The organism is Paenibacillus cremeus, from assembly GCF_007786445.1.
In the GTDB taxonomy this organism is placed as follows: domain Bacteria; phylum Bacillota; class Bacilli; order Paenibacillales; family NBRC-103111; genus Paenibacillus_G; species Paenibacillus_G cremeus.
On the sequence record NZ_VNJI01000041.1, the window covers coordinates 1 to 57,671 of the forward strand.

A 57,671-nucleotide genomic window follows, 5' to 3' on the forward strand; every position below is an offset into this window, starting at 1 on the left:
ATAGGAATTCCGCCCCTCGTTTTGATGGTTTTTGTTGCCTCGACAACAACAACTTCCATCTGGAGGTTGCGAATTCCTTTTTTATTTCCTATAAAATCCCCCGATTTTTTCAGGGGTAACTAACTAAAAAAGAAAAACTGCATCATATTAAATTAATGTCCACAAATTGTGCCGTTGCGGTTTCAGCTCTGTTGTGCGACGTAACTGCGAGCCCCAATAAAATGGAGGGATTCATTGCGAGCTCCTTCTCCGTAAACAGCTTCCAATCGTCGCCTTCCGCACGATACCAAGCTTGAAATAGGCTTCCTCTACGCTCAAGCCGTAGCCATGTTTGCGGATATTGAACTGGGAATTTCGGGAGCATCGAGGTATAATCGGGAGGATAAATTGCCGCGCTGTCCCCGCCCTTCACCTCGCGATATTGATATTCGTACCCTCCGTTGTTTTTATTCCTCGGGCGATTATCCGGGAAGACCAAAAAGTACGCATGGGCGCTATCGGCTTCCAGTGACTCGCGGGCCATGATTCCCGCCTTCGTATACAAATTGGCACTGCTTAGTGCCTCAATGCGGACCGTAAGATCAAAGTCCCCGGTGTACTGCATATACGCAAAATGAAACTCATCTGACGTACCCCAAATATCGGCACCGCCTGCCGTAATCCGATAGCCGCTTGTAAGTTGCTCGATAACTCCCTGCAATGCCGGGCTTCCGATATCCGTACCTGTTAATAGAATGGAATTCAACTTTTTTCATCTCCCTCTATTGACTTCGTGCTTATCACTTGTTTCTCATTTCTCTCCGGACCGGCATGACACCATATTACTACCAAAGGATCCTCTTCGCTAGAAGTGAGATGATGATCTTCGCCCGGCTCGATGATTATTACATCTCCCGCGATTGTAGGGTGAAATTGCGTTTTATTAATTTCGACAAACCCTTTACCCTGAAGAATAACGAAAGCTTCACAATCTTCATGAACGTGGTAATCGGTACCACCGGGTCCATCGTTCGTATGTGCGCGAAAGCCAGCTTTTTCAAATACCAATCCTCCGTAAGCAAGATACTCTCCAGGCATGATGCCTGCAAGAATATGCTTTCCATCGCAGGAAATCGGCAGCTCGTTCAATCTGAATTGTTTCATTTCCGTTACACTCCTTTCGAAGCCGACAAATTAGGTAGAATGATATCAACACTCTGCCTTAAAGCACTTGAAGTCTTGGCAAAATAAATAATCGTCTCGTTATTCAAATAATCGGCTGCGCATGTTTCTGCTACACGTCGCTCGGCTAGTGCCGCCAAAAATTCGGTCAAACTATCCGTCGTTGCAACGTCAGAAAAATCCTCCCAGCGTTCCGCCTTCCCGCCCCTCGTCAAGCCAATCTTCTGGTCGATAAACTCGATTGCCCCCTCGGTCCCCTCGATCCGCCAGTTCCCTACCCATGGCGTCTGCGTCCCTCTCGAAGTAATAGAACCCGAATAGTTTACCCGGATGCCGCCGTCCATCTCAAGAAATAATTGCGCGTTCTGTACGGAGCCTTCTTCCTCCCAACCGCCGATGGGATTGTACAATTGCGCAAAGATACTTCGTCCTTCCTTCCCGGTCAAATAACGAACCATGTCCAGGTGATGAACGCCGATGTCCTCCAGCAGCCGTACCGTATAATTCCGCTTTACTTGGTGGTATCGGGCAAACAAGATATCGATCGTGGATATTCGCCCGATCAGACCTTGTTCCAAGAGCTGCTTCAGTTGGCGTACGGGGGCGGCACGCCTGTAATTTTCGGCAATCATGAATGGAATGTTCTTCCGAACAGCACGACTAACGATCTCTACGGACTGCTCCCAATCGAAGGAAATCGGCTTTTCGCAAAGCACGGGAAGGTTTCGGTCGAATGCAGAGTTGTTAATCTTCGAATGCACCATAGGCGGAGTAACATTGACCAGAAAATCCGCTTCTACGTTTGCGAATGCTTCCTCCAGCGAGTTGTAGAACGGAACAGCATCATTTCCCAGCTTGCTACGAAAAGCCGCATTTGTTTCCACTACAGCTGCAATCATATCCTGGTTCCGAAGCCGTTTATACCAAGAGAAGCCGGCCTCTCCGATTCCTACTAAAATCGCCTTCATCGTTTGACCTCCCAGACATGCCTTATCCTCGCACCGCACTATCAATGGCCGCCAGTTCTTCAGCAGTGAACTTCAAATTTTCAAGCGCTCCGACTGCATCCTCGATCTGGCTCACTTTGCTCGCACCAATTAAAGCCGAGCTTACTTGCGCTTTGCGAAGCACCCAAGAAATGGCCATCTGCGAAAGTTTCTGGCCGCGGCCGGCCGCTATTTCGTTAAGAACTCTTACTTTGTTCATAACTTCGTCCGTCAAGTCACTAGACTTCAGAAATACACTCTGGCCGGCAGCGCGCGAATCGCTTGGAATACCTTTTAGATAACGGTCTGTCAGTATTCCTCTGTGCAATGGAGAGTACGCAATGCAGCCGACTTTTTCCTCATCCAGCACATCAAGAAGTCCGTTCTCTGCCCAGCGGTTTAGAATCGAATAGCTAGGCTGATGGATCAAACAAGGAGTTCCGAGCCTTTTCAGGATGGATATCGCTTCCTTAGCCTCTTCCGCCTTATAATTTGAAATTCCGACATAAAGGGCTTTTCCTTGCCGCACAATCCAATCCAGTGCCGACATCGTTTCCTCTAGCGGAGTATCCGGGTCAGGACGGTGATGATAAAAAATGTCGACGTAATCAAGCCCCATACGTTTTAAGCTTTGATCGAGGCTAGATACCAGACTTTTCTTAGAGCCCCATTCTCCGTAGGGTCCGGGCCACATGTAGAAGCCTGCTTTTGTCGAAATGATCAATTCGTCTCGGTAGGCATGCAAATCGTCTTTCAGGATCTTTCCGAACGTTTCTTCCGCACTTCCGGCCGGCGGTCCATAATTATTCGCCAAGTCGAAATGGGTGATCCCCAGATCGAACGCTTTACGCACCATGGTCCGTCCATTCTCATATACATCCATTCCTCCGAAATTATGCCACAAGCCCAGAGAAACGGCCGGCAACCGAATGCCGCTTGCTCCGCAGCGGCGGTACTGCATGGATTGATATCGGTTAGCATCTGCTACATAGGTCATTTTTTACTGCCTCCCGTGAGCTTGGTTTATTTAACTGCGATGATATAGCCCTTTATCTTAGGAACCGGCGAAGCCTTCAGTTCCTCATTGACGCCGTACCATGCGAGACAAAACGTGAGCGGCAAATTGCACATATCCGTCGTCAACGACAGCCGGAATGTCCAGCAGTGTCCCTTGCGGTTAGCATTCCCTTCCCAGCCGTTGAACGGAAATGCGGGGCTAGCATCCGTGAGCGGCCACTTTCTCCCGTCCGTCGTTTGTATCCACGCCCCGGCTATTTCTTGCTTCAACCACACCTTGGTATCTTCGGGCAGTTCAACCAATACGGCGGCATACCGTCCTTCCCAAGCTTCATCAACGTTGAACGATTTCTTGAACATAGCAAGGGGCGGTTTAGATGTCAGGAGGTTATTTCCTTTCCAGCGATGTCGCGGAACGTCCAGCAATTCACCATTCTCCCGCGTCTGTACCCGGATATCCCCTATTAGCACGCCGTTCATGTGCATTCTTATAAACCGGATAGGAAGATCGACCTCAGCTAGGTCGGCAATTAGCTTATGTGCTATTGTTCTAGGTTCGATAGGCTGTCTACGATAATAGAGTACCGCTTCCACCGCATGCCATTCCCTTGCGTCTGCCGATACCTCGAACATGATGGTCCGCGGAATCACCCTTCCCTTCACCCAATCCAACACGGGGCCTGGTCCGATATTCGCCAGCATCACTTCCATACGTGCCGCCCGGTGATGCTCCCCTAGATCCAAACGCCATACGTTATCCGTTTCTCTCCAGTACAGGCTGTCGCCCCATGCCGTAGTCGGATCTCCATCCCATGCATTAGACGAGTTCCCATAGCATTCCTTTCGAAGCTTCTCCCGGAAAAATTGACGACTGCGGTTCACCTCGGAAAATTGAGAAGGTCGGGCACGATTCATAACCTGAACCTCAGTCGGATCGCTGCTCACGCTAAATCGTACCCATTCAGCCGCAGCGATATCATCCAGTTCAGGTTCCATTTGTTCGAACAGACCCAAATAGACAGAGGAACGATCAATCCGGTCTTCCGGCAAAGTTACGATTCGCACCTCATCCCGTGGCGTGACGCTCGTTTCTTTCGGCTTAATTTCGAGAACACAAACCTGAAACGGACTCATCTGAACCTGGAGCTTTCCATCCCATGCGGCGTAATTGTAGGAAGCCGTATCGCAGGACGGATAATGACGAATCACCTGATAAGCGTCGACTTCTCGCTGAAGTCCGAGCATCCCACCAACACGTATCTCTCTAGTAACTGTCTCCCAGCTGTCGTTGACTAAACAAAGCAGAGCTGACTTCCCGTCGGAATGATAAAAATCGCCCGTCGTCCTATCATATATGGTATGAGCCATCAAATCACGGAATTGCTCCGCCAGTTTCATCATTCTGGCAAGCTCCGGGTAATCCTCATCCGGGAGCAGAAACAAAGCGCCGTATATTTCCGGCGACAGCATCAGTGCGCGGCCGAACGTCTGCACGGCAAGCTCCTCCCGCCATCCTTCCAAAAACCCGTTAAAACAAACTCCATGGTCCTCAAGAAGCTCGCTGTAAGCTCCATAGTAAGTTGGTTCACCACGGCCGTATGAGCCGAACCTGGTAAACAAACGAGGCTTATCTTCGCTATATAGAAAATGATCGGGATAGCTCTCGGCCCCCATCCATAGCGTCGAATCCAGCAACGTTAGAATATATGGAGAGCTTGAAACTCTATGGTTAATAATAATGATATTTGGATTTGCAGTACGGCAGGCAGCCACCATTCGCTCCAGCTTGCGAAGATAACGTTCGTTATGATAGGGGTTATTTCCCAGCGGCACCGATACGCATACATCGAGCTTGATAATACCGATCCCGTGTTCCTTAATTATAGCCACTACCGTATCAATACGCTGCTGTTCGTCCTCCTTCGTTTCTCCGAAGCCATCGGGTCCGAGCCATGCTCCGCATTCCATACCCATGGATTTGATCCGTTCTGACATCTTTGCAAAGCCGTTTGGAAACAGCGATTCATGCTGCATTCGGTACAAGTCGAAGGTCGTTTCCCATCGCGTTTCAAAGATACCGTCATCGGCGCAAAAGAGATCAAAATGAATACCGAAAACTTCCCTTAAGAGCGCGAAATAATCGAGCAGCTGTTCAAATTCTTGCTCATGCAGCCCTTCGGAAGCATGAACGAGCCAGTCAAAATACAAGCTGGCCCGACGTGTTTTGCGCCCCCGAAGCTCTTTCAAATGACTAAGGAAAGTTTGCGGCAATACCCCAGGCAGACTGGCTCCGATCGACAAATGACGAAATTCAAAGCTTTCTCCAGGGGCCAGATCCTCACCGACAAATTGCATACATCGAAACATTCGGCCTTGAACGGAATTCTCCGCTACCGGCCAATCAATCCCGATAAATAAATGATCGTCAATAAATAATGGATGGGCGTCTACCCGCGTTAATAGTTCAGTGTCCAGCAAACCCGCATCTCCTCGGGACAAGTCATGGCTTGATGTTTGCCCCCGTATCTCTGACGGCGTATTCGCTTGGAGTAGGATTACTTCACGAATATGTACACGGCTTCCGCTTTCATTTCGCACAGTCATCGTTTGACGAATCCGATGCCCGGTAACCGAATAATTGAGAAGGAGCAATATTCCGAACTCGTCGCTTACCATGCCGATGCATATCGATTCTCCCGCCGTTTGATCAATGGACGTACAGCGCATGTCCCGGCTGCTGATTTGGATCAGGTTGTCTCCCTCCAAGAGCACGAGCGCAAATCCGGTATCCATAAGCTGGACTACAGTGCCTGCCAGTTTATTCGTAATGGCTACCGGCATCATCTGATGACTTTCCGAACCGAAGTCAAGCTCGATTGCATCGTTGCCGATTCTCTTACAAATACCTGGATCAATCTTACCCTCGATCATCTTCCTCACCTCTTCCCGTTTCGTTCCGTTTTAACTGTTCTCTTAGGCTGGCTATGACCCCAGGGTGAAATTTCCAGGCCGCATCACCCGTCAGCATTAATTCGGGGAAATGTTCCCGAAACAAGTCGCATGCTTCCTCTAATATATCTACATCGTTTTGCAACTGCTCTATGGTAATGGCTTGTTTGTCATTCTGATATAACCGAATGCCAAAGTAAGCTTTTTTATACAGTTGAAACAGTCTATCCCAGCTCTTAAGTGCATGTAAGCCGTCAAACCACAGAGGATAATTCGATAAATCAATTTGATTATCCTCAAGCAACCGTTCGATCTCGCCGACGTAAAAGCTTGTTTTTTCATTTTCTTGCAATAAAATTTGATACCATTCTTTGCTAGGCTTATCGCAATAAGCTTCAGCCATTTGATCTTTCGGAGACAACGTCCAGACTGGAAGACGATCCGCATTGCCACCCTTGATATGATCCCGAGCATACCCGAAACGGGGGAGATTGGAGTGGTCGGCTAACCATAGCTGCTCCGGGAATAGCATACGCCTTACGATTTCGGTGGCGATCCCAAGCACCTGCCATGCGCCGGGAAAATGTTCCTGTTCCCAATCCGAGACAATCTCTTGCAATGACATACTTGGATTCTGTGCACATTTCGAAAACACGAGCAGCTCAAGCTGCCCCCATGGCTGATAGATTGCGCTGTTTCCTTCTTTACCGTCATACCGATCCAATCTTAAACAGAACGTTTGAATTCCCAGAGCGTGTGCAGCTTGAATTCGTCGAAACAAAAGCTCCGGTTCCGCATAAGGGAGCACCGTCTGCATTTCATATTCATGACCCAAATCGAATTCTACCCACTGTTCTTTCTCCCCCACCTTACCAATAACCGGATTATCGGGATAGTAGGGATGCCAATCGTGGGGAACACATTTACTCATCACGGCTACCCTTTCGTCCACACCAACAATTGCGTCCAACATCTCCGTGATCTCATCGAAGCGATACACGAAATCACGAATGGCCAGCTTCGCGTTATTAACCTCGCATATCCCCTGCATCGCATCAACCAGCTGTTTTGTCCTTTGGGCAGCTGCGGATTCACCCGTAAAAGCTGAGATCACATTTGTCGGTTTGTACACTTCATACTGCGTTTCAGCGAACGTTAATACAAGCCCTTCCAGCCCAGGCAGAAGCTCTTGGAAAAAGGTTCGATACTTATTTTCTAAATGTTCCCGCAGTTCTGGATGATCGAGGTTTAATTTTCCGTTCACCAAGCAGTTTGACGGGGGGTTCAAATATTCATGCGTCCAGCTCCAAACAGCGAAGCCTTCGCTTTGCAGCAACCGGGTAACATCCCGTACTTTCTGCAGTCGAACGGAATCATGCATAATATCGTCGGCATCATGCACCAATCGGTGGCTTAGATGAAATGCCTCTATACCTCCGTATCGTTTTGCTAGTGCAATTGCATCCCGGATATAATCATCATCCAGAGTTAAAGGAAGCCAGTGGAGTTTCATCGAATTCTCCTTTACCATTAAAGAGAGCACCACTGTGCTCTCTTTTACGGTTCCTTTTCTATTGTTTATTTTAGATAACGGGCATAAGCGTCGTTGTAAATTTTGGTTACGTCATCCAATCCTGCTGTCTTTAATTTGTTAATAAAATCGTCCCAATGATCCAGCGTATCTTGACCGGTAATAAATTTCATTTGATATTGATTGGTTAAGTCCTTAATAGAAGTGAGCTTGCTTTTTAATGCAACATTTTCTTGGTCGGTAAACGACAGTGTAGGATAAGGGAACGTATTCAGATAATAACTGTTCTGCAATTTCACCGCATCACCGGTTAAGGTTCCTTTATACAGCTCCTCATCGATTTTCGGAGTGGGATTTACCGGAATGACCCAACCGAACATGCCGTATTCGTGAGACACGTCTTGATATGTCGTGTTCTCCGGTTTTTGGTACATTTTCGCCGTATACGTGGGCTTGCCGTCCTTCATTTCGTAAGAATCACCGTTAATTCCATAGCTCATTAAGGTTTGACCCTCTGGGCTAAATACATAGTTAAATAATTTAATCAAGAGCTCTGGATTTTTGGTATCTTTAGAAAGCACCGCTACGTTACCCAGCAAATTTTGCTGAACAGCAACCTGCTTGCCGTCTGGTCCTTTCAGTGGAGCAATAGCTACCATTTTTGCTTTCGGATTTTGTTTTTGAAGCACTTGCGTAAAGTAATCCGTCCTTTGTGCATTATAAATCAGGGCTCCATATTGGCCGCTAGATCCTCTCGCTTGCCACTGGGTTTTGGATAGTACGCTAAAATCCTGATCGATAAGCTTATCGGCATACAGCTTGTGAACATAAGCCAGCGCATCCTTCATTTGCGGCATGGAAGGCCCGTAGACCATCTTCCCATCTTTGATGAAGAAAGTGGAGTCCGCTCCAAACGAGGAGTAAATATCATGGAAGGTATCCGGGTTGCCGAAAACGCCCAGTGGAATCGTGGATCCGTTCCCGGCCGGGTCCTTCTCCTTAATCGTCTTCAGCATCGTATAGAATTCATCCAAATTCTCTGGAGTTTTGATCCCGTATTGATCTAACCAGTCTTGACGAACCATGAACGCATTCGCCATTATGCTTTCCCGAATCTTCGGCAGTCCGTAAATGTGGCCATCTGCAGCCTTCATATCATTGTAAATGCCCCGATCCTTCATAGCGGATAAAATATTCTGGCCATATTTTTGCAATAAATCATCGAGCGGCAGGAACGCTCCTTGAGGGCCGTACAGCTTCATGTTAACAGGTGTTGCATACATCATATCGGGCAGCTTTCCGGACGCCAGTGTAATTTTAAACTTATCTTCATAACCCGAATCGTCCGTTTTGATAAAGTTAAAATTCACGCCGGTGCGCTTTTGAAGCTCGGCCATAACCGGAGCTGTTGCCACTACAGGAGATGTAGGATTATCCAGCACCATATAGTTTATCGTAACCGGCGGATTCGCTAACGGTAATTTAGTTTCGTTAGTTGCCGTCGATGCGATGCTTTTGGAATCCGTGCCTTTGGAAGAAGCTGCATCGGTGCCCGAAGCCTGATTTGACGTACAGCCGACAATGGCCGTGATCATCGCGACACTAAGTATTGTTCTGTTTGTTGTCCGTAATAATTTCACCTTGATATGACCTCCTGCGTTCAGATATGAAACCTATAACAAAGCGATTCGTTTTACCGCTTTATTACCTTCCTTAGCCTTTCACGGAGCCGACCATAATCCCGCTAACGAAGTGGCGCTGAATGAAAGGATATACGATGATAATTGGAGTGGAAACAATCATAATCATCGTGTATTTCAAAGATTCGGTCATAATCGAATTGTCCACAGATGTGCCTGTCGTATCAACGGCACCGGAAGTTTGACTGCCAATCACAATATTTCGCAAGAATATTTGAATGGGAAATCGCTGTGGATCATTCAGATAGATTAAGGCATTAAAGTAACTGTTCCAATGTCCTACGGCGTAAAACAAAGTAATAGTTGCAAGCGCCGGCATTGACAAGGGAACCATGATTCGATATAACACCTGCATATCCGTACAGCCGTCTATGATGGCCGCCTCTTCCAATTCTTTCGGGATATTCTCAAAGAACGTCTTTAACAGCAGTAAATTCCAAGCGCTTATCGCCGTAGGTAAGATTAACGCCCAGCGTGTATCAAGCAAGCCTAAATTTTTGACGATTAAGAAAGTAGGGATTAAACCTCCGCTAAACATCAATGTGAAAGTAACCAAGATAATGAAAAAATTGCGAAATACTAAGGTCTTTCGGGACAAGGAATAGCCCATCATCGCTGAAAGAACGATATTGACTGCCGTTCCGACAGTGGTATAGAACAACGTATTCATATAGCCGATACCGATTTGCGGATAGAGCAGCAGCTTCTGGTATGCAGCCAGACTAAAACCTACCGGCCATAACCACACTTTATTTTGAAGCACAGCTAACGGATCGCTGATAGAAGATGAGAATACGTATAGGAAAGGATAGAGTGTGGCTGCAACAACAATGAACACCAAGGTCACGCTGACCGCTATAAATAACTTGTCATCCCGACTTATCCGCGTATGCATAAGCTGCGCTCCTTACCATAGACTGTGATCAGTAACTTTACGGCTGATCCGATTCGCAATCAAAATCAATACAATTCCGACCACGGAATTAAATAAATCCACGGCCGCTGCAAAGCTGTAATCGGTTCCGACAAGCCCCCGCCGATATACATAAGTACTTAGAACATCGGCAGTGTCATAGGTGGAAGGATTATATAAGAGGATAATAGACTCCGCCCCCACCTCCATTAAACGACCAATTTGCAACACAAGCATAATCACAATGGTTGGAAGAATTCCTGGCAACGTGATGTGCCACGTCTGGCGCCATCGGTTAGCACCATCTAGCTTGGCCGATTCATACAGCTCGGAGCTAATTCCCGTCAAGGCCGCTAAATAAATGATAGAACCCCATCCGATATCTTTCCAAATATTCATCAAGACATAAACCGGTCGGAAATATTGAGGATCCATCATGAAATTGATCGGACTTACGCCGAACAAAGTATGCAGCAGCTTGTTGATGATACCGGTTTCCGGAGAAAGAAAGTTTACCACTAATCCTGCGATGACGACGGTAGAAATGAAGTGAGGCAGAAAGGTGACGGATTGCGTAATTCGTTTTACGTATTTCCCGGTTAATTCGTTAAACGCTATCGCCAATAAAATAGGAGCAGGGAAACCAAACAAAATATTATAGAAACTGATTAAAAAGGTATTACGAATTAATATCGGGGCTTCCGGGCTTTGAAAAAATTGCACAAAGTTATCCAGCCCCACCCATGGACTCCCCGAAATACCACGGAATATGCTATAATTTTTGAAAGCAATAACGATCCCGTACATGGGGCCATATTTGAAGATTAGAAAATAAACCAAACCAGGCAACAGCATGAGAAGCAAATAACGGTCTCGGATTATTTTTGCAATTAGCTTCGTTAATTTGATTTGAGGATGCGTCCTCGTTGTACTTATCGGAATATTCACTTCCGGCATCCTTTACTCGCTCCTTCCCTCCATCTATTATTAAAGCCGTATTTTATTTCTTGTTCTTAATCATGAAAGCGGATACGAAAAAAGTAAATATCCGATTTTCCAATCATCTTGTAAATTCATGGAGTGCAGGTATTTACGCGAAATCACGTTTTTTCCGGCTATCTCGTTATTTCATAATGCCTAGCTTAGAATGAGGTGAAGAATCATGATAAAACGATTAAAGATGTCAAATGTTTTTTACAAATTTTTGTTATCCTACATTCTCGTGATCCTCATTCCGATTTTGGGACTAGGCTCGCTATCCTATCTTGTGTTTTCAAGCTCGATACAGAAGGAAGCTCAACGCAATAATGCGCTTATCCTAAGCAATATGTCCGATACGCTGGATCAGCAATTAACAAATACCAAGAATATGATGTACCAGACTGTGTTGAATCTGAATGGGTCCGCTAAAGATTACAACAAGCTGCAGGAAGCGATTACCCTGTTGTCGCGAATCGCGAACACGGACAAGTTTATCGACGATATTTTTGTTTACTATCCTGAAACGAATCAAGTGATACGTTCCGACGGGCTATATCAAGCCGATTATTTCTTCGAGCATTTTTATCAATATGAGGATCCATCACCGATAACGAAGCTCGATTCGTCTTCGCACAACGATTTCTCGGTCATTCCTACCGGAAATATCAGATATAAAGATCATGATCCCAAAAAAATGGTTACCTTCCTTACTTCGTTCCCTTTGTATAATCAAAGAACGGACGGGACATTATTCGTTCTCGTCAATTCCGATAAGCTTCAATCCATCATCACCCAATCCTTGCATGGTTCCGCCGACCAGAGTCAGATTCTAATTACTAACGAAGACGCGCAAACGATCGCTTTTTCCAAACTATCGAAGAACTCTCCGTCAATCCATGAAACTACGAAGCTTTTGAACGATCATTTACCGGATACCGGAGCTGAATTTATGAATATCAAGCAGGGAGATATTTCGTTATCCGCTATCCATTCAAAGGTGATCGACTGGAAATACATAGTTTTAACGTCCATTCATCAAACCTCTCAGCAAGCGGACTCGATTCGATTTTTAACCTTGCTCATTTGTGTCATTCTGCTGGTAGTCGGGGTCGTATTGGCCGTCGTCATTGCGCATAATTTCACGAAACCGGTTTATGAAATTATGAACATTTTTAAAGCCGATTCACGCTTAAACAGCGTACCTACTTCGAGGAAGGACGAGTTCCAGATCATCTTGCAGCATTTGCGCTTAGTGATGAGCGATCATCAGATGCTGGAGAAAAGCTCAGAAATCAACCAAAAGCTGTTGAAGGATTATTATGTAAAATCAATTATCTTAGGTGATGATGTAAAAAAAACAGAGAAGACGGATAAGCTCGAGACACTTTTCGTGTATTCCTTATTTACGGTTATTGTTATTCGAGTGGTAACGGAAGATCTAGCCTTCGAGCCATATTCGCAGGAAAGCTATATAAAGAACCATGCCATCGATGTAGTAGAGAGCTTGCTCACCGGGCACAACGAAATCGTAGCCTTATTAACGAATACGGGCGGAAGCACGATCTCCATTTTAGCCAACTTCCAGAATGAGGTCCCGTTGAGGCAGCATTTGGAGCTCATTCGAGATCGATTAAGTGAAGAAGTACAGACACGTATTTGGATCGGGGTTGGAAATTTCTATCAAAGCTTGCACCGTATCGATCAGTCCTACAAAGAAGCGACCTCAGTTTTACAATATCGTAGCATGAGTGCAAAGCCGCAAATTTTGTATTATGCCGATTATTCTGATGCAATTCAGCATGTTCCCATAACGGCGGACATTGAGAACCAACTTACTTGGGCGCTTCTGGCTGGCGACGATGTGAAAGCAACTGAACACCTGAATCTTCTGTTTGCGCAATTGAATGATGATCATAATTTTGCTCAGATTCAGCAATGTGGTCACAATCTCATCAGAATTATCGATAAGGTACTCAGCCAAAATCAGCTTCATAAATCAAAGGTGCTAGGTGAATGGTATGACCTGTTGCACGTGAACGATACCTTTACGTTAAACGAAATTAAGGATCATGTAACGAAGACGTTTCAAAAAGTTTGTGCTTATTTTAGTGACAGATCGGGATCACAAGATAAACAATTGGAGGAAGATCTACGCGCCTATATTTATCAATACTACAATCGAGATCTGTCGCTGGATCTGATATCATCTAATTTCAATATGAATTCCAAGTATGTGAGCCGCTTTTTTAAAGAACGCTTTGGCATTAACTTCTTAGATTTCCTTAATCAGTACCGCATTATGAGGGCTAAGGAATTATTAATCCGTGATCCCCAGTTACGAATTAACCAAATTGCTAATCAAGTAGGCATCGGAAATGTGAATACATTTATTTCCGTATTTAAGAAATACGAAGGGGTGACACCCGGTAAGTATCGGGATCTTGTGGAAGCCAACATGTAGAAAACCGAAAACTTACGGACGAAATGAAGCGGCCTTAGTCCGATGGAATTTGGGACAAGGCCGCTTAAAAGTACTTTACGAAGATTCGCTTCGACCAATAGCCGGAAGGACGGCGGATCTATCGCAGTGGGGCAATAAATCCTGCCGTCCTTCCGATGTTCAATCATGCCTATACAAGAGGAGCGGGTCGTCTTTCTAATTCTCATCGGATGTATACTATGCGATTCAGCCACCAATTTCTGCTTTCATTAGTTCTCGAGTGAGCGTTAATTTCTCGTGTTCCGAAAGCTATTTATTCCTCTTTAGCTCTTGTCTTTTGGCTTGTTCAGTCGCGTCAAAGGCTTTTGGTTTATCCGATTTAAGATTATTTACAACCCCAATTGGGTTTCTTCCCCAGCGTTATTTCCCCTTGTTAATCTTGCAACCTCAAATAGCGCATGATTTAGTTGATGTTTAAGGGAAGTATTTTCTTCACGTAGTGAAATTATTAATTCCACCATGAGACATATTTCCTTCTGTGCTTTGATTATTTCTTCCCGGGAATTATTGGATATCACAAACATTTTTGTCTTCCTCCCATATTTTGATTTAGGAGGCAAGAACAATAAATCGTACTTGCCCCATTGTAAATTATGTTAAATATGCTTCTCTATCGCACTTCCAACCTGAAGGATAAATTCGATATCTGCGGGGTAACTAATGACAATCTCTACAGCACCCACACCTTGAATGTCTTGGATGGAGAAGGATACCCCCAACTCTTGTACTACGCTCATTAAAAATGGATCAAATGTATGGGACTCATAATTTACGGTGATACCATTTCTTTGTGATGATCTAACGTTAAAGTGGCTGCAACGAGCTATATACATGGTGTCCTGTGTGGGGTTGGGATCTATTGGCGGAACTGACGTGATACGATAAGTCATCTTTTGTAATTCGAAGATAGTTTGATAAGGACTTACGCAAAGGTGTCAACAGCAGGCCAGTCACTTGATTCACAAATGGACGCATTAAAAAAGGCAGGCACGTTCAACGGATAAAAAGAAGTTAGACAAAACAATCAAACTGGAGAATTTACGGTAGCTCAAATTGAGCAAATGACAGGTGTTAGCAAAGGTTCACTTTTCCGCGAATTTAATCAACGGAAGCAGGAAGTTACACAAGTGACAGAGACAGTCTGAGAGCCGTTGAAGGGCTGTATAAGAACTGATATGAGCAAGAGCCACCCATATGCCCCCTTTAGGTAGACAGGCGAAATAATTTATCTAAAGGGGGAGCATATCAATCCAGGAGGCTTTTTATTTTATCTTAATCTTAAGGCGCTTCTAAAGACTTCATAAACCCCACTAGTGCCGAATTAAACACTAATCATTTCCTTGGTGAGGTTTGCCCTCGTTTGCTTCGTACCCAATATTTTTCAAAATGGTTATACGCACATGTGCCGAGGCTCTTAGGATGGTTGTACCAGTCGAATAGGTATTTAAGAAAGTACTGTACACATTTATCAGAAAAATATTGCTTTTAGCCAAAATGAGAAGCGGGAGGTTTAGCGGCATTAGTTTTAATAATGACTTCATCAAAAAACAATCCAATTCAGACTATTGGATTGCTTTACTATATTGAATCAAATTTATCTGTATATTAAGTGCCATCCCCCTATTGGAGGAATAAAATGGACATATTAGATTGGGCACTTGTATAATCATTTTCCTTTAGCTCTCCATTTAATATATTAACTTTATTATTGAAACTTAAATAGTAGGTGAGGGGAAATGGGATAAATATAATCGAAGATAATAATAAGTTGGATTTGTTTAATAGACTTAAGTTTACCAAAGGGGGTTTTGGCTATTAATGGTATTTCTGCCTTTTCTGAGCTACCATTGATTGACGGTGGAAATTTTATCGAGATACCAATCGATGGTGGAAATTTTACGGATAATTTGAGCGAGGATTTAATAGACGGCGGCAGTTTTAAATCACAAAGCATAAGAACCCCCACAGGTATTTCCATTAACAAGAGTATTGATATCATTGAAATAGGAGAGAACTTTGCCGTTATGGCTACTCCTATACCTTATGATATTAATTATAGCAATATGGTTATCTGGGAATCTTCCGACCCTAATGTTTGTCCGGTTAATTATGGAGTCCTAGAGGGGAAATCGGTAGGTTTGGTTACCATCACTGCCTATGACACCACGAGAACGTATTCAAAAAGTTTTCAAGTTCAAGTGGTTCCGCCAGCAACAGAATCGTTTTCACAAGATCAAATTTACAATGTGTCTATTGCGGACTATGGAATTTCCATCGATAATTCCCATTCTGTTGAGACAACTAATGGAATTATGAAAGCGTTAAGTTTTGCTTCCCAAAATGGTTATAAAAAAATTGTATTCCCAAAGGGAGTTTACTTGGTGACACCTGATGCAGGCACTATTAAACTCCCAGATAATATGTTGATTGATTTTAGCGATTCAACTGTCAACATAGAGTTAAGTAGTAAAATTAGCGTTGGTTACACAATGTTTGTCATGGATAATGTGGAATATACTAAGTTAATCAACGTTAATGTTTATGGTGAAGCTGATTTTACAACTGTAGCAAATTCTAATGAAGGTAATATTTCTTTACAAATTGTCGACTGTTATAAGTCCGGAATTGAAAATTGTACCTTTAGTAAGTCATCAGGATTTAATGTTATAACAGGAACTAAACGTTTTAAAGATGGAACAGGAGACACTTGGATCACTTATTCTAACTTTGAACCGGGGAGCATTGACAGCTTTGGAAACCTTGATGATAAAACAATTACTTTCCATTTTAGAACTCCTAACTTTATCGATGTATCCCGTTTGGGAAGCTATTATATGCTTGGCTATAATCAAGGCTACTGGGATTATCAATATTTGCGATCTAGGTTATATAGCATTTATTTTTATGATAAAAACTATCAATTTATTGAAGGTCAACAATATAACTTTCAATATTATAATTACGAGAAACCTGTAAATGCCTATTATGCAAAAATTGTAGTGTATCAGGATACCGCCCCTACATCCGGAGATACGGATTTCAACGGAGCCGTTGTATTTATAAGGACATTAGGAATTCCTAGAAGATGCTTTATTAAAAATTCTACATTTGAAGACAACTTTTCTACTGGCTTAGCAATGACCGGTGGGCAAGATTGGACAATAACAGGAAACACCTTTTCACGTAACTCAGGTAGAATGCCTGGTTGTGATATTGACTGGGAAGATGGATGGGATGCAATGGTTGGGGATATTGTTAAAAATAATACTTTTAACTCAATATTAGGTATTGTTACTGCCGGAGGGGCTAACATCTCTATTTTTGACAATCGTTTTAATAATTCCTATCTTTACATTTGGCCAAGAACACAAAATTGGAGAGTATTTAGGAATACATTTAACGGTAAAGCTGCTGGACAATATGATATTCAACTTGGAGCACAAGGAGACTCCATTTTTGCTGAAAATTTACTAAAAACCATCCGTTATTATACTACAAAAAACGACACAAGTGCGGCATATGAGGTCCATGCAATAAACAATACTTTAGTATAATGATTAGGAGGCTAGTAAAATGGATGCAAGAATGTTCATACGAAGAGGATTAAAAGCAGATTTACCTATCTTAGCAGAAGGAGAGTTTGGTTTTTGTACGGATACAAAGGAATTATTTATTGGTTCTATTAATGGAAATGTTTTATTCCCTAACCAATCCGTTATCGATCAATTAAGTGCTCAAACAGTGAAATCAATTAACAATACTCCCCCTGACGAGAAAGGAAATGTGACTATTCAAGTAACAGGCGGTGGATATGCGAATAATGTTGACCTCTATAAACTAGAATCCATTGGAGAATTGTTTTTACCACCTGAAAATTATAACGCTTGGTGCCCTAGCAACTTGAGATATGACCCTATTAGAAAAGTTTTTGCTTGTTTAATAAACGGAGCAAATCAGCACGTCTTTACTACCTTAACCCTCTATTTTTGTACCATAAATCCAGACACCCTAGTTGCTAGTATTCCTAAACCTATTTCGGCCGTTGATACCAGTGGAAATCCCGTAAAATTTGATGTTACATCTTCCAATAATTTTATTGTTTTGAATGACGGAACGTATATGTATTTTATACGTAAGAGCGGGATTTACCATAGAATTACCTCTGTTGACGGTGGAACTACTTGGATAGATCAAGGGGCAATTTTATCAACCCCAAGTTTAGGCAGTAATTATAATATATGGGGAATCACTAAACTATCCAATGGGAGATTGATTTGTGGATTTGGAGAAGCAACGGAAACACGTGCTAAAATTATGTACTCAGATGATAAGGGGGTAAATTGGAGATTTATATCCGTTGGTAAAACTGTTCCTTCGGGTACTACAAGTGCCGAGCCGTGTATTATTGAAGTCGGACCAAATAAATTAATAAGCCTTGCACGAAAATCAACAAGTGGAATGAGTTACGGTACAGTAGGGGGAGCAGTTGATCCCGCCCTAATATCTTATTCTACTGATAATGGAGCAACTTGGACAGATTATGTTGATTCCACTTCTATATTAAAAATGAACGCTTCGGGTGCAACGGCAGTTGTCCATGATGGAATGGTAGAAGTATTCACAGCTTCAAGACTTTTTACTACGATTGATAATGTAAATACAGGTCAAACGGGTATTTTGTATCATTATACCGCAACTACTGAAAATGCCTTTAATGATAAATTTACTTTAAAAGAAACGGTTCTTTGTGCAAACGCAACAAATAGTGGCGATTTCCATTCCCCTTGTATCTCAATAGACGATAAAAATAGGGTATTGTTAGTGTACATGGATGCAAGTGAAATTCTAGCAAATGCTGTAAATTATTATTTTGCAAGAGGTAATCTAGGATATATCTCTTATAAGAATCGAGATCACACTTCTTCACCTGTGTTTGGATACAGTGGCAAATACATTGACTCTTTAATCAGTAAGTTATTGTCTGAAATTAATTCGTTAAAATATTCAGTCTCTCAAATTCCAGGTAGTAATGTTACACCTCCAAGTGGGACCTTACTCTGGACAAAACAATATAAAGCAGAAAATGATAATGTTACTATTGATAAAAGCGCTGCCTTTTCAGGTATTATAAATACCATTACAGATACAGGTTATGACAGTTTAGAAACTGATTCAAATAGTATCAAGTACAATAAGTTAGGAAATTCTTTTGGAATTTCCATAACATCAGTAAAACCAAACTTTTCCATTTCCTATAAAGGAACAATTAGTAACCAACTGCGAGCCCCTATAGCTGCGGCCATTATTGGAGGGGTGGGTTATGGAATCATTTCTGTGTATTCCAATTTTAACATTCCTAATCCCAGTACTGAGGTTCATGAATATAGATTTGAATATTGGAAAGGAAGTATGAGAGCTTTTATTGATGAAATAGACGTTTCAGCAAAGATTAAAACATTTACTTTTGATTCAACTAACGTTATTCCATATACACAATTAATGAATGTAATTGGTACTTTAAATAGTACTAAGATATATGCTATTTCAGCGGCCGGTGGCGGTGGCAAAGTATACGAGGTTAAATATGGCGAATGGGATAGTTAAAAAAGTAAAGGCAACTGCAAACATAAAGGCAATACTGAATAGTCAAAAGGGCATTCTCTTAAAATTTAGTTAGTTTGTACGTTTTATAAAAAGTACCCTATAGAATAGTCACGTAAAAAAGTCTGTCCTATGGGACTGTTGACAAAGTCCACTGCTAAATAAAGCGCACCCAGAGATGAATTGCCGTTTGTCAACAGTCCCCTATAGAGTAGTTTTCTTTATAATTCGGAAAAAATTGGAGACTGGAAGAGTGAACACCAGCACACCGGTATTCTAAAAGTTTATTCTTTATGATTTTATCACGGGCTGCCGCAGTGCCAGATAAACGAACAACTTCAAGCGCAATGGAAGGCCGAGGCTGAAACAGGAACAAGAGACTTAAGGCCAAGCATATAGGTGCAACTTAGCTTTGAGTTTCTTCTACTGCATTTTCTGCCTTTGTTAGTTTTGCAACCTCAAGTAGCACATGATTTAGTTGATTTTTAAGGGAAGTATTTTCCTCACGCAATGAAAGTATTAATTGCACCATGATGTTTATTTCTTTCTGAGCTTTAATTATCTCTTTTCGGGAATTATTGGATATCACAAACATTTTTATATTCCTCCTTCATTTTAATCTAGGAGGCAAGAACATAAATCGTCCTTGCCCCATTGTGAATTAAGTTAAATATGCTTCTCGATCGCACTTCCAACTTGAAGGATAAATTCAATATCGGTGGGATCACTAATGACAACCTCTACAGCACCCACACCTTGAATCTGATGAATGGAGAAGTATACCCCCAACTCTTGTACTACACTCATTAAAAAGGGATCAAATGTATGGGACTCATAATTTACGGTGATACCATTTCTTTGTGATGATCTAACGTTAAAGTGGCTACAGCGAGCTATGTACATGGTATCCTGTGTGGGGCTGGGATCTATTGGGGGAACTGACATGATGCGTACGTCACCTTTGGAATCCGTAGTATAGTCTGATAAGGGAAATTTTTAATGGTCTTCGACTTCGGGTGCAATAAATTGATGGCAGATGGTGTCCGTACCTTACTGCTGAGTACACTGAATAATCGATGCTCACTCCTAGTTGTTCTTACATTTGTCCTTTTGTTGTCACTTCGCTTTGGATGCAGTTTCTTTTAATTATCCTTATTTCTTAAGTGTCAAATAAACTACTCCAATAAGCGCGCAAAGAGATACAATAGTATATTTGATCGCCCATAGCTCCGCTTGCCCCTTTAGTATGAGTTTGTTTCGAGTAGCCGATGAATCAATACCCATTAGTATCGCAAGGCTGTACAGGGCGTCGAATATAAATTTGAAGAAAATAATAGTAAGCATCGAGAAAACTATGAGTTTAATTAAATGTAACAAACGCACCACCGCCCATAAAATTCGATGACTCAATATATGCGAAAAATTACCGTACTTTGTTAGCAACCTAAAAAAACGGACACCTCCAAAACAGCCGACAGCTGCCAACCAAGGTTATCGGGGACACTGTCGAAATGTACCAGGAAAACCGATGCAGCAGATAAAGCGATCCGAACGCCCCGACTAAACTGAGCAAAATATTCCACCACTGGTCCCCGAATGCTTTGCGTATGCCGATCACCGCGTTTATTCTTCACTTAAGCAGCATCACATTCATAATCCCGAGCTCCCCGACCATAAATGATACGCCTATTATTCCTGCAGTTACCCCTTGACCAAATCGGTAATTGCATCAATGACGTGCAGTGTCCCCCCAGCGCCATTAAGCCAAAAATTCTGAACACCACCATAATTCTTAGTACTGACCGCAGCCACCTTTTACCGCACGGCTTCCAGCCCCTCCGGGGTTTGCGCTTTAAAAAAGGCATCAGCGCTGCAAATTCACCGTATGTGAAACCATCGGATACCCGATATACACCCATTCGTTGAAGTCATCTAGCAAAAAAATCCCGGCAACCGATATGCGGCACACCGGGATTTTAAAAGCTTTTCTTAGTTTGATTAATGTTAAGAAGACGGTGTTGTTTGAGAAACCGCTAACCGCTAATACGTTTATTATTCCCCATTGTGAATTAGTTCTAGGTTCTTACTTCTGCCCCTTGTTAATCTTGCAACCTCAAGTAGTGCCTGATTTAGTTGATGTTTAAGGGAAGTATTTTCTTCACGCAGTGAAAGTATTAATTCCACCATGATACATATTTCCTTCTGTGCTTTGATTATCTCTTCTCGGGAATTGTTGGATATCACAAACATTTTTATATTCCTCCCATTTTAATCTAGGAGGCAAGAACATAAATCGTCCCTGCCACATTGTGAATTAAGCTAGATATGCTTCTCGATCGCACTTCCAACCTGAAGGATAAATTCGATATCTGTGGGGTCACTAATGACAATCTCTACAGCACCCACATCTTGAATTTGATGAATGGAGAAGGATACTCCCAACTCTTGTACTACGCTCATTAAAAATGGCTCAAATGTATGCGACTCATAATTTACGGTGATACCATTTCTTTGTGATGATCTAACGTTAAAGTGGCTACAGCGAGCTATATACATGGTATCCTGTGTGGGGCTGGGGTCTATTGGAGGAACTGACATGATGCGTACGTCATCTTTGGAAATCCGTAATATAGCCGGATAAGGGAAATTTTGAATGGTCTTTGACTTCGGGTGCAATAAAGTGTTAGCAGACTCAGTATTTAGCTCCATTCCACGAAAATTTATAGCTGCAGTAACATAAGCTCTAAACGAGTGATGTGCTGCTGCATCAAAAATTTTTTTCGGATGATAACCCGGCTTGACTTTAAATTGGGCTAAATGACATCCTTTATTAAAACTTACATAGCGTTGTTCACGTAGATACTTGAAAAGAATGCTGTTATAGATTAAGCGGATACCCTCATTTGTAGAAATATCCTCCATATGTTTTTGCAAGCCCTCATAAGTGAACTGACAAGTATCAGGCATCTCTTGGTCATATTCTAGCTTCCCGTTTACAATTACATTGGCTATATATTTCTTCATTCCATCATCACCTCAGTTATTAATAAAAGAGCCTCTTGGAACTTAGCATGTTGAATCAAAAAGCTAACTGCCCAGTAGCTACGATTTTAAAATAATGTGATGGCGGCTGGAATATATGTTCGCAGATGTATTTACGGTGACGTTGAAGGGGTTGAACCTGGGCATTTGAATAGCTATCATCCTGATTTACTCTCCACTTAAACGATAAACTGAACTAAAAGATTTTAATCATACTGAATGCAATAAGAGCCAAACCGATTACGATTTTTACCATATAGTCACCTCCTTTCAGAACAGTACCGGCAAGACATCGTTAGAGCTTGGCGATATCTTGCATCATATTAACGAGAATTGTGATCTCTTTTTTGTTCAGAGAAAGAAGAAAATCTATCTCATTTACTTGAAGGTCGCGACTGGTGGCCTTGGACAAAGTGTCTATGATGGGCTTTAGTTTCATTAATTGTTGATTCTTCCACTTTTCTGTTTCCCGCTCCACCGCTTGCTTTCTGTTATACTCATCCCAATCCTCTTCATCAAACCAAAAGTGAGCACCATAGCGCTGCTGATATACATGAATCCAGTGTTGAAGCTGAACTTCGTTTCGATGGATTTGATCGTGACAGATGATGCAGCAACGAAGCCCATTGGTTTTAACCCCTCGACCCTGTCTCCCGCGGGGCATTACGTGATGTGTGATGGTATCTCGCTTAGCAAAGCAGCTCTGACACTTTCCTTCAGCCTCTATAATTAGCTCCTCAATGACGGTAAGAGGGAACTCTCCTCTATCTTTTGCAGATAATTTGGGATGGTGGTGACTTAAGATATTTTGGTGCCAAGGTGCAACATTCTTTATTTTCTTTTTGAACGCCATACTCCATAGCCACCACCTTTCCATGAGAGTCGTTTGAATTTTTGTTAGAGAACTCTTTCGCTAAAAACATCACCTCCCCAAAGGAATGCAGTTAAACATGCGCTGGCTCCCGTTGTTGCTTCTTTTTCTTCACCCATCCTCCTAAGATGCCAATTGAGAGCTCGGCTTGGTCCGTACTCATTTGACTGAACTCACTGAAATCCCCGACCTTGCCTTTAAGAGAATTGATAATGGTCTCTCTATCCCCTCCAATGGATTCGAGTTCTGCAATACGGACTTTTAATAGCATGAGCTGGTTTGGCGTTATCAGATGCTCTGAGGAATCCGTATCCAAATTTTGATTGGACGCTTCATTTCCATCATCATCATTTTCCGAACTGATTCCTAAAATGGCGGATAGGCTGTATCGCCTCGCATAAGTAATGGCGCTACCTGCTCCTTGTGCGTTAAATTTCTTTTGACCTCGGTCCTTATGTTGTTGATACCCAGGTAACATAAGGGGATCACTTTCTAGCCATTCTCCACTCTCATGAAACAACAGAGTTCGAATAAGAATCTTGTCCTCTATGGATCCTGTGGATTGAATAAAGGATAAACCATACTTCCCCAGTGTGGGACGTACCGTATTAAGAACTTCATCTAAAGTGGCGTATTTGCTATTAAACTGGGTATTTATTGATGTGTTTTTTGGGTTTTGGACCTCAGCTTGAAAATTAGCCAGTGCTGCTGCCAAGTTTGAGATGGATTCACTTTTGTTCATTTATTTACACCTCCGGTTTGATGGTTAGTACGTCAGGCAGGAATTCAACCTTTACTCCAGTAACTTCCTGACCATATTCGTCAAATACACGGCCGTCCTCGTTGATTTGGAACAACTTCTTTATTTCGGTCTTCGCAGGTTCCTTCTTGACCCTTACTAAATCGGTTCGTTCATTTTGCTCTAGGAAGGAGATCAAGGATTCCTCATCATAAATCCAATTTGGTTGCTGTTTACGAAAGCGGATGCTACCATACGCTGTCTTTTCATTTCTAAACCTTGGATCCGCATCACGTTTTCTAACGGCATATTCACTGATTAGGCCTTTAAAAAAATCTTCGGATTGTTGCAGCCCTTCTAACTCACGTTTGCGGTACGATTCAATTCGTTCGATTTCGCTATTCGCGACCTGAGTAACTTCACTTCTCTTCACTTCAATAGCAGTAAGTTTACGCATAGCCCAGGTTAAGGAGGATAAGTCGGTAATCTGAAATCGTTGTTGAAATTCTCCTGTCACTTGTGCTATCTCTTCAAGTTCACTCATATACAGTGGGCTAATCATCTCGTTGTCTCCTCCGGATTGTACAGCGTATATTGCTACATAAGATTACCTTTTCGTTACGGACTTACTTACATGAATGTTTCGGACATCAGACGTTTTCATTCTCAATGGCCTGGTTTAATTCGTGATTTAATTTTTCCTGCTCTTCTAGGTTTTTAATCTCTGATTTGTACATCCGAACTTCATGCATGTAATCCATTACCTCATTGGTTAGCTCAAGCATCTTTTCTGATTCGCTGATAAGACTTTCAAGATCGGATAAGGAACCGTAGAACCTTCCATCTCGAATGTTACCTAGCTTTTCAAAGAATCCTTTGATTTGAAGAAGTTCGTTCATAACTCACCTACCTTTTAACCACTGATCGTGGTCGTTGTATACTTAACTATATCCACAAAACGAGGTCGATATGCATATTCGACCTCGTTTTGTGGTCTTTTTATTTTTGGGTGATTGTTTGTTGGAAAAAGAAAAGTTAACCAGATAATTACAAGGATTAAGGCATTTTATGTCGAATTGAAATAGAGCATGAATACGCGTATTATGCAAAACTTTTTAAGATATAGGTTTAGGCATCTAGAATATTGAATTTGGGAGGGGTTAGAATGAATACTTTTGGTGAACGATTAGCGGAACTAAGAACTAGCATGGGGTATTCACAAGCAGAACTAGCGAGACGTTTAAATATAGCTAAGAGTACTTTATCAATGTATGAAATAGATAAAAGGGAGCCAAGCTTAGAATTTCTTCGACGAATCATCGACTTTTTTAATGTGGAAACTGATTATTTATTGTTTAATCGTTCAGACGAATCAAAACAAATGAACATTAAGGCTATTAACTCTTCAAATGAATCAACCCTGAAATCTATCCTTGATGGTTATACTCAGGAAGAAAAGGATATTGCCGAAGCCGTGGCGAGAGCAGCGATCGAGGCCTATCGTAAAGTAAAGAAAAAAGAAGAAATAGACTAAATTTGTATACATATTTTTGTTTTTATAAATGACCTTACCGGTTGGTTTCAGAGGTTGGTGGCGGTAATTTTGTAATAAATCGTGCATACCCATCCTCGTTCTTAATCAGATTTAAGCTATGATATCGTGGTAATTTTAAAAGGTCCTCTTCTTCGTATGGATAAAGCTCACTTTTAAGTTCATTAAAATTTTTCTTGTCACAGCCAGCAATGAGCATATAGCTTGCGTTTGCACTACGGAGTTCCTCCCGGATATGCTTGATCTGGTTCATATAGTGGGCACTAATGATCGGCTTCATTCCAAACTTAGCTAGTCGACTGAGCTTTTCCGAGAGAAGTTTTTCGGTATTTTCAACCTGGTACAATTCGTCAATTACAAGATTGACTTTGGTCAGTTTGCTGCGGTCTCCTATCTGTTGTTCCCGGATCTGTAGAGCCAACCAAATTTTCGTAAGCCAATACGTCGTATAGACATCTCGTTCCCCATCTGTGCTAAACATGATCTCAGGCATACGTAAACAGATGAGCTGATTCTTCTGCATCTCCTTCACTAAATCAATGTTGCCTGAAGATGGTTTACGTAGCATAGCCTCCATATACGTATTTACTTTAAGCTTGTTGAGCCTGTCGATAATGCCGCTGATAAGATTATCCTTCGTGCCGATGACAGTCCCCTTTTTGTCCGTGTCATCAAGCTCTTCTAAACTTGCCATATACTCCGCAAGATTCTCGTTCTGAGTTGGGGGTATTTTCTGCAGCCACTGCCTCCTTAATTTATGATCCTGCAGCACACTGAACACGTCCCGAATGCTGCCACCAACCACAAAAACGATATTACTGGCACTCTCCAGGTAGCGCTCCATTCGCGCGCTGAGAGGTGTGTCAGCATTATTAATCGCGTTAATCAGTGTTCGTAATTGTGTTGTCTGCCTCTTAGCATTGTCATATTGCCGGAATGGATCTGCACTTATACCAACCTCATTGTAGCCGAGGCCCTGCAGTGTCTCTGGATTCTTGCAGTCAATGACAAGCATCTTATCCTTTGGGAATAGCGCAGCTACCTCCGAACTTAGCTGGCAGCTACCAATATAGTCAAAGATGATTACGCATTCTCCTGCATGGATGGCATCGGCGCTCAAGTTGCCGATCAGCGTAGATTTGCCCGCCCGGGTAGGGCCGATTAGGACTAGAGTAAGGTTCTTGTACTCTTTGTCACTGCTTAGGTACGCCATCTGATCCCGCCCTCTGAACGTATTGACGCCAATCCGCATTGTGCCCTTCCGTAAATCCTCCGGTACCTCCGTTTCCTGCGTTTCGACCTTCTCGATGCAACCAAACCGTTCAAGTACGCTGCGGCCGGGCAACGAGAGGAAATGCTGCGCCTCTTCGTCACCCACCTTGTTCTTATCAGCGCCTCGAATTACGTAGTCTGTTAAATTGAACTTACCGCCATAGTTCCTGAATTTCAGCGAATTGTCCTCCGAGATCGTATCAAAACTCTGCGCCAGGCTGCGTGCATTATTTCGCTCACGTAGGATGTTAGGGCTTTCACTTAAAACAAGAATCTGCGTATCCAAAATGGTAGCGCCTGCCTTCTTTACAGTTGCCTCACTTATCCATCGACCACCGTTCATACGTTCAAGCAACGATTCGAACATATTGCTGGTTTCGGTCGTTTTCTTATCCGTAAAAGCTCCGAATACGAGATCCGCTGTATCGGTGAGCAGTGCCACCGCCATCTTCAATATATACGTTGATCCCAATTTATCGCGGTCTGCCGGCATGTTCTTCCGGACCTTTTCGATAGTCGCACGGTATGTGCTTCGCCAGGTAAATTGCGAAGCCGGCAGGAAATTATAAATTATGCCGACTCGATCACCCTCCTCTAATACGTCGATAACATTAAGATTTGAAATCAGTAGGTCATTATCTCTCCGATCCGTTCGAAGGCTTAGCGCATCTTCCTTTGTATATGTGAGTTGATACTTCGTTGCGCCCTTGCCAAACTCCGGCAATATATTGATCTCCTCAACAGTTATATTCGTCCAGATGTCCCCAATCTTCTCACGGATCATGGATATCTGTGAACGCGGTACGATGAAGTAAAACTCGGCACGCTTCTTTTCGATATAAATGTAATATGCGACTTTGACGGGTGCTTCGTACGATAGGCGGGTCGGTATAAAAAAACGCTTGCCTAGTACCTTCATTGCGCGGACTTCCTCTTTCTTTATGCTGGCTGTAACATTCCGGTAAAGTGCAGCAATTGCTCGCGCTAATTTGTGCGTATCATTATTACGGATGGAATTGTTCGGTTTGAGTCGGAGGAAGGCGTATTCCGGATGTACGATACGGATGGCTTCGCGAAGGGATATCCATTTCATTTTCATCACGCTCCTGCAGCTAAATATTTTATTATCGAATAACCTACCGTCAGCATCCCGGCCCACCGCGCCCCATCACGCCACCCAGCTACGTAAAGGATAATCGCTAGGCCGCCCCCTAATAACGCAATTGCATACGATAGGTCAAATACGAGGTCGCCAATACCCTTAATAAATCCCATCACTGTATCGTAAGCAATCGACCTGACGTGCTCCTGAACCGATTGGTGGGCGTCATTGTATGCTCGTTCCAGCACCCTGCCGAGTATGCCGAGATGATCATTACCAGTTGTTTGTGATGGATCTACGAAGGTACCAGTTTTATCAAAGAGCCCAAGGTGGAGGTTTGCTTCTGTCGATCGGTTTGTTGAATCCGAATATCCGATGAGGTCTCCAATGTGAACCCGCTCTCCTTCGCGAACAACGCTGTTATCCGATAAGTATCCAAAATTATACTGATAACCGCTTCGCGTATTAAAAAATAACGCTTTGCAGAGCGAAGAGTCCACGTAATCAGCGATACGCGCAACGATACTGTCTTTTGGTTTTGGTGCATATACCGGCGATCCAATCGGGACAGCGATGTCAACGCCTGTGTGCGGTGTAGGATTCGATAGATCGGTGGGATAGTGATCGGCTGTCATTCGCGGAACTAGTTCGATTCTCATTGCGATCACCTCACGAATCCATTTCGGAGAATAGCTTATCGATTTCTTTCATCATCCATGGCAGCCCCCACAATATTGCATAAGTAACGCCGTAACCGAGAAAATTCTTCTTGACCGCCCCATGGTCGCCGTCAGCTACGGACTTGATCGTTTCGATGCCGCCTTTGAAGACTATAACCCATTTAGCGATTGTAAGTAACTTCTTATAAACCTGATCCGCTTTAACGTCAATTCCGGCGTTGGCGAATGATGTACCCGATACTCCTACGAATAAAATAGCGCCGAGCCCCGCAACTTTAATGACCGTCCCCTTCTCCGTTAACGTACGCACGATGTCACGCCGAATTTCGTTAGTATCAACGACATAGCAATTCATGTTGCCCCGCCTCCTTTACGTTCAATAGTGGCAGGAGTGCGCCATCCATTCGATGCTCGTTATCGCCCCTCGGAATCATGTAACAAGTGCATCGGGCCAAGTCAAATTCGGTTAGAACCATTTCAATATGTATCATACGTCATCACCCTCTCCGAAAATATCGCTAATCCCCGCACCATCGTCCGTTTGAGTTACAGCAGTCGTCGGTAGCGCAAACACTGCTGTCCGACCTGCCGTAAATCCACCAGATCTCACCGCGAAAAGAACGTCCTTTACATAGCCGCTGAAGTTCGTCGTTTGGGTTGCCACCCATTCGAGGAGTTCCCGTTGATGAGCGTCATCTTCGTTAAAAAGGATTTGTTTACGCGTAAGTTTCACTTTACCGTTGACCTCCCTGCTCGATAATATCCAATTGCATTCGCGTATAGCGGTTCTGGCAATGCGGCTGCGAGCGGAAAGTATTGTCGTAAAAGTCCGGCTAGTTCATTCGCCCGCCCTCCGCTTACGAGAACGGCGTCTTTCGCACTCCATTTTATAGCGCCAAGTTCACCGGCAATCTGCGCCGCAAAGTCTTCGATGGGTAACTCTTGCCACTTTCTCTTCGTGTTAAGACCGAACGATAACGTTCCGGAGTCTCGATAGATGTACCGCCGATCTTTCATCGTGACATAGTTCACGGTCTTGCTGCCAGCGTCAATCAGGCGGACCAGACCGTCCTGTGGCGCTGACCAGAAGGCCGCACCGCCCTCGACCGCGATTTTGACGTCCAGGATGCGAAGAAGACGCCGTTCGCCGTTAACGTTAAAATCCCACATTCCGCCTCGCTGACCAAATAATAAGTCGCGAAACGCCTTCTTCTGCTCCGTCACGTGCTGTTCAACGGGAAGGCCGGTCACTACGATAACGTCCGTAAATCCCGTAAGGTGGAGGGCCGTTAACGCCAGGAACTTCGCTTCATCCGTCGCTTTATTGTCGATAAGCATATGACGCGGATTGATCGACTCGTTCTCGGCCAATGTTCCGATAAACTTCCGAGCGCTTTGTACGTCGATTTCGTAACCACCTCGGTCGCTGTAGTCGGTGACTAGTTTCCTCTCGTTCCAATCGCCTACAATCGAAGGGAAAGTGAAAAGGCGCCCTTCAGCACAAACTTTGACGCCGTTGCGTCCGACGTCCAACCCAACGATGCTCACCATAAAAATCATCCTCCAGCGTGTGTATGTAGCGTAACAACTAAGTCCGCGTCCTCTCGGTTAGTTGCATCGCTTATGTCACCACACTATATTCGCCGAGCTTGGGCATCTTTACGGTTTAAGTCGAAAAGCTTCGTATAAATTTAGCCAGGCTTGTCAATGATTGGAGTAATAGAACAAGTGGAGGATACTGAGTATGTTCAAGAAACGCAGTAAATTCGGGAGATTCTTGGATACTTTCGGAATTAAACAGGAAAGAGTAAGGGAGGTATCAAAACTGAACCGCGAGACAGTATCGCGCGCCTGTAACGATGATGAATACATACCGAATGGCGGGACGATCCGCTCTTTAATGCAGGCAGCTCGGAAATTAACGGGGAAAGACGATATTGATCCCACCAAATTCTGGCCGATGTAAAATAAAAAATCCCGCCTACGGACGTACTGTCCGAAAACGGGCATACTATGCCTACGTAGCTAAGGTGGGGTTACCTTAGCATATGCGCGGATCAGGCGAAAATATGCATGTCCCTCCAATTTTTTACGTAAATTTCTCTAATCACAAAATAATACATTAATACATAGATGTGTTCGTTAACTAAGGCAATTGATTTTGCACGATTTGAGTGGCCAAGGCCGTAGAAGTATTCAATGGGCATCCCCCTTGCTCATCCTACGGTTGGCCACCGCTGGAGTCTGTTGTCCCTTGCGTTCCTGGCTGCGGTAGGCCGACTTCGTGTTTACGGTCCATTAAGCTGATGCAGCCGGATTTGTCGACCTTACGTGTCTCGCAATGCAGAAAGGCAGTAGCAAGCTCGTTCGGATCCACAAACCGGAGAGGCCTCTTGTCACTTCGGTATCTTTGCTGAAAAGGGATGGACAACTTCTCCACAGGGTCCTGATGAAAGCGAATGGCGATGAATTTTAAGGCTCCTAGCAATTACGTGGTTCGCTCTCGGAACCAATTCTTTCAGAGGTCAAGGTAGCATCGTCTGCCGCCATCGTAGATGACGCTTCCGGCGCTGTTCCACACAAGCCGAATCGTACCGTTTGTACGGCACAATACAACTCGGAAGCTCATGGTGGATCTTCCGGCAGTAGGTACAACGCAGTCGGCAGATGACGAGCATGCGTGCTCTCCCCCCTCCCCCCTCTCGCAAGCTTCCGCTCCCGGCTTCCAATGATGCTAAGTTCTTCTCCACAGCAGGGAGAGGGAACCCTCTCTGCACACCTAACGAAAACGTCGGGTAACTCTCATCCATCTCACTGATACATGTCCATGTTGGGTAGTGGATGCCTCCCATGTATGTGAGCCTGTTGCCGCCGGCCCACATACATGGGAGGCATCCTTTTTCTTTCTGTGATACGGTCATTATATTCAGCAATTCACCAACAGAGCGTTATCTCTCAGTGGGAACACTATCTCTTCACAAGCAGTGCTGCCCAGTTGGCAAAAAAATATTTGCGCATGGACTAATATAACTTACGCAGAACAAAATCGAATCATCGATAGTCAAAGTGTCATCAGGGGAAATTTTCCATGGCCACTCTATTCATTGATTTCGGTGGGATAGCTTCTCCATCAACAGCGAAAGTTTTTTAAAAATTAGGCTCTGAATATGGAGTCTTATTATGAAAGGTGTACATTGATTTTTTATTCTGAAGTTATTATGGAGGTAATCTGTAATTTAATTTTTATTCTGGAGTTATTAAGGAAGTAATCTGTAATTTCAATTCTATTCTGGAGTTAATCTGGAAGTAATCCGTATTTCAACTCTAATCTCGAGTTAATGTGGAAGTAATCTGTAAATAAATTATGATATTGACAATGGTAAAAGTTTTTAGCAGGTTTCCCCTGCACTATCGTTCTTGAAAAGCACAAACTTTTTCAAATCAGCTTCCTGACGTAGATGATGACTAAAATGCATGCCAACCAGATCGTACCATTCCCTAGCATTAAGCCAACCCAAGCCTCCATATACCTTAACTTTCTTCTCGAGTTGTTCCAAGTGGTGATCGGATGCGTATTGCTACCCACCTTTCGCTATCCAAAGGTTATCTCAATAATGGATGGAAATCAACAATCGTTTTTGCACTTCAGAATGTACGGAATACATCACTTTATAGTATAATACTGGTAATTGGCTATCATTCATATGGAACTGAATAACAGACTAATCGTTAATTTTTCAATTAATAGAATGTCAAATTTAAATGATGAGGTGATAGAATTGACAAATGAATTCGAAAAAAACATATCCTCTATTGGCAAAGGCGAATATAAAGAGTATTTGAAACAAGGGATAGTAAAATACTTTTTAAAATCGGAAGATCTAGAAGCGCTTTCAATAACTGAAATAATTAATGAGATAGATATAACATTAAAAAATAAATCAGACCAATTTTTTAGCGAACAAAGGAATTATCAGAAAATGAATAAGGAGATTCGGAATGTATTCTTTGCTATAACTAATCAGTTAATAAGTTTACAAGAAGGTAAAGAATTAGTACGAAATCTAGAACGTCAACTAAAAAAAAGTAATGAAAAAATGATTTCTTTAATTAAACAAATAAAAATTGGAACATTGTTTTTGCAAAACAAAATCAATCCAATATTGGAAGTTGAAAATTCTCATATGATTCTTCACGAAAAAACCATGGTTCTTATTAAAGATTTTAATAATCTTAATTCAGTAACTAAATCCACCCAAAAAGAAGAAAATAAATCTTTTCACTCTAAATTATTAAACTAATACGATTAATTAATACTGATGTAAACCATAAAACCGTTATTCATTAAGGGCACAGCTTTGTGCTCTTTTTTGTGTTCCCTACGTTCTAAAAAAGCGATGGCTACCAATGGTGGCCATCGCTTTTTCTGAAATTGAATCATAGTACAAGCAAAAAATATTTTTTGACATATCATACTATCAAATCGAAAATTCGGAGGTGGTAGGAATGGCTCGAGTAAATGCTACCACCCGTCAGCCTGATTTAATATTGATCAGCTGCCAAGCTGCCCCAGCCGCTCCGTCTTCCCATACATAGTCGCAGGCCCCGCCTGCTTACTTCCAGCCCACTTTACAGTATTTCGCAGCACCCACTGAACATACGGAAAAAATATCGTCAAATTCTTCTCAAGGCCCGAACGGAAATAGAAAATGTTGCCGAATACCAGGCGCGTAAAGGTATCTCATTATTTATAGTTCTCCAACCTCGTTCTTTGTTTGTAGCCTGATTGTCCACCGCCTAAATATATGGCGGCAAAAAATCATGGGTTCGCCATTCGGTTTGGCGGAGCCTAACCGAATATTCAACCGACAATAGCCTAATCCCTTCTGTATAATGACGGAGGATTAGGCTATTCTTGTGGTAAAAAAAGAAAATGCTCCCGACCTTTGGCGAGGAACCCGGGAGCATTCAACAACATACTTCATGAATAAAATACTTCCTCATTCCATGGGCGCGCTTTACTACTTGGGTTCGCGAATCGGCAATCGTTCGAAAGCGACAAGGAAGGTCCCTTGGATGGATCGCCGAAACCATAACATGCCCGCGCATTGGACTTTCTTCCAACACCGTAAAACGTTGGTGGAAACAGAGCTTAGCCAGGGTGGCGGCCACAGCATTATGGATGTCTAGTCAACTTGTGAAGGCAGGATGCGAAGAAGACCTGCTGCTTTTGTATCCCCAGCGTGTTGCTACAGAACCGGCGGATACATGGAACTGGTTTGAACAATTGGCTTGGCGATATGCCCCGAGACTCTCCCGTCTTCGGGGCTATTGGACGTTCCTCAATGCCAGAATGCCTGGAATATATCTCCTTTAATATGATCCAATTTGACCGTCAGTCTTGCCGGCGAATCTCTTTCTCCAGAAAAAAACGAGCGCGAGTGTACAAGATCCCTTTCATTCCACGCTCATCCCACAAGATATGCATCCTCCCCAAGCCCATTCCCTTCATGGGATACTATCCGAGACCCTTAGTGAGAGGAGCATGAACATGGATGAACAACAACGACAAGCGATTGCCAACTTCCGCTATGGACTGATCGCACCGCTCGTCAGTCGGAAGCTTGAGGCTGGCGAGCAAATGGCCTTAATGCGGGAGATTGTGAGTCATGTGTATACGTATCCGAATGGAGAAGAGAAAAAATTGAGTCTGCGTACCTTGGAACGGTACGTCCAAGTCTACCGCTTAGGTGGCTGGGAATCGCTGCTGCCCACGCCCCGGGCAGATAAGCTTCAATCTCGTGAAATTTCCGATGATGTGATGCACAAAGCGATTGCACTCAAGCAAGAACATCCCGGCCGCAGTGTTCGCCAGATCATTGCGATCCTGGAATTAGCCCAGTACGTTGCTCCTGGCGTGCTAAAGGAGAGCACACTCAGCAAGCAGCTTCGTAAACGAGGCGTCACCCGGAAGCAACTCACTGAAAGTGACGGACGTTCGTTCCGCAGGTTTGAAGCGACGCACCGCAATGCCATCTGGCAAGGCGATGTGCAGCATACCTTGTATTTGCCGCATCCGGACAAGCCTGGCAAAAAGGCCATGTCTTATCTCGTTGTGTTTCTGGATGATTTTAGCCGGTTTTGTGTGCACGGGGAGTTCTACTTCGAGGAACGCGTGCCGCGATTAGAAGATTGCCTCAAGAAGGCCATTTTGAAGTGTGGGATTCCAGAAATGATCTATGTCGACAACGGTGCTATCTATTCGTCTCACCACTTCGAGCGGGTTTGTGGTCGTCTCGGTACGGACCTTCGACACTCTAAAGCCGGACGTCCCCAAGGGCGCGGCAAACAAGAAAAATTTTTTCGGTTCGTTGACCAAAGCTTTGTGCCTGAGGCCTATGATCTGATCGAGCAAGGCAAGATTCAGACCCTGACTGATTTAAACCGATTTTTTGGTGCATGGCTGGAGGTCGCCTACCACCAGAAGGTGCATAACAGCTTTAAGCAGCGCCCGATAGACCGATACCAAAAGGATGACCACCCGATTCGTACAATGCAACCGCACGAGCTGCAGAAGTGTTTCTTCTCGAGGAGACGAGAAAAGCGGATAAGACCAGTTGTATCTCCTTACTCGGCCAATTTTACGAAGTTTCATCCATACTGGCCGGGCAAAAGGTACAAGTGAGATTTGATCCGTATGATCTTAGCGAAATTCAAGTTTGGAAAGATGGAGCACGTCAAGAGAATGCGCGAGTCCTCAAGCTGCGCGATCCGAAACAACAGCAAGTGAAAGCCCCGGATGCGGAGTCCCCCGCTGTTCAGCCGACAGGACTTAATTATGTGGAACTGCTCTACGAAGAACACCGTCGTCAGATCCGTGAGTCGCAAAGCGCTGTCCTGCAAGACCTGATAAAGGGGGCTGGCAGCCATGATTCGTAGCTTCTTTGGCTGGGAGCGAACGCCGTTCACCAAAGAGATTGAACCCCGGCATTTCCATCGGTCGGAACGTTTTGAACAATGCGTGGCGCGGCTCCAATACATGGTGATGACACGCTCCATTGGATGTGTGACCGGAGAGATTGGCTGCGGGAAGTCGACGTCAATCCGTGCCTTGAAGGACCGGATTGATGCGAACAAATACCGGTTTCTCTATTTGTCCGATGCCCATTTAAAACCTCGGGATTTTTACCGGGAACTCCTGCACCAATTCGGCTCCTCACCCAAATTTCTTCGCGGAGAAGCCAAACGCCAATTTCAGCATCTGGTGTGGGATCTGTATGAGAACCAGAAGAAGATCGCCGTCGTCGTCATTGATGAAGCGCACTTGCTCTCTGGAGATATGCTGCAAGAAATTCGCTTCCTTACAAATTATCCTCAACTTTTTGTTATCCGTAAGTTTTGGTGACATCCCTTGTCGAGTGAGGGATTGAAATCGAAAACTTACGGATAATGTTTTTTAACCTCATAATGATGAAGGACATATTATGCCCGACTAAATCAATATGGGGGTTAATTCAATGAAGGAAGCACTGCTGTCTGACATTATTCAAAAGACAAGGGAAGAAGTTCAGGCCTTTGAGTATCGTTGTTCGACGATGAAACATTACGAACGGTATTGGAAAGACCTGAGCAATCATTTTGCGCGGCATGAGGCCAAAATGTATTCCGACCAGTTAGTGGATCAATACGTCAGTGACATGAAAAATCAACTGGACACTGGATTTATTAGTAATAGTAAATATAAGAACGTACGGCGGGCTGTTTATTTATTGAAGGATTATGTTAACGGGGGCAGTCTCCATTGGCGGCGAATGCAGAAACCGTGTCAACGTATCACACGGCCGGAATGGATCCAAATTTTAGCCTGCTATGCCCGTCACCTTCAAAAAAACCTAAAAAGTGTCGGAACGATTCGAACTTATCGTCGAATCGCTGAACAGTTTATCGAATATCTGGAACTCAAGGGAAGCCCGGAGGTTTCAGAAATAACGCCAAAAGACGTCAGTTCGTTTTTTCCTCATATCTCCATTCGTTATCCGAAAGGCTTACATGTCGTACTTCCCACTATTCGATCCTTTTTAACATTTCTAGAAGTAGAAAAGCTTGCGGCCCCACGATTGAGTTGGGCGGTTCCCCAATATTGCCATAGAACCATTCCTCCCGTTTCCATCGTTACGAATGAAGAAGTGAAAAAATTGTTGCAAACCATTAATAGGAATACTCCGGTGGGAAAACGTGATTATGCGGTACTTTTGCTGGCAGCCAGAACGGGTTTGAGACGTACGGATATTAGCAAAATCCGCCTTTGCGATATTAACTGGAGGAACAACTCCATTGAAGTGATTCAGGAGAAAACGGAAACTCCCGTAGCTCTCCCGTTGCTAACAGATGTTGGGAATGCGGTAGCTGATTATATTCTGAATGCGCGGCCAAAGTCAGAATCGCCATACGTATTTCTTCGTCATTGTGCACCGTATCTTCAAATGAGTAGTGCAGTCTGTTATGAGGTAACGCGAAAGGCGATGGATAGAGCCCATATTCACCAGAACGAAGGCGAACGAAAGGGACCGCATTGCCTTCGTCACGCTGTAGCCTCACAACTTTTGGAGAAGGAGACTCCCTTATCTGTTATCTCGACCATACTTGGCCATAAGAATAAGAACTCTACGAAAGTCTATCTCTCCACCGATGTGAAGAAGTTGCGGTTTTGCGCACTGGGATTGACGGGAATTGAAGTCGCGAGGGAGGAATTGAAATGATCTATAGGTTCCAAAGCGGCTTCAAATCCTACATCGAAGGTGTAATCGAGCAGAAACGTGCAGTCGGATATTCTTATGAATCACAGGCGTACATATTGTGGTGTTTTGATCGCTTTTGCTTGGAATATTGTCCGCAGGAAAAAGTCCTGACGAAAGAAGTTGCTTTACACTGGGCCAAACGTAAAGAAAACGAACATCCAAGCAGTTTGCAAGGTCGCATATCGCCTGTTCGACAATTAGCGAAATATATGAACAGCATTGGCATCGAAGCCTATATCATTCCGCAGGGGCTCCCAGGGAAGTGCCCTCGTTATGTACCGCACATTTATACCGATAATGAGCTCCATTCATTTTTTACAGAAGCCGACAAATGCAGATTGGATAAAAGAAGTCCCGCAAGGCACCTCGTGTCATCGGTTGTATTTCGTCTGATTTATTGCTGCGGGTTACGGTCTTCAGAGGCGAGGTTGTTAAAGGTTGAGGATGTAGATTTAGAAGTCGGAGCAGTAAGAATAAGGGACTCCAAAGCCAAGAATCGTACTGTCGTGATGGCTGAAGATGTTCGTCAATTATGTAAATCATTCAACGAACAAGTAGAGAAGATTTTCCCGGGGCGTGATTGGTTTTTTCCAAATCAACACGGCTCACATTACAGTTCTGATGCCTTTATCTATATGTTTCACCAGATATGGGACCGGACTGGAATAACAAATATTTGCGGGAATCCCCCTCGCGTTCACGACTTTCGTCATACGTTTTCTGTAAAGCGGCTCAATCTTTGGGTGGACGAGGGAAAGGATTTGAACGCTGTCCTTCCTTATTTGAGCATGTACCTGGGACATGCTACGCTATCCGAAACGGACTATTATCTGCATCTGGTTCACGACTTTTTTTCGGTGATTACGGAAAGAACATCCGGGAAATTCGCGCATTTGATTCCGGAGGCGGAATATGAAGGTTGATGGTGCTTTTTTCGATCACGTCAAAGGATTCCTTACTGTATACCTGCCGAAGCAAAAATGCTGCAGTAAACATACCATTAAGTCATATCGTGAGACGATTAACCTGCTCCGCATGTATTTGCTGGAAGCAAAGAAAGTACCCTTTACGAAAATTACATTTGAGTTGTTCAATTTTGATCTGGTTTGCGGCTTTCTTGACTGGCTACAGCACACCCGTGGATGTAGCGCTTCTACGCGGAACCAAAGGCTGGCCGGACTGAATGCCTTTTTTAACTATGCTGCCATACAGGATCCTGCCCTTATGGCGGTCTACATGAAGGTTAAAAAGGTTCCGGTTCAGAAAACAGGGCAACGGATAGTGAAGTACATGACGGAAGCGGCATTAAAAACAGTACTGGAGCAGCCGAATACGACCAAACGCAATGGATTACGTGATCGATTTTTCATGATCTTGTTGTATGATACAGGCGCTCGCGTACAGGAATTGCTGGATTTAAAATTGAAAGACTTCTGCTTGGAATCGACATCCACGGCCTTCGTTTATCTTACCGGCAAAGGAGACAAGACCAGAACAGTTCCAATGTTGGATAAAACGATTCGTCATCTGAATGAATACTTGGCACGGTTTCATCCGGAAGCAACGGATAGAATGGATCAGTATCTATTCTATACGGTTATTAATGGGCAGAAAGGACAGATGTCGGCGGAAAACGTCGCCAGTTTTTTAAGGCGGTATGGTAATTCTGCCCGATCAGTACTCCCTGAAGTGCCGCCACACCTACATGCCCATTTATTTCGCCATTCACGAGCTATGCACTTGTACCAGATGGGGATACCTTTATCTTACATCAAGGATTTTCTTGGTCATTCGCACATAAATACAACTACGATTTACGCATCGGCCGATCTTACCATGATGAAAGAGGCGCTTGAAAAGGTTTCTAAAAGTGGAATGGAGCAAGAACGTCCGATATGGCAAGACAATGAAGATATGATCTTATCCTTGTGCGGATTAAAGTAATCTGGACTTCAAAAAATATTATCCGTAAGTTTTCGGTTCCAATCCCCTACCATGCAAGGGATGTCTGCAAAACTTACGGATAACAAAAAGTTGAGGATAATTTGTATTATCCGTGATTACGGATAATACAAACTATAAAATGGATGCCCAAAGCCCAATGGCACTTATCCTTGTTGGTCAAACCGAGCTTTGGGACCGGCTACGTATGCAAGCTTACGCCGCTATTCGCCAGCGAATCGATTTGCAGTGCAAACTGCCGCATTTTGACCGGGCGCAGGCTGGTGATTACATAAAACGACATCTTGCCTATGCCGGCGCCGAACACGATATCTTTTCTGACGGAGCTGTTGATGAAGTTTTCCGCTTCTCCAGCGGTTCAGCCAGACTGATCAACAAAGTGTGTACCCACAGCCTAATCTATGGTGCGCAGAATAAACGTCGCATTATCGACGACCACATGGTTAAGCATGTCATCCAAGGAGAACTGTCATGATCGGGCAGTGGAATAAGATGACGTATGACAGGGATGCGGCATGTTGGGTAGTTCAACTTGTTGGTGGGGTCTACGGCCTTCATTGCGGAGAGTTTATGGAGATAAGAGTCGGAGACAGGGGAATTCCGTGCAGGCTAGAACTGGATCGCGACTGGTATGTGGTTATGAGGGAAGCCTGCTTTTATTTGAGAAAGAAAGACTATTACCAAGTTAAAATTTAACCAAAAACGGGAAAGCCTGATATTGTGGGCTTTCCCGTTGTAGTACGCCCCGCGGTCACGAACTCTGTCAACCGTTGGACAACAGATAATGTCAGCTTACAGACAGGACATAACATCAGTAACAGCACCGGATTAGAAAAGCTAGTATCGTGGATGAAGGAGCTAGAGCGGCAACATGCCAAGACCGACGTCATCTTCGGCATTGAGCCCACCGGACACTACTGGTTTACCTTGGCGGAATTTCTTCAGCATGAGGGTATTCAACTTGTTATCGTAAACCCTCATCATGTCAACAAGAGCAAAGAACTTGAGGATAATTCGCCGACGAAAAACGACTATAAGGATGCCAAGGTCATTGCAGACCTCGTTCGCAACGGCCATTATTCGGAGCCAAGGCTTCCGAAGAGCATCTATGCGGATTTACGCATCCTCATGAACCATCGAGAGAAGATCATGCTGAACCTAGGCCAAGTCCAAAGGCGCATTCAAAACTGGTTGGATCGCTTCTTCCCTGAATATCAGAAGGTGTTCACAGACTGGGAAGGCAAGGCGTCCCTCATTACACTAGCCGAATTCCCTACACCACAGGAAATCGTAGCACTTGGCTCTTTCACTATTTTGAAAAGGTGGAAACAAGACGTCAAGCGTGCGGTTGGGACGAAACGAGCGGAGAAGCTGGTTCAAGTCGCTCGCGGCTCTATCGGTCTTACTGAGGGGTTAATAGCGGCCAAGATCGAATTGAAGGATCTGCTGGAACAGTACCACTTGTTTGCCCGACAGAACGACGACATCCAGAAGCAGGTCGAAGAGCTGCTTGAGCAAATCCCTGGCACGAAAGAAATGCTCACTGTGCCAGGAATCGGAATCGTTACATTGGCTGAATTTTTGGCCGAAGTTGGTGATTTGCAAGGATATGACCATGGCCAACAAATCATACGGCTTGCAGGCTTTAATCTAAGAGAGAACAGCTCGGGTAAGAAAAAAGGCAAGTCCATAATTACGAAACGCGGACGATCCCGACTTCGAGCGCTGCTGTTCCGCGCGGTAATGCCAATGGTGGCAAAAAACGCAGAGTTTAAAGCGCTGCATCACTATTACACTAAACGTACTCAGAATCCGCTAAAGAAGAAACAATCAATCGTAGCCTTGTGTGGGAAACTCATTCGGGTATTGTACACCCTGGGGACAAAACGAATTCGTTATAACGCAATGGATGTTTTGGGGCCGGTACGCCAGTCCCAGCTTCAGATGGTAGCTTAATCAAATCTTAAACTCCATTTGCAAACCGATTCTTTGATGAACAAAGACATTAAGAGCACGGAGCAGCCGCAGATTATATTCCGTAAGGGCAGCGACCCAGTAGAGGAGCAAGAAGCGGCGTCCACCCCTTGAGAGGTAGAACGAAGCATTCCTGTAGAGCGTTAATTTTTGGCTTTGTAAAAAGAGAAGCTCCCCCGTAAGATGGAATTGTGCACAGGGTCAGTAGCCCGAATATTCCCATCTAGGAGGATGCTCTACTATGAAGTTTAAGCAAAATGACGCCCAAAATCAACGGATAGAACACATTACCAGCAATCATCTTGTTGTTGGAGTTGATATTGCCAAGGAAACTCAGGTTGCTCGTGCTGTCACCTATCGAGGTATTGAAATTGGCCGGCCCTGTTCGTTTAAAGGTAAGCGTCAAATAAGTCGGTGGATAGAAAAAAGAGCAAAACTTGTGTAAACAGAGCTTTGCTCTATTGGCAGGCTTCCTGGACTTCTGTGCTCCAGGGAAGGTAATCTTCAAGAAACTCCGGATGCTGTCCAAACTGAACCCCCGGCAATTGGCTGAAGATGAATTGAAGGTATTTAAACGGATTAAGACCATTTGCCTTAGCACTTTCGATGATGCTGTAAACGGCGGCACTCGCCGAAGCTCCTTTCGGACTTCCGCTAAAGAGCCAGTTTTTGCTCTTATGCTCTTAAGTACACTGCACGACTTACAATAGATTTCGTAATTCGATCACTTGACTCAACTTTCCGTCTGACTCATGTAGTGTGTGTACATAAATCATTTCGCCAAACTAGGAAAATACCAACTTCGATACTCTATTAGTAATACTTTCTGCGGCGGTTATACGCGAAAGTTGTGTTTAAGTACTACCATAAAATCCCAGTGACCGACATACGGCACACCAAGATTACAAACCGCGATAACCCTATTGGCCCGTCCATATGTCCTTGATGCAGTCGGGGTCTTCCCTATTAACGTCGCAAAGGTTGTACTATGTTTTTTCAACAATTGAAAGTAACCCATGCTCCTTTAATTTCTCTATCAGTGAATATAATTGCCAGACCGGCACATCTATTTTATTACTTATATCAACCAAATCATTTATTCCATCTGCATATGCAATGAAATTCATCATATCTCTTACATTATTTCTGGTTTCTTTAGTGCTTATTGTCGGATATAATCCGTATTTTCCCAACTGTGGTTCACCAAGGCAATTGATTTTATACTTTTCATTCCTTTCTAATAGCTTAATGCAATCCTTTAATAAATCATAGCTTCCAAATAATCCAGAAGGTGTGACTAAATCTAAATCATCTAATGATGTATGATATTCTGGATAAGTAGCATATTTACTTCGCATTACACTTGCAACAGGCAAATCTATACCAGGGCTACAATATTGCCTCTCATCACTGCCACGATCAAGGTAGGTATACGACACAAAGTCAGGATGTTTATATGATAAAATATTTAATGCTACTTTATCTGCTAATGAATTTCCTTCTCTTGAAGGTAAATAAGAATAGGTTCTATCATCACCTACGCAAGTAATGTTAAAACCAGCAATAATATTTTTTTTCATTATGTTTAAATTATTGCTTAGGTATGTTATAGATCCTATAGTCTCTGGTATAAAAACAATTCGATAGGTATATTTCCTTGATGTATTAATTATCCATTTCGCTAGATATGTTGTAACCACAGGACCAGATAACTCATTATTTGCCATAGATGGGTGGCATATATAGGTAGACAAAAATATTTCTTCTTCCGTTTCCCCAGGTATTAGTAGTTCTCCATATGTTAAGTGACCATCTTTCAATTCACTGTCAATATAAACTCTATATTTCCCCTTTTTTAACTGATTCCTTTGTTTTTGGGAAATACAAAAGCCCCATCGTTCTCTATAATAAGAAGTTATATAAGGAATAGCATCCGGTTGTTGTTCTAGTGAATAAAGATGCTCTTGAAGTTCATCTAATTCTAAATATTTATCCACAGGTACAGAATAACCTAAAACATGAAGATTGTTTTTTTTAAAATCAATGATTTTATTTCCTTCTTCATCAAGAATATATGCATCCTTAATATTCCATTCTTTTGGTACAGTCCAGTCAAAAACTTTCGTACCGCTCGGTACTTCGAAAATTTTGATAGGTATATCTTTCTGAATTATTTTTAGTGTTTCTCTTACACCATCCCCTGTAATACTTCTACAAATTGGGAACAAACGATTCAAAAAATCATACATGTGATTTCCACTTATTATGGAATTATTTATTTCAATGTTATTTTCTTTTAATATCATTCTGTCACCTAGTTTCTTAAGAATTTGATTTTACAATTAGTGGATGTATCACTTCTATAACCCTTTTCGCACCTCTTCCATCTACCAAATCAAAAATTGCATCATTGTAGCAATTAGGTTGATCCATTAAATGTATTATTTCTTTATTTAAATCGTTATACTCAATTTGGGGATGTTTACCGATATACGAAATCCCTAGGGTCAAAAAATATTTGCAAGCAATGTCCTGGTTATCTGCTATACTGAAAATAATTGGCATTGTTCTTTGTGATAAGACTTCATAAATGGTGCTTCCCCCTGCGGTTATTACCACAATAGATTCCCTAATGTAATCACATAAACTTACAGGTTTATGGATTAGTTCTGTCTTTTCATCTTTTATCTGCTCCAAATTATATATTAAATCTTGCTCATACCCTGGTCCTATAACAATTCGTTTCATATAGGGTAATTGTCTTATACTATTTAATATATGAAAGGAGATATTAAAGGGATCTGTACCGCCAGTCGTAATTAATATACCGTTCTTATGTTCATATTTTTCATTTTCATATTTACTTCTTTTCCAATACTCTTCTTTCATCACTAGATACTTAGGTCCCAAAAGATAGAGACTATTATTGTTTGTTTTGTATTGTAATTCTCCCGCATGAATATTTCCATTTAACACTATATCAGGAATAGTAGAATCATATAGATCGTTATTATCATCAAAAATCATTAGTTTAGATATTTTTTTTACTTTTATAAGATAATCATTTTTAGCCAAATAAGTATCTAGAATAAACAGTTGAGGATTTAAAGTTTCAATGATTTCGATATCATTTTCGAAAGAATTACTTATTATATAATCAATTTCTGAATAAATTAACTGATCCATCAACTGGCTATTAATAATAAATACAACATTTAATTTATTATCATAATTTAAAAATGCTTTTGCTAATGAAACCGACCTAAAGAAGTGACCATAACCTATTCCATGCCCACCTAATGTTCTAAATACAATAGTTTTCAATTCAAATAACTCCAATCAACGGGTGTCCCTCTCTTGATATCTTTAGATGCCTTTTTTCCTAAAACTTCATTATAATATCTTGGGTGAAGACCATAGCCTGGTCTTACAGATTTCATATTTTTTTCAGTAATTTGTTCACCTTCCTTTATATCAGCAGAAAAAAATAATGATCTTGAAAAACTCCTGCTTTTAACACTTTTTTCACTCAAATCATAATTCACTTTTCCTAGAGCTTGTTCCAAATTTCTAATTTCTTGAACCATTTCTTTAAATTCATTTATTTCCATAGAGAACGAAGCATCTGGCCCACCAATATTTCTGTCTAAAATTATATGTTTCTCAATGACTTTTGCTCCTAGAGCTACTGCACCCAGTGCAACTGTGCTTCCCATTGAATGATCCGATAAACCTACCTCTACATCAAAAGTTTCCTTCATATTCGGAATAGTTAGAATATTCATTTCTTGAAATGGAGCTGGATAAGAACTTGTACATTTTAGAAGTGTAATTCTTTGGTTACCCTCTGCCTTACAAGCATCAACAGCTTCTTTAATTTCACTAATCGTTGCAACTCCTGTTGATATAATAATAGGTTTTGCCTTGGAAGCAATATATTTAATTAAGGGTATATCCGTAATTTCAAAAGAAGCCACCTTATATACTGGACAGTTAAGGCTTTCAAGTAGGTCAACAGCACTTTTATCAAAGGGAGAGGAAAAAATAGTAATTCCAATCTCTTTTGCAAATTCAAAAAGCTCTTTATGCCATTCCCATGGAGTGTACGCCTCTTTGTATAACTTATATAAGGTAGTTCCATCCCAAACTGTACCTTGATTTATTTGAAAATACTCGTTATCACAATCCAAAGTGATAGTATCCGGTGTATATGTCTGAATTTTCACGGCATCTGCACCAGCCTTCTTAGCAGCATATATCGTTTTCTTTGCTATCTCAATATCATGTCCATGGTTTGCTGATACTTCGGCAATTATATTAACGTTCTCTTTAAACATCTAATAAAACCTCTCTTTTTTAATATTACTGACTTTGAGAATAAAACACGTTTATCTCAGATTCCTCTTTCATTATATATCCTGCTCTAATAAAAGCTTTTATTGAAGCAATATTACAAGACTTAACCTTACCAATTAATAGACAATTTATGTATCGATCCTTTATTAATTTCAGTAAAGCGGTAGCATAACCTTGCCCACGATGTTCTCTTGATATACTATAATTTATAATAAAGGAATTACTCTCATTATTTTCCAATCTTATCATTCCAACTTTTTTATTGTTGGCCTCAAAAATATAAAAATATGAATCATTTGAAGCCAACTTATTACTAAACCAACTAACATGTTCATCATAATTTAATTCGTTGGAATTAAAAGAATTTTCTCTTACGGTTTTATCATTAGCCCATTCAAATATTAAATCGCATTCTTCGAGGGTAACGTTTCTTAATTTGTAATCCACCTTAATTTCCATTTATTAACCTCTTAAGTTTTTTTGGGCTACATCACTGTTTAGTGATATAATGTGCGGGTTTTTCCTAAAAAACACTAACAAATCCGTATATGAATAATTATTAACGTTTATTGATTCCAGCGTCCTCTTAATTACCTCAAAATCCTCAGTAGTATCAAGTGTACATCTTATGTAAGAATTATCCTCGTCATCAAGATACTGTTCTATTTTAAATAACTGATCATTCTCATAAATATAAGGTGTAACATGCTCTCTTTGGTAATTTTCACTTGCCTTATTGAAAGAAGTTTCTAATACTTGAAAACTAAAAATCTCACAATCAAGTCCTCTAGGATAAGTTCTTGTAATAGTGTTACTTAAATAATCACATGTAGTCGTTTTAAATATTCTAATCATATTATCCATCACTTCAGCGTCAATCAAAGGACAATCAGATGTTACTCTTACTATGACTTCAGCATTATTCTCTTTTGCTGCAAAGTAATATCTTGATAAAACATCATCTTCAGAACCTTTGAAATATTTCACTCCAAGTCTCGTTGCTTCCACAGCTATAATGTTATCTTCTTCTTTAGGTGTTGTAGCTATAACTATCTCATCAACTTCTCTTGATTTTTTTAACCTGTCCACAACATGCTCTAAAACAGTTTTATCTGCGATTCGTTTCATAACCTTTCCGGGTAATCGAGTAGAACCCATCCTGGCTTGGATTATCACTACTACTTTCAAAACCATCACTACTTTCTATAATAACTAATAATTTTGTAAAATCCATTTATCACGTCTCTAATATCATCGTTTGACATAGCAGGGAATAACGGAACAGAAAGCATACAATTATATAAATCTTCAGCATTAGGACAAAGTCCTTTTTCATATCCTAACTTTTGATAATATGGATGCCAATACACAGGTATATAGTGTACATGCACACCTATATTTTCCGCTATTAATGCCTGAAATATTTCCTTTCTATCTGCTTTTAATTTTGGCAAATCAAGCTTTAATACATACAAATGATTTACTGTATCCGAGAACCCCTCGTTTTTTTGTAAAATTACACCATCAAGATTTGTAAATGCTTCATTATAAATGTTAACGATCTCTTTCCTTCTGGAAATAAACCAATCTAATTTCTTCATCTGGCTAATCCCTAAAGCACACTGAAAATCAGTAATACGGTAATTAAACCCTAAATCAAGTTGCTCATAGTACCAACCGCCACCATCTTTATTTTCAAGTTGATTAACGTCCCTAGTTATAAAATGAGATCTAAAGTTGGTAAGCTTAGTATAATACTCCTTATTATTAGTAGTAATAATTCCACCTTCACCAGTTGTGATGGTTTTTACTGGATGGAAGCTAAATTCAGTCATATCTACCAAGCCGCCAACTCGTTTTTCTTTGTACTTAGTTCCAAGAGCATGCGCCGAATCTTCAATAATGACTATTTCCGTTCCTTTAACTAAATTTTTTAATGCATCAATATCGACTGCTTGACCTGTATAATCTACTGGAATAATTGCTTTAGTTTTTTTTGTTATTTTTTTTGCAATATCATCAATATTTATATTAAAGTTATCTTTATTAATATCTGCAAAGACAGGAGTCCCTCCTAAATAAAGAACACAATTAGAAGATGCTGCAAAAGTGATAGGTGTTGTTATTACTTCGTCCCCAGGCTGAATCCCTGCAGCGAAACATGCTCCGTGTAAAGCAGCTGTCCCATTAGCAAATGCGACTGCATATTTGGCACCTACATAATCTGCAATCACTTCTTCAAATTTTTTAGCCATCGGTCCTGTTGTCAAAAAATCACTTTTTAAAACTTCACTTACTGCTCTACAGTCGTTATCATCTATATATTGTTTCGCGTATGGTAAAGGATTACTTCTAATAGGAGTACCGCCTAGAATAGCTGGTAACATTGTTAATTTCCTCCGGTATTCAAAAATTGTTTTTATCTCTTTTTTATTAATTAAAATAGTTGATTAGATCACGTTATTAAAGAAAGCTAAAAGTTTTTTTCAAATTGACTATAAAATGCCCTGATGCATTATTTCCGATAGTTATGAGACAATTTTCATTGCATGTTACCCCAAACAATTCTATTCACATAATCTGTGTATGATAAAATAATTCTTACTACTTTTTCTGATACATTGGGCATAGTATAATCCCCTACAAACCTTAGTGTATCTTTTTCTTGTGTTTCTAGGATTTCTAATCCTTGCAAAATCCTTTCTTTTTTCAAGCCTACCATCATTACCGATGCCTCTTCCATTGATTCTGGTCTTTCATGAGCTTGTCTTATATTAAGCGCTTTAAATCCAAGGATTGATGACTCTTCGCTGATAGTACCACTATCACTAAGGACAGCTTTAGCATTAAGTTGCAGTTTGATATAATCATTAAACCCTACAGGTTTCATCGTTTTTACCAACGGATTAAACTCTATACCTTTTGCTTTGATTTTATTCATAGTTCTTGGATGGGCACTTACAATCACAGGCATATTAAATTTTATTGCTATAGCATTTAAGCTATCAACTAGATCTAAAAAGTTTATCTCTGAATTAATATTTTCTTCTCTGTGGGTCGATACCACAAAAAATTTTCTTTCTTCAAGATCTAATCTAACTAATACATCTGATTTTTCGATGTCCTCTCTTCTAGAATTGATTACCTCTAACATTGGACTCCCAGTTTTAATAATTCTATCCGCAGGTAACCCTTCTCTTAACAAATACTCTCTTGCGATATCACTGTAAGTTAGATTGATATCAGATATATGATCAACAATTTTCCTATTTGTTTCTTCTGGTACTCTTTGATCAAAGCATCTATTACCTGCTTCCATATGGAAGATAGGAATATGCCTTTTTTTTGCCGCTATGGAACATAAGCAACTGTTAGTATCTCCAAGCACCAAGAAAGCATCTGGTTTTACTTCTTCAAGAATAGGATCGATTTTCATTAATATATTTCCGATGGTCTCTATAGCTGTGCCAACAGCTGCATTAAGGAAATAGTCCGGTTGCTTTAAGTTGAAATCATTAAAGAACACTTCGTTTAGCTCGTAATCATAATTCTGCCCTGTGTGGACAAGTATATGCTCTATCGCTTCCGATTCTTCTAGTTTATTTATAATAGCTGACAATCTTATAATCTCTGGTCTTGTACCAACGACAGTTATTACTTTTAGTTTTTTCATAATTTCTAAACCTCCAGATGGTAAGTATCTGGCTCTTTAGAATTAAAGGGTTCGTTAGCCCACATAATTGTAACCATATCTGTATCACCAAGGTTTTCAATGTTGTGAGTATAGCCAGTTGGAATATCTATTACTTCCATTTTTGCCCCACTTACAAAATATTCAATGACTTCTTGACAATCAATTTTCCTAAAACGAATTACACCTGTACCACTTACCACAAGAAATTTTTCATTTTTAGTGTGATGCCAGTGGTTCCCTTTTGTTACCCTCGGTTTTGATACATTTATAGATACTTGTCCTCTATCGGTCGTTTTAATAAACTCTGTAAAGGATCCACGATGATCACAATTCATTTTTAGGTTATAAGAAAAACTATCTTCTGGTAAATAACTTAAGTATGTACTATATAGTTTTTTAGAAAACTCATTCGACATGTCGGGTACACTTAAATCTATTCTACTTTCTTTAAAGCTTCTAATTAATTCGACTACTTTGCCTAGTGTTACAGAATAACTAGTAGGCACATTACAATAATCTCCAATAATCGTCGGCGAACCTTCCATCGCCTTAATGAACTCATTAACAACATCATCGATATAACATAAGTTAAGTTCTTTTTTGGGGTCATCTATCTTAATATCTAAATCTCTTGCAATATTATGACAAAACGTTGCAATTACACTATTATAATTAGGTTTACACCATTTACCGAAAATATTAGAAAGGCGATATACTAAAACTTTAGCTCCATCTTCCTTATTGATAGCAAATAATAAATCCTCTGCTGCTTTCTTACTCTTTCCATAAGCATTGTTCTTCTCCGCCTGAATGGATGAGGTTAATAAAATAGGTGACGTATTACCGTAGGATTTAAGTAATTTCAATAATTCAGAAGTGGAACCATAGTTCTCATCCATAAACTCTTTATCATCATTAGGTCTATTAACTCCAGCTAAATGAAATACAAACTGGCACTCACTTACATATTTTCTAAATAGTATAATACTAGTCTCTCTTGTAACTTCCAAAATATCAGAGTAGCCCCTATTTTTCAGTTCAGCAATTAAATTTTTACCTAAGAAACCTTTTGCACCTGTGACGAGTATTTTCATTCATCTATTCCAGCCTTTCAACTCTTCTCTTATATAGTCAAGTTTAAGTAACTTCTTAACAATTTGATCTTTATTAAGCAATTCAGTATTGTGCGAGTTATATTCCTGTTCACCTGATAATTGTTTATCTCCTTCTATAAAATACTTGTCATAATTTAGGTCCCTTTGGTCGGCTGGTACTCTAAAAAACTCCCCCATATCCTCCGCTACTACGTGTTCTTCTCTAGTAAGAAGAGTTTCATATAATTTTTCACCGTGACGTGTACCTATAATTTTAATATCATTATCTGCATTAAATAATTCCTTTAAAGCTTTGGCTAGTTCTCCAACTGTACATGCTGGAGCCTTTTGAACCATAATATCTCCGGCCTGAGCATTTTCAAATGCAAAAATAACTAACTCTACAGCTTCTTCCAAGCTCATTAGAAATCTTGTCATATTTGGGTCGGTTACTGTTAGAGGTTGTCCACTTTTTATTTGTTGTACGAATAGAGGGATAACTGAACCACGCGAGGCCATGACATTCCCGTATCTCGTACCACAAATTAGTGTTTTATCAGATGATACGGTTTTCGATTTAGCTATATAAACCTTTTCCATCATCGCCTTTGATATACCCATCGCATTAATTGGATAGGCAGCCTTATCCGTTGAAAGGCAAATCACCTTTTTTATACCATATTCAATTGCGGCTGTTAATACATTATCAGTACCAATCACATTTGTCTTCACTGCTTCTAACGGAAAAAACTCACAAGATGGAACTTGTTTCAATGCTGCTGCATGGAAAATATAATCTACACCATGCATAGCATTTTTCAAACTTGAAAGATCCCTTACATCGCCCAAATAAAATTTCAATTTTCCGTTTTTATACATTTTACGCATATCATCTTGTTTTTTTTCATCACGTGAAAATATTCGAATTTCTCTAATTTCTGTATCTAAAAATCTATTCATTACAGCATTACCGAAAGAACCTGTTCCACCTGTTATTAATAAAGTTTTATTATTGAACATAATTATTTCTCCTCATCTAATAACATGTATTATTAAAGTTTTTGCGAATAAAGATAAAGATAATTTTAGAAACTGAAGTGACGATAATATGTACTACTACACCATTATTTGTTTTATTCAATTATCTTATATTCCTCAAATCATCATGCAATAGCATTAATTTTCAAATCTTTATTTTTTAATTATTTCTTCTAAATTAACTCGTTCAAATACTTCTAATTTTCCGTCTCTCGTAGCATTTTTAATGCAAATATTTTTTTGTTGTGCATAATCTTTTGCGGCTTGATATGCTAATGTAGTTCTAGGATTGAACACTGAATTTGTTGTATTCATTATATATTGCCCTTCATTAATTTCAGCAACTCCTTTAAAATAACTAGATTTCAGTGTTAAGTCTACTTTTACAACACCATTTTCTACGTATTGAGTGTATTGATGATCTACTCCTATCAAGTAAATTTCTTTAAATCCCATATAAACAGCTAATTGAATCATTTCATATGTTATTGTTGCACCAGAGTAAGCCCGCTTAGAAAAATTATTGGAAAATTTTGGTAGTTTATTAGAATTTTCGTTTTGAAGAAAATGAATTCCCCATACTTTAGGAATGAAATAAAAATATACACTTGTATTTCCTATAATTTCTTTGGGATAATCATTGGTACATCGTAAATTTAAAAAACTCATTTTTGATGAATTAATAACTTCAACGAAATCTTGTTTTACTGCTTTAGCAAAGTTCGGATCTGCAGAGCAATAGTATGTTGGTCTCCACTTTGTTTGGTTATAAATACCATATATTCTATTGGACGCAAATGTAACCTCGGTCGATATTTTTTCGAGATCTTCAACTGTTAAACTAGGACCATTTCCAATAATAAAACATCGTTCACCTTGATGAATATTTTCTAATTTTTTAATTTCTTTATGTGTATTTATTTTTTTAAATTTAATAAGAAATATTTCAATAAAATCCATAGAATGTATAAGTATATCTTTTGGAAAATGATATACATACCGTAATAGTTTGATTTTCTTCAACTTTTTTCTAGCATTTAAGTATAACTTGCTACTTTTCATATTAATTTCACCCCACGAGTTACTTTCTTATCTTATTTTAAAAAACACGATTAATTTGATTCCGAAATATTTTTAATTTACATTAAATCCGAAGATTGGTTATTTTAATGGTTTATTAAATCTTCAATATCTCTCATAAATTTTTGATCTAATTCTTTTATTTTTTTTCTAGAATCATAAGTCTCTGAAAATCTGACACTCATTATCGTTTTTGCGATTTCAGCCGGATTATAATTATCAAAATAAATTATTGTATCTCCAATTTTAGATTTTTCTAAAGCACTTATACGTACCGAGACAACACGAAGTCCATTAGCCATATAGGATAGTATCTTTGATGGAAATGATGTATTACTATATGTTGAATTAGGAAACTGTGTACTTAAACCAATATCACATTTTTGAAGGAATTCAATATATTGTTGACCTCGTAACAATCCATCATATGAAATAGTACATTTTGTATTTGTTGATATTTCTTCTATTTTTTTTACTAAATTTTCTATCTCATTTTCGCTTCCGAATCCAATAATATGCATGCGGTAATTTTCAGAAAGGTAAGCTGCTGCTGCGGTAGCAGCAATGGCTCCTCCTTTTGCAGCATTAAGTGTACCTGCATAAATAACATGTATTTTTCCGTCGTTAAACTTGCTATTCCGATCTTCTTCTAATTGATATGTTCCATAAATAATAGTACTGGGTTTATTAGTTAGATTTAGCTTCTCATTAAGAAGCTCAGTAGGGAAAATAAATTTGTCAGCTTTAGAGAATATCTTATATTCACTTTTCTTTATATGACTAGAATAAGACATTACATCCTGATAAATTTCTTCGACTTCTAAAATAATATTAAAACCTTTTATTTTTTTCGCAAGACGTACGGCATTCTGTAGTCCTAATGAGTGATAAACCAAAATCTCCTCGCACTTTTTCACATTCATTAGAAGATAAATAAACAAAAACATATTTCCAGCAAACAGACTGAAAGCTTTTTGAAAAATATTACCCCAAGGAAATGTTGGAAATAGTTTCAAATAAGTATAATCGTTTATTTTTATTTTTTTTCCTCTGTAAAAACTTTTATTATTTGTTCTACTAGGTGAGACTATTATAACCTTATATCCAATTTTATTAAGGGCTGAACAAATATAATCCATTTTATTAGTTGCAGCCAGAGAATAACCACGATTTTCTTTATTGTTTTCATTGATGTCGTAAAATCCTACATATTTAATTTGTTTTTGCATTAAATTCCCCCACAAATATTATTTAAGGATCATTCTGTGAACCAATTTTAACGGAGAGATAATAATATTTTTTTCATAGTTATTCAATGCAAACATCCAAATCAATAAAACATATACACTTCCTACTAGAGTAGCTTTAATTATAAATTCTATTATATTTTCAGATGGAATAATTATTTTAAATAAATATCCTATTAATATTGAAACAATAATCGGTACACTAAATTTAAAATGGCATTCTTTAAAAAATCTATAAATACTAACTCCTAGAACCTTATGATAAATAATATTCATCCAAATAATATATGAAAATATAATTCCTATCGATGAACCTAATGCAGCCCCTACAGCCCCCATCCCGTTACTAAGAATAAGTGATACTGTCACACTTGTTATTGCAGAGAAAATAAGGCCAATTGCCTCTAATTTTACTTTACCTTGCGCAACTATCATTGTACGAAGAATTGTTTGTGTTGATGTAATTAACAGGGGTAAAATAAGTAGTAACGCCACTATATATGAATTATTAAAGAATTTACCTACCCATAGTTCAATGAAATTCTTTCCTATTGAAGTAAATATTACAACTATGGCCCCAATAATAGTTAATTGGATTCTACCAACTTTTATAGTCAGTTCTTCTACTTTTTCTTTTGCGTCTTCCATTTTTACAATTCTACTTACTTTTGGCAAAAACAATCCGCTTAATGCACTTACGAAAGTGTTTGTATACCCAAATAACACCATTCCTATAGAAAATATTGAAATCTGGTTACTTCCTGAGAACATACCAAGAATTGTTGGTTGTATAGAAACAAGCATATTATAAAGAATTATGTTAACTGTCATCCAACCTGAAAATGAAAAAATATTTTTCGCCATACTTTTATTAATATACTTGTAGTTAACTTTAATTGTTGTATTTTTTTTTATAATAATTAATTTAACTATTATCAATATAATTCCAGCAATTATATTTGAAAAAACTAATGAATATAATCCCAGTCCAAAAAATAGTGCTAGTATAACTAAAGCTATCGTTAAAACCTTATTTAATAAGTTACAAATTTGTAATGGCACAAAAAGCTCATACCCAGAAATTATTCCATCTATAGGCTTAAAAGGAAATGAAAAAATACTAAACAAACCAACCAAAACAAACAATATCTTAAAATTTTTCACTTCAACCGCTGTTAATTGTATAAATATTTTGTCAATTAAACAGTATATAACTATGAGTGTTATAAGAATAATAAATGCAAATATCAGATACAATTTAAATGTTAATCCAAGGAAGTTATAAATATTTTCTTCTGAATTTTCTGCTCTATACTTAGCAATAAATCTAGTTACTGACTGTCCTAAACCAAAATCAAGAACAAAATATGCTAAAAAACTAGTAGCCAGAACATACAATCCGTAATCAGATATGCCAATCACAGAAATCATCCACGGTGTATAGACAAAACCAGCTAATATATTAAATATAATAACTGAATATGATATAATTGCTGCAATTTTCAATTGTTTCGTGCTATTACTGATCGGAATCATCTCCTATTAATGCTGGACAATAACTTTCAAATCGACAAAAAATAATAACTCTCCAAAGCTCTGTATCGATTGGATAACTTCTTAAAATTATTGTTGCCAAAAAAAAGTATAGCTTTCCAAATTAGAGCTTGATATTGTGTTTGAAAAAAACATATATAGTGATGCTAGTACATATCCATAATTACCAATTAAACGTATTATTCTATCATTAATCGCATTTAATATATTTGGTATATAAAGAATTAAAAATATCGAATAATAAAAACTGAGTCTCATTACCGCCGGATGAAACTGTGTCATAGGAATAATAATTGTAGCTGCAATAATCATAAAGAATAAATATTTATTGTTTTCACTTTTTTCTAGGAACGGTTTTCGATAAATTATTCCAATTAGTAAGGAGAATATCAGTAGGAAGTAAAATCTATTTCCTCCTGTTTCACTAGAACCGTAATCCACTCCAGAATAATAAAGCAGCAGCTCTCTAAGCTTGTCTTTGAAGATAAGAAAACCTAAAACAATAACGGCTAGAAACAATACTGATCTTTTATTTAGCTTGAATTTATTAAACCAATAACTAGGTAAAAATACCAATGCAGTAACATGAAATGTCGAAGCCAAACCAACAATTAAAAGGAATTTAATTAGCTGCTTTTTATAGATATATTGAAAAGCAATTAAAATAAGTGCTATTGCTATAGTCTGTCTTGTCGCAGTCATACCAAAGGTGTAAAATCCAAAACCAATGAAGTATATATAACTCAAAAATGGAATTGACGAATGCTTATAAATGTTATAAGAAACCGCCCCAACATATAGTAACGCTACAATAATGAGTAAAATCTGGAAATTGCTAAATAAAAGATTCACCGAAAACTCAAATAACCTGTAACCATACTCTTTTGTTACACCTATAAAAATATCAGAAAATGATAAATAACTCCTAGAAATAAATGAATAATAATAATTATACGTATCAATACCAACAGATAGCCCTCTTAATCCAGCTATAACAGTTAATACAAAGGTTATAATCAAAGTATAAAATCTATTTTTTTCTATAACAGTTTTAGTTTTAAGAAGTGTTCTTGTTCGGAATAATGGATAAGTTGCAATGATAAATAATAGCAAGAAAGGATATATTATCATTTTATTAGACCTTCATATAATTCTTTATATTTTTGGTACATCAGTTCTTTAGAATAGATTTCACTAGCCTCTAAATAAATGGAATTACCAAACTCTTCTTTTAAATAAAGCCATTTCTTTAGAGCGTTCTCTAAAGCATTTAAATTTCCGTAGGTAACAAATTCGCTATATTTTTTTATTGAAATGGTTTCAGGTGCACCGGCTTCAAATCCGACTATCGGAGTTCCACATGAAAGAGATTCAGCACAAACCATCGAAAACGTTTCTCTTTTACTTGTCAGTAAAGTTAAATCTGCCATAGAATAATAAGCAGCTAATTCAATTTGATTATGAGTATGTTTAACTGGGATTATATTCTTAGGTAAATTATCAGTAGGTCCATTAAAACCTACAATAATAATCTTAACATTATCAGTTTTAAATTTTTCGGCGATCATTAATACATACTGACCTCCTTTTAAAGGGTTAAGGAAGTTAGGTGTTATGTGGAGAATAACCTTCTCATCTTTAATTCCATGTTTTTTTTTTAACTCAAAGTAACTTGTTGGCATAAATGTATTTATTGTATCTATACCATTAGTAATAACGGAGATATTTTTATCTTTAAGAAACGGTGATTGTTTAACCCTATTGCCTACCCATTCTGAGACAGGAACAATAATCAAGTTGTTAAATCCATTAAAAGCTTTGGACATCATAGACCATTCTTCTGCACTTCTATCAAAGATCCACGTTTTTGCTCTTTCTCTATTTAATTCAGGGCAGATACCACAACCTGTTTTCCACTTTTCACACTCCAAAGAATAACCGCATCCTGCAGTATACATAAATTCAGCATGAAGTGTTAAAACAGTTTTAATATTTTTCCACTTAAGGAATTCTAATAATTTATATATATTTACAAAATATCCGTTAAGACAATGCAAATGAACTATATTAGGATTTTCTGTTTCAATAATGTTAATTAATTTCCTGGTCGAAATTTTACAACCTGAATATGCATACCCAGTTATTCTAGACCGTAATGATTGCATTTTCATAACGAATTCTGGTGCGGTTTTATAAACACTTTCTTCTTGTATATCTTCCCCACGCCCATAACAAACTACTGATTCATAGCAATCATTAATTAATTGCTGATGTAAA

The 57,671-nt window shown here is 40.2% G+C and carries 50 protein-coding genes and 4 pseudogenes (1 of these 54 running past the window's edge); 16 read left to right on the forward strand and 38 right to left on the reverse strand.

What is annotated here, in order from left to right; genetic code table 11:
- Positions 1-142 precede the first annotated feature (142 nt).
- The 9 genes from FPZ49_RS24885 to FPZ49_RS24925 all read right to left on the reverse strand — a co-directional run bounded on the left by FPZ49_RS24885 (position 143) and on the right by FPZ49_RS24925 (position 11,214).
- A complete protein-coding gene (locus tag FPZ49_RS24885; protein ID WP_144852242.1) occupies positions 143-745 on the reverse strand; it encodes a DUF1349 domain-containing protein in 603 nt (200 codons plus the stop codon).
- Complete coding sequence (locus FPZ49_RS24890) at positions 742-1,143, reverse strand: cupin domain-containing protein (protein WP_144852245.1); 402 nt, start codon at positions 1,141-1,143, stop codon at positions 742-744. The genes FPZ49_RS24885 and FPZ49_RS24890 overlap by 4 nt, the downstream gene beginning before the upstream one ends.
- 5 nt (positions 1,144-1,148) lie before the next feature.
- Positions 1,149-2,129: a Gfo/Idh/MocA family protein gene (locus tag FPZ49_RS24895; RefSeq protein ID WP_144852248.1), complete on the reverse strand. Its 981-nt coding sequence runs from the start codon at positions 2,127-2,129 to the stop codon at positions 1,149-1,151.
- 22 nt (positions 2,130-2,151) lie between these two features.
- Entirely contained in the window at positions 2,152-3,144 is a 993-nt protein-coding gene (mgrA, locus tag FPZ49_RS24900) for an L-glyceraldehyde 3-phosphate reductase (RefSeq protein ID WP_144852251.1), read from the reverse strand.
- Between the two features lie 26 nt (positions 3,145-3,170).
- Positions 3,171-6,095: a hypothetical protein gene (locus FPZ49_RS24905; RefSeq protein ID WP_144852253.1), complete on the reverse strand. Its 2,925-nt coding sequence runs from the start codon at positions 6,093-6,095 to the stop codon at positions 3,171-3,173.
- On the reverse strand, positions 6,082-7,626 hold the full coding sequence (locus FPZ49_RS24910) for a hypothetical protein (RefSeq protein WP_144852256.1): 1,545 nt from the start codon (positions 7,624-7,626) through the stop codon (positions 6,082-6,084). The genes FPZ49_RS24905 and FPZ49_RS24910 overlap by 14 nt, the downstream gene beginning before the upstream one ends.
- 65 nt (positions 7,627-7,691) lie before the next feature.
- Entirely contained in the window at positions 7,692-9,284 is a 1,593-nt protein-coding gene (locus tag FPZ49_RS24915) for an extracellular solute-binding protein (protein ID WP_144852259.1), read from the reverse strand.
- Between the two features lie 73 nt (positions 9,285-9,357).
- The gene (locus FPZ49_RS24920) at positions 9,358-10,239 is read right to left on the reverse strand and encodes a carbohydrate ABC transporter permease (protein WP_144852261.1); all 882 of its coding nucleotides are present in this window, start codon (positions 10,237-10,239) and stop codon (positions 9,358-9,360) included.
- A 12-nt stretch (positions 10,240-10,251) separates the two neighbouring features.
- Entirely contained in the window at positions 10,252-11,214 is a 963-nt protein-coding gene (locus tag FPZ49_RS24925) for an ABC transporter permease (protein ID WP_144852264.1), read from the reverse strand.
- Between the two features lie 205 nt (positions 11,215-11,419).
- On the opposite strand from FPZ49_RS24925, the gene FPZ49_RS24930 reads away from it, so the two are divergent.
- The gene (locus FPZ49_RS24930; protein ID WP_144852266.1) at positions 11,420-13,699 is read left to right on the forward strand and encodes a helix-turn-helix domain-containing protein; all 2,280 of its coding nucleotides are present in this window, start codon (positions 11,420-11,422) and stop codon (positions 13,697-13,699) included.
- A gap of 368 nt (positions 13,700-14,067) precedes the next feature.
- On the opposite strand, the gene FPZ49_RS24935 is transcribed toward FPZ49_RS24930, so the two are convergent.
- Complete coding sequence (locus FPZ49_RS24935) at positions 14,068-14,262, reverse strand: hypothetical protein (protein WP_144852270.1); 195 nt, start codon at positions 14,260-14,262, stop codon at positions 14,068-14,070.
- Between the two features lie 1,284 nt (positions 14,263-15,546).
- On the opposite strand from FPZ49_RS24935, the gene FPZ49_RS24940 reads away from it, so the two are divergent.
- Positions 15,547-17,292 (forward strand): right-handed parallel beta-helix repeat-containing protein, encoded by a 1,746-nt coding sequence (locus FPZ49_RS24940; RefSeq protein WP_144852273.1) that lies wholly within the window; start codon positions 15,547-15,549, stop codon positions 17,290-17,292.
- Between the two features lie 19 nt (positions 17,293-17,311).
- Complete coding sequence (locus tag FPZ49_RS24945; protein WP_186446073.1) at positions 17,312-19,342, forward strand: exo-alpha-sialidase; 2,031 nt, start codon at positions 17,312-17,314, stop codon at positions 19,340-19,342.
- 403 nt (positions 19,343-19,745) lie between these two features.
- Here FPZ49_RS24945 and FPZ49_RS24950 read toward each other — a convergent pair whose 3' ends face one another.
- The 6 genes from FPZ49_RS24950 to FPZ49_RS24975 all read right to left on the reverse strand — a co-directional run bounded on the left by FPZ49_RS24950 (position 19,746) and on the right by FPZ49_RS24975 (position 24,890).
- The gene (locus tag FPZ49_RS24950; protein ID WP_144852276.1) at positions 19,746-19,934 is read right to left on the reverse strand and encodes a hypothetical protein; all 189 of its coding nucleotides are present in this window, start codon (positions 19,932-19,934) and stop codon (positions 19,746-19,748) included.
- Positions 19,935-21,658: 1,724 nt separating this feature from the next.
- On the reverse strand, positions 21,659-22,363 hold the full coding sequence (locus tag FPZ49_RS24955; RefSeq protein WP_144852279.1) for a hypothetical protein: 705 nt from the start codon (positions 22,361-22,363) through the stop codon (positions 21,659-21,661).
- Between the two features lie 313 nt (positions 22,364-22,676).
- Positions 22,677-23,234, reverse strand: coding sequence for an HNH endonuclease (locus FPZ49_RS24960; RefSeq protein WP_144852282.1), 558 nt, complete (start codon positions 23,232-23,234; stop codon positions 22,677-22,679).
- Positions 23,235-23,325: 91 nt separating this feature from the next.
- Complete coding sequence (locus FPZ49_RS24965; RefSeq protein WP_144852284.1) at positions 23,326-23,994, reverse strand: ERF family protein; 669 nt, start codon at positions 23,992-23,994, stop codon at positions 23,326-23,328.
- A 4-nt stretch (positions 23,995-23,998) separates the two neighbouring features.
- Positions 23,999-24,553, reverse strand: coding sequence for a host-nuclease inhibitor Gam family protein (locus FPZ49_RS24970; RefSeq protein WP_144852287.1), 555 nt, complete (start codon positions 24,551-24,553; stop codon positions 23,999-24,001).
- A gap of 88 nt (positions 24,554-24,641) precedes the next feature.
- The gene (locus tag FPZ49_RS24975; RefSeq protein WP_144852290.1) at positions 24,642-24,890 is read right to left on the reverse strand and encodes a hypothetical protein; all 249 of its coding nucleotides are present in this window, start codon (positions 24,888-24,890) and stop codon (positions 24,642-24,644) included.
- Between the two features lie 266 nt (positions 24,891-25,156).
- Between FPZ49_RS24975 and FPZ49_RS24980 the strand changes: the two genes are divergently transcribed.
- Positions 25,157-25,525: a helix-turn-helix domain-containing protein gene (locus FPZ49_RS24980; RefSeq protein WP_144852292.1), complete on the forward strand. Its 369-nt coding sequence runs from the start codon at positions 25,157-25,159 to the stop codon at positions 25,523-25,525.
- 34 nt (positions 25,526-25,559) lie between these two features.
- On the opposite strand, the gene FPZ49_RS24985 is transcribed toward FPZ49_RS24980, so the two are convergent.
- From FPZ49_RS24985 to FPZ49_RS25005, 5 genes are all read right to left on the reverse strand, one after another.
- Positions 25,560-27,908, reverse strand: coding sequence for a hypothetical protein (locus tag FPZ49_RS24985; RefSeq protein WP_144852295.1), 2,349 nt, complete (start codon positions 27,906-27,908; stop codon positions 25,560-25,562).
- 5 nt (positions 27,909-27,913) lie between these two features.
- Complete coding sequence (locus FPZ49_RS24990) at positions 27,914-28,576, reverse strand: M23 family metallopeptidase (RefSeq protein WP_144852298.1); 663 nt, start codon at positions 28,574-28,576, stop codon at positions 27,914-27,916.
- Between the two features lie 10 nt (positions 28,577-28,586).
- Positions 28,587-28,952, reverse strand: a complete 366-nt coding sequence (locus FPZ49_RS24995) for a hypothetical protein (RefSeq protein WP_144852301.1) — start codon at positions 28,950-28,952, stop codon at positions 28,587-28,589.
- Positions 28,953-29,084: 132 nt separating this feature from the next.
- Positions 29,085-29,330 (reverse strand): hypothetical protein, encoded by a 246-nt coding sequence (locus FPZ49_RS25000; RefSeq protein ID WP_144852304.1) that lies wholly within the window; start codon positions 29,328-29,330, stop codon positions 29,085-29,087.
- On the reverse strand, positions 29,327-30,148 hold the full coding sequence (locus tag FPZ49_RS25005) for a ParM/StbA family protein (protein WP_144852307.1): 822 nt from the start codon (positions 30,146-30,148) through the stop codon (positions 29,327-29,329). The genes FPZ49_RS25000 and FPZ49_RS25005 overlap by 4 nt, the downstream gene beginning before the upstream one ends.
- 193 nt (positions 30,149-30,341) lie before the next feature.
- On the opposite strand from FPZ49_RS25005, the gene FPZ49_RS25010 reads away from it, so the two are divergent.
- The gene (locus tag FPZ49_RS25010) at positions 30,342-30,563 is read left to right on the forward strand and encodes a transcriptional regulator (protein ID WP_261381602.1); all 222 of its coding nucleotides are present in this window, start codon (positions 30,342-30,344) and stop codon (positions 30,561-30,563) included.
- 306 nt (positions 30,564-30,869) lie between these two features.
- On the opposite strand, the pseudogene FPZ49_RS37900 reads toward FPZ49_RS25010, so the two are convergent.
- Positions 30,870-31,004 (reverse strand): annotated as a pseudogene (locus tag FPZ49_RS37900) (transposase); the annotation flags it as partial.
- A gap of 118 nt (positions 31,005-31,122) precedes the next feature.
- Positions 31,123-31,518 (reverse strand): DUF6431 domain-containing protein, encoded by a 396-nt coding sequence (locus FPZ49_RS37590; RefSeq protein ID WP_391563866.1) that lies wholly within the window; start codon positions 31,516-31,518, stop codon positions 31,123-31,125.
- 858 nt (positions 31,519-32,376) lie between these two features.
- Here FPZ49_RS37590 and FPZ49_RS25020 point away from each other — a divergent pair.
- From FPZ49_RS25020 to FPZ49_RS25070, 11 genes and pseudogenes are all read left to right on the forward strand, one after another.
- Positions 32,377-32,898 (forward strand): hypothetical protein, encoded by a 522-nt coding sequence (locus FPZ49_RS25020; protein ID WP_144852313.1) that lies wholly within the window; start codon positions 32,377-32,379, stop codon positions 32,896-32,898.
- Between the two features lie 1,250 nt (positions 32,899-34,148).
- Positions 34,149-35,282, forward strand: coding sequence for a DDE-type integrase/transposase/recombinase (locus FPZ49_RS25025; protein WP_186446079.1), 1,134 nt, complete (start codon positions 34,149-34,151; stop codon positions 35,280-35,282).
- Positions 35,174-35,536, forward strand: a complete 363-nt coding sequence (locus tag FPZ49_RS25030) for a Mu transposase C-terminal domain-containing protein (protein WP_144852320.1) — start codon at positions 35,174-35,176, stop codon at positions 35,534-35,536. The genes FPZ49_RS25025 and FPZ49_RS25030 overlap by 109 nt, the downstream gene beginning before the upstream one ends.
- On the forward strand, positions 35,526-36,002 hold the full coding sequence (locus FPZ49_RS25035; RefSeq protein WP_144852322.1) for an ExeA family protein: 477 nt from the start codon (positions 35,526-35,528) through the stop codon (positions 36,000-36,002). The genes FPZ49_RS25030 and FPZ49_RS25035 overlap by 11 nt, the downstream gene beginning before the upstream one ends.
- A gap of 112 nt (positions 36,003-36,114) precedes the next feature.
- Positions 36,115-37,356 (forward strand): site-specific integrase, encoded by a 1,242-nt coding sequence (locus tag FPZ49_RS25040; protein WP_186446080.1) that lies wholly within the window; start codon positions 36,115-36,117, stop codon positions 37,354-37,356.
- On the forward strand, positions 37,353-38,318 hold the full coding sequence (locus tag FPZ49_RS25045; RefSeq protein WP_144852327.1) for a tyrosine-type recombinase/integrase: 966 nt from the start codon (positions 37,353-37,355) through the stop codon (positions 38,316-38,318). Before FPZ49_RS25040 ends, FPZ49_RS25045 begins: the two co-directional genes overlap by 4 nt.
- Positions 38,308-39,339: a tyrosine-type recombinase/integrase gene (locus tag FPZ49_RS25050; protein WP_144852330.1), complete on the forward strand. Its 1,032-nt coding sequence runs from the start codon at positions 38,308-38,310 to the stop codon at positions 39,337-39,339. Before FPZ49_RS25045 ends, FPZ49_RS25050 begins: the two co-directional genes overlap by 11 nt.
- Before the next feature lie 130 nt (positions 39,340-39,469).
- Positions 39,470-39,832, forward strand: a pseudogene (locus tag FPZ49_RS36980) (ExeA family protein); the annotation flags it as partial.
- Positions 39,829-40,053, forward strand: coding sequence for a DUF5348 domain-containing protein (locus FPZ49_RS25060; RefSeq protein ID WP_144852333.1), 225 nt, complete (start codon positions 39,829-39,831; stop codon positions 40,051-40,053). The pseudogene FPZ49_RS36980 and the gene FPZ49_RS25060, both read left to right, overlap by 4 nt.
- A gap of 24 nt (positions 40,054-40,077) precedes the next feature.
- Positions 40,078-41,313 (forward strand): IS110 family transposase, encoded by a 1,236-nt coding sequence (locus FPZ49_RS25065; protein WP_261381605.1) that lies wholly within the window; start codon positions 40,078-40,080, stop codon positions 41,311-41,313.
- Between the two features lie 259 nt (positions 41,314-41,572).
- Positions 41,573-41,755: pseudogene (locus FPZ49_RS25070) on the forward strand (IS110 family transposase); the annotation flags it as partial.
- Positions 41,756-41,789: 34 nt separating this feature from the next.
- Here the strand turns inward: FPZ49_RS25070 and FPZ49_RS25075 are convergent.
- The 15 genes and pseudogenes from FPZ49_RS25075 to FPZ49_RS25145 all read right to left on the reverse strand — a co-directional run.
- Positions 41,790-42,002, reverse strand: a pseudogene (locus tag FPZ49_RS25075) (transposase domain-containing protein); the annotation flags it as partial.
- Positions 42,003-42,317: 315 nt separating this feature from the next.
- The gene (locus FPZ49_RS25080) at positions 42,318-43,637 is read right to left on the reverse strand and encodes a DUF4910 domain-containing protein (protein WP_222429964.1); all 1,320 of its coding nucleotides are present in this window, start codon (positions 43,635-43,637) and stop codon (positions 42,318-42,320) included.
- 16 nt (positions 43,638-43,653) lie between these two features.
- Positions 43,654-44,655: a PseG/SpsG family protein gene (locus FPZ49_RS25085; RefSeq protein WP_144852336.1), complete on the reverse strand. Its 1,002-nt coding sequence runs from the start codon at positions 44,653-44,655 to the stop codon at positions 43,654-43,656.
- Positions 44,652-45,668, reverse strand: coding sequence for a pseudaminic acid synthase (pseI, locus tag FPZ49_RS25090; RefSeq protein ID WP_144852339.1), 1,017 nt, complete (start codon positions 45,666-45,668; stop codon positions 44,652-44,654). The genes FPZ49_RS25085 and pseI overlap by 4 nt, the downstream gene beginning before the upstream one ends.
- 25 nt (positions 45,669-45,693) lie before the next feature.
- Entirely contained in the window at positions 45,694-46,146 is a 453-nt protein-coding gene (locus tag FPZ49_RS25095) for a GNAT family N-acetyltransferase (protein WP_144852342.1), read from the reverse strand.
- Between the two features lie 3 nt (positions 46,147-46,149).
- Positions 46,150-46,875, reverse strand: a complete 726-nt coding sequence (locus FPZ49_RS25100; protein WP_144852344.1) for a cytidylyltransferase domain-containing protein — start codon at positions 46,873-46,875, stop codon at positions 46,150-46,152.
- An 8-nt stretch (positions 46,876-46,883) separates the two neighbouring features.
- Positions 46,884-48,074 (reverse strand): UDP-4-amino-4,6-dideoxy-N-acetyl-beta-L-altrosamine transaminase, encoded by a 1,191-nt coding sequence (gene pseC / locus FPZ49_RS25105; RefSeq protein ID WP_144852347.1) that lies wholly within the window; start codon positions 48,072-48,074, stop codon positions 46,884-46,886.
- Positions 48,075-48,229: 155 nt separating this feature from the next.
- Positions 48,230-49,360: a non-hydrolyzing UDP-N-acetylglucosamine 2-epimerase gene (gene wecB / locus FPZ49_RS25110; protein ID WP_144852350.1), complete on the reverse strand. Its 1,131-nt coding sequence runs from the start codon at positions 49,358-49,360 to the stop codon at positions 48,230-48,232.
- 5 nt (positions 49,361-49,365) lie between these two features.
- Positions 49,366-50,475 (reverse strand): capsular polysaccharide biosynthesis protein CapF, encoded by a 1,110-nt coding sequence (locus FPZ49_RS25115; protein ID WP_144852352.1) that lies wholly within the window; start codon positions 50,473-50,475, stop codon positions 49,366-49,368.
- Positions 50,476-51,495: a polysaccharide biosynthesis protein gene (locus tag FPZ49_RS25120; RefSeq protein WP_144852354.1), complete on the reverse strand. Its 1,020-nt coding sequence runs from the start codon at positions 51,493-51,495 to the stop codon at positions 50,476-50,478.
- Between the two features lie 171 nt (positions 51,496-51,666).
- Entirely contained in the window at positions 51,667-52,575 is a 909-nt protein-coding gene (locus FPZ49_RS25125; RefSeq protein WP_144852355.1) for a 6-hydroxymethylpterin diphosphokinase MptE-like protein, read from the reverse strand.
- A 104-nt stretch (positions 52,576-52,679) separates the two neighbouring features.
- Positions 52,680-53,822, reverse strand: a complete 1,143-nt coding sequence (locus FPZ49_RS25130) for a glycosyltransferase (RefSeq protein WP_144852357.1) — start codon at positions 53,820-53,822, stop codon at positions 52,680-52,682.
- Positions 53,823-53,840: 18 nt separating this feature from the next.
- The gene (locus tag FPZ49_RS25135) at positions 53,841-55,376 is read right to left on the reverse strand and encodes a lipopolysaccharide biosynthesis protein (protein WP_144852359.1); all 1,536 of its coding nucleotides are present in this window, start codon (positions 55,374-55,376) and stop codon (positions 53,841-53,843) included.
- Between the two features lie 87 nt (positions 55,377-55,463).
- Positions 55,464-56,525, reverse strand: coding sequence for an EpsG family protein (locus FPZ49_RS25140; protein ID WP_144852361.1), 1,062 nt, complete (start codon positions 56,523-56,525; stop codon positions 55,464-55,466).
- On the reverse strand, positions 56,522-57,671 hold the 3' portion of the coding sequence (locus tag FPZ49_RS25145) for a glycosyltransferase (RefSeq protein WP_144852363.1). 62 nt of this gene lie beyond the right edge of the window; 1,150 of the gene's 1,212 nt are visible here — the last part of the coding sequence; its start codon lies beyond the right edge, outside the window — the gene reads right to left on this strand; its stop codon occupies positions 56,522-56,524. Before FPZ49_RS25145 ends, FPZ49_RS25140 begins: the two co-directional genes overlap by 4 nt.

Bases quoted from the DNA above. Each gene is read 5' to 3' on its own strand.
- FPZ49_RS24890 (WP_144852245.1), bottom strand. From the start codon at position 1,143: ATGAAACAATTCAGATTGAACGAGCTGCCGATTTCCTGCGATGGAAAG.
- FPZ49_RS24895 (WP_144852248.1), bottom strand. From the start codon at position 2,129: ATGAAGGCGATTTTAGTAGGAATCGGAGAGGCCGGCTTCTCTTGGTAT.
- mgrA (WP_144852251.1), bottom strand. From the start codon at position 3,144: ATGACCTATGTAGCAGATGCTAACCGATATCAATCCATGCAGTACCGC.
- FPZ49_RS24905 (WP_144852253.1), bottom strand. From the start codon at position 6,095: ATGATCGAGGGTAAGATTGATCCAGGTATTTGTAAGAGAATCGGCAAC.
- FPZ49_RS24910 (WP_144852256.1), bottom strand. From the start codon at position 7,626: ATGAAACTCCACTGGCTTCCTTTAACTCTGGATGATGATTATATCCGG.
- FPZ49_RS24920 (WP_144852261.1), bottom strand. From the start codon at position 10,239: ATGCATACGCGGATAAGTCGGGATGACAAGTTATTTATAGCGGTCAGC.
- FPZ49_RS24925 (WP_144852264.1), bottom strand. From the start codon at position 11,214: ATGCCGGAAGTGAATATTCCGATAAGTACAACGAGGACGCATCCTCAA.
- FPZ49_RS24930 (WP_144852266.1), top strand. From the start codon at position 11,420: ATGATAAAACGATTAAAGATGTCAAATGTTTTTTACAAATTTTTGTTA.
- FPZ49_RS24935 (WP_144852270.1), bottom strand. From the start codon at position 14,262: ATGTTTGTGATATCCAATAATTCCCGGGAAGAAATAATCAAAGCACAG.
- FPZ49_RS24945 (WP_186446073.1), top strand. From the start codon at position 17,312: ATGGATGCAAGAATGTTCATACGAAGAGGATTAAAAGCAGATTTACCT.
- FPZ49_RS24950 (WP_144852276.1), bottom strand. From the start codon at position 19,934: ATGTTTGTGATATCCAATAATTCCCGAAAAGAGATAATTAAAGCTCAG.
- FPZ49_RS24955 (WP_144852279.1), bottom strand. From the start codon at position 22,363: ATGAAGAAATATATAGCCAATGTAATTGTAAACGGGAAGCTAGAATAT.
- FPZ49_RS24960 (WP_144852282.1), bottom strand. From the start codon at position 23,234: ATGGCGTTCAAAAAGAAAATAAAGAATGTTGCACCTTGGCACCAAAAT.
- FPZ49_RS24965 (WP_144852284.1), bottom strand. From the start codon at position 23,994: ATGAACAAAAGTGAATCCATCTCAAACTTGGCAGCAGCACTGGCTAAT.
- FPZ49_RS24970 (WP_144852287.1), bottom strand. From the start codon at position 24,553: ATGATTAGCCCACTGTATATGAGTGAACTTGAAGAGATAGCACAAGTG.
- FPZ49_RS24975 (WP_144852290.1), bottom strand. From the start codon at position 24,890: ATGAACGAACTTCTTCAAATCAAAGGATTCTTTGAAAAGCTAGGTAAC.
- FPZ49_RS24980 (WP_144852292.1), top strand. From the start codon at position 25,157: ATGAATACTTTTGGTGAACGATTAGCGGAACTAAGAACTAGCATGGGG.
- FPZ49_RS24985 (WP_144852295.1), bottom strand. From the start codon at position 27,908: ATGAAATGGATATCCCTTCGCGAAGCCATCCGTATCGTACATCCGGAA.
- FPZ49_RS24990 (WP_144852298.1), bottom strand. From the start codon at position 28,576: ATGAGAATCGAACTAGTTCCGCGAATGACAGCCGATCACTATCCCACC.
- FPZ49_RS24995 (WP_144852301.1), bottom strand. From the start codon at position 28,952: ATGAATTGCTATGTCGTTGATACTAACGAAATTCGGCGTGACATCGTG.
- FPZ49_RS25005 (WP_144852307.1), bottom strand. From the start codon at position 30,148: ATGGTGAGCATCGTTGGGTTGGACGTCGGACGCAACGGCGTCAAAGTT.
- FPZ49_RS25010 (WP_261381602.1), top strand. From the start codon at position 30,342: ATGTTCAAGAAACGCAGTAAATTCGGGAGATTCTTGGATACTTTCGGA.
- FPZ49_RS37590 (WP_391563866.1), bottom strand. From the start codon at position 31,518: ATGACCGTATCACAGAAAGAAAAAGGATGCCTCCCATGTATGTGGGCC.
- FPZ49_RS25025 (WP_186446079.1), top strand. From the start codon at position 34,149: ATGGATGAACAACAACGACAAGCGATTGCCAACTTCCGCTATGGACTG.
- FPZ49_RS25035 (WP_144852322.1), top strand. From the start codon at position 35,526: ATGATTCGTAGCTTCTTTGGCTGGGAGCGAACGCCGTTCACCAAAGAG.
- FPZ49_RS25040 (WP_186446080.1), top strand. From the start codon at position 36,115: ATGAAGGAAGCACTGCTGTCTGACATTATTCAAAAGACAAGGGAAGAA.
- FPZ49_RS25045 (WP_144852327.1), top strand. From the start codon at position 37,353: ATGATCTATAGGTTCCAAAGCGGCTTCAAATCCTACATCGAAGGTGTA.
- FPZ49_RS25050 (WP_144852330.1), top strand. From the start codon at position 38,308: ATGAAGGTTGATGGTGCTTTTTTCGATCACGTCAAAGGATTCCTTACT.
- FPZ49_RS25060 (WP_144852333.1), top strand. From the start codon at position 39,829: ATGATCGGGCAGTGGAATAAGATGACGTATGACAGGGATGCGGCATGT.
- FPZ49_RS25080 (WP_222429964.1), bottom strand. From the start codon at position 43,637: ATGATATTAAAAGAAAATAACATTGAAATAAATAATTCCATAATAAGT.
- pseI (WP_144852339.1), bottom strand. From the start codon at position 45,668: ATGTTTAAAGAGAACGTTAATATAATTGCCGAAGTATCAGCAAACCAT.
- FPZ49_RS25095 (WP_144852342.1), bottom strand. From the start codon at position 46,146: ATGGAAATTAAGGTGGATTACAAATTAAGAAACGTTACCCTCGAAGAA.
- pseC (WP_144852347.1), bottom strand. From the start codon at position 48,074: ATGTTACCAGCTATTCTAGGCGGTACTCCTATTAGAAGTAATCCTTTA.
- wecB (WP_144852350.1), bottom strand. From the start codon at position 49,360: ATGAAAAAACTAAAAGTAATAACTGTCGTTGGTACAAGACCAGAGATT.
- FPZ49_RS25115 (WP_144852352.1), bottom strand. From the start codon at position 50,475: ATGAAAATACTCGTCACAGGTGCAAAAGGTTTCTTAGGTAAAAATTTA.
- FPZ49_RS25120 (WP_144852354.1), bottom strand. From the start codon at position 51,495: ATGTTCAATAATAAAACTTTATTAATAACAGGTGGAACAGGTTCTTTC.
- FPZ49_RS25125 (WP_144852355.1), bottom strand. From the start codon at position 52,575: ATGAAAAGTAGCAAGTTATACTTAAATGCTAGAAAAAAGTTGAAGAAA.
- FPZ49_RS25130 (WP_144852357.1), bottom strand. From the start codon at position 53,822: ATGCAAAAACAAATTAAATATGTAGGATTTTACGACATCAATGAAAAC.
- FPZ49_RS25135 (WP_144852359.1), bottom strand. From the start codon at position 55,376: ATGATTCCGATCAGTAATAGCACGAAACAATTGAAAATTGCAGCAATT.
- FPZ49_RS25140 (WP_144852361.1), bottom strand. From the start codon at position 56,525: ATGATAATATATCCTTTCTTGCTATTATTTATCATTGCAACTTATCCA.